This is a genomic window from Nocardiopsis prasina DSM 43845, assembly GCF_000341265.1.
GTDB lineage: Bacteria > Actinomycetota > Actinomycetes > Streptosporangiales > Streptosporangiaceae > Nocardiopsis > Nocardiopsis prasina.
Genome location: NZ_ANAE01000109.1, coordinates 1 through 56,583, shown reverse-complemented (window position 1 = coordinate 56,583; position 56,583 = coordinate 1). Strand labels below are relative to the sequence as shown.

At 69.9% G+C, this 56,583-nt stretch carries 48 protein-coding genes and 1 pseudogene; 37 read left to right on the top strand and 12 right to left on the bottom strand.

Translation table 11 applies throughout. The features are described 5' to 3' along the window. The 3 genes from D452_RS0110665 to D452_RS30080 all read left to right on the top strand — a co-directional run. On the top strand, positions 1–901 hold a 901-nt coding region (locus D452_RS0110665; RefSeq protein WP_017544140.1), incomplete at its 5' end, for a DUF993 family protein. Further along, complete coding sequence (locus D452_RS0110660; protein WP_017544139.1) at positions 898–1,785, top strand: sugar phosphate isomerase/epimerase family protein; 888 nt, start codon at positions 898–900, stop codon at positions 1,783–1,785. The genes D452_RS0110665 and D452_RS0110660, both read left to right, overlap by 4 nt. 160 nt (positions 1,786–1,945) lie before the next feature. After that, the gene (locus D452_RS30080) at positions 1,946–4,801 is read left to right on the top strand and encodes a PQQ-dependent sugar dehydrogenase (protein WP_086002850.1); all 2,856 of its coding nucleotides are present in this window, start codon (positions 1,946–1,948) and stop codon (positions 4,799–4,801) included. 159 nt (positions 4,802–4,960) lie between these two features. Here the strand turns inward: D452_RS30080 and D452_RS0110645 are convergent, their stop codons facing one another. Continuing rightward, positions 4,961–5,155 carry a DUF1918 domain-containing protein gene (locus tag D452_RS0110645; protein ID WP_017544136.1) on the bottom strand — a complete coding sequence of 65 codons (195 nt, stop codon included), beginning with the start codon at positions 5,153–5,155 and terminating at the stop codon, positions 4,961–4,963. A gap of 184 nt (positions 5,156–5,339) precedes the next feature. On the opposite strand from D452_RS0110645, the gene D452_RS0110640 reads away from it, so the two are divergent. After that, positions 5,340–5,546 carry a hypothetical protein gene (locus D452_RS0110640; protein ID WP_017544135.1) on the top strand — a complete coding sequence of 69 codons (207 nt, stop codon included), beginning with the start codon at positions 5,340–5,342 and terminating at the stop codon, positions 5,544–5,546. 66 nt (positions 5,547–5,612) lie between these two features. On the opposite strand, the gene fdhA is transcribed toward D452_RS0110640, so the two are convergent. Continuing rightward, positions 5,613–6,833, bottom strand: a complete 1,221-nt coding sequence (gene fdhA / locus D452_RS0110635; protein WP_017544134.1) for a formaldehyde dehydrogenase, glutathione-independent — start codon at positions 6,831–6,833, stop codon at positions 5,613–5,615. A 101-nt stretch (positions 6,834–6,934) separates the two neighbouring features. Then, positions 6,935–7,381 carry a hypothetical protein gene (locus D452_RS0110630; RefSeq protein WP_017544133.1) on the bottom strand — a complete coding sequence of 149 codons (447 nt, stop codon included), beginning with the start codon at positions 7,379–7,381 and terminating at the stop codon, positions 6,935–6,937. A gap of 109 nt (positions 7,382–7,490) precedes the next feature. On the opposite strand from D452_RS0110630, the gene D452_RS0110625 reads away from it, so the two are divergent. From D452_RS0110625 to D452_RS0110580, 10 genes are all read left to right on the top strand, one after another. Beyond that, the gene (locus D452_RS0110625; RefSeq protein ID WP_017544132.1) at positions 7,491–8,288 is read left to right on the top strand and encodes a DsbA family protein; all 798 of its coding nucleotides are present in this window, start codon (positions 7,491–7,493) and stop codon (positions 8,286–8,288) included. Positions 8,289–8,293: 5 nt separating this feature from the next. Further along, positions 8,294–9,268, top strand: coding sequence for a cytochrome c biogenesis CcdA family protein (locus tag D452_RS0110620; protein ID WP_083927495.1), 975 nt, complete (start codon positions 8,294–8,296; stop codon positions 9,266–9,268). A 16-nt stretch (positions 9,269–9,284) separates the two neighbouring features. Next, entirely contained in the window at positions 9,285–10,532 is a 1,248-nt protein-coding gene (locus D452_RS28075; RefSeq protein WP_051061287.1) for a hypothetical protein, read from the top strand. A gap of 56 nt (positions 10,533–10,588) precedes the next feature. Continuing rightward, complete coding sequence (locus D452_RS0110610) at positions 10,589–10,966, top strand: BlaI/MecI/CopY family transcriptional regulator (protein ID WP_017544129.1); 378 nt, start codon at positions 10,589–10,591, stop codon at positions 10,964–10,966. Further along, positions 10,963–11,910 carry a M56 family metallopeptidase gene (locus D452_RS0110605; protein ID WP_017544128.1) on the top strand — a complete coding sequence of 316 codons (948 nt, stop codon included), beginning with the start codon at positions 10,963–10,965 and terminating at the stop codon, positions 11,908–11,910. Before D452_RS0110610 ends, D452_RS0110605 begins: the two co-directional genes overlap by 4 nt. A 517-nt stretch (positions 11,911–12,427) precedes the next feature. Beyond that, positions 12,428–13,495, top strand: a complete 1,068-nt coding sequence (locus D452_RS0110600; protein ID WP_026129174.1) for a glycoside hydrolase family protein — start codon at positions 12,428–12,430, stop codon at positions 13,493–13,495. A 52-nt stretch (positions 13,496–13,547) separates the two neighbouring features. Continuing rightward, positions 13,548–13,751, top strand: coding sequence for a hypothetical protein (locus tag D452_RS30075; protein ID WP_017544126.1), 204 nt, complete (start codon positions 13,548–13,550; stop codon positions 13,749–13,751). A gap of 74 nt (positions 13,752–13,825) precedes the next feature. After that, positions 13,826–14,626 carry a hypothetical protein gene (locus D452_RS0110590; protein WP_017544125.1) on the top strand — a complete coding sequence of 267 codons (801 nt, stop codon included), beginning with the start codon at positions 13,826–13,828 and terminating at the stop codon, positions 14,624–14,626. Positions 14,627–14,757: 131 nt separating this feature from the next. After that, on the top strand, positions 14,758–15,423 hold the full coding sequence (leuE, locus tag D452_RS0110585) for a leucine efflux protein LeuE (RefSeq protein ID WP_017544124.1): 666 nt from the start codon (positions 14,758–14,760) through the stop codon (positions 15,421–15,423). A gap of 397 nt (positions 15,424–15,820) precedes the next feature. Further along, a complete protein-coding gene (locus D452_RS0110580; RefSeq protein WP_017544123.1) occupies positions 15,821–16,489 on the top strand; it encodes a DUF899 domain-containing protein in 669 nt (222 codons plus the stop codon). Between the two features lie 47 nt (positions 16,490–16,536). Here D452_RS0110580 and D452_RS0110575 read toward each other — a convergent pair whose 3' ends face one another. Continuing rightward, on the bottom strand, positions 16,537–17,133 hold the full coding sequence (locus tag D452_RS0110575; protein ID WP_017544122.1) for a TetR/AcrR family transcriptional regulator: 597 nt from the start codon (positions 17,131–17,133) through the stop codon (positions 16,537–16,539). A gap of 79 nt (positions 17,134–17,212) precedes the next feature. Between D452_RS0110575 and D452_RS0110570 the strand changes: the two genes are divergently transcribed. After that, positions 17,213–18,085, top strand: a complete 873-nt coding sequence (locus D452_RS0110570) for an oxidoreductase (protein WP_026129173.1) — start codon at positions 17,213–17,215, stop codon at positions 18,083–18,085. A gap of 45 nt (positions 18,086–18,130) precedes the next feature. Here the strand turns inward: D452_RS0110570 and D452_RS0110565 are convergent, their stop codons facing one another. Beyond that, the gene (locus tag D452_RS0110565) at positions 18,131–20,653 is read right to left on the bottom strand and encodes a penicillin acylase family protein (RefSeq protein ID WP_083927492.1); all 2,523 of its coding nucleotides are present in this window, start codon (positions 20,651–20,653) and stop codon (positions 18,131–18,133) included. A gap of 295 nt (positions 20,654–20,948) precedes the next feature. On the opposite strand from D452_RS0110565, the gene D452_RS0110560 reads away from it, so the two are divergent. The 6 genes and pseudogenes from D452_RS0110560 (at position 20,949) to D452_RS0110540 (ending at position 33,937) form a co-directional block, all read left to right on the top strand. Next, the gene (locus D452_RS0110560) at positions 20,949–21,161 is read left to right on the top strand and encodes a hypothetical protein (RefSeq protein ID WP_017544119.1); all 213 of its coding nucleotides are present in this window, start codon (positions 20,949–20,951) and stop codon (positions 21,159–21,161) included. A 308-nt stretch (positions 21,162–21,469) separates the two neighbouring features. Next, positions 21,470–22,378 (top strand): annotated as a pseudogene (locus D452_RS31355) (condensation domain-containing protein); the annotation flags it as partial. A gap of 38 nt (positions 22,379–22,416) precedes the next feature. Then, positions 22,417–31,821: a non-ribosomal peptide synthetase gene (locus D452_RS28070; RefSeq protein ID WP_017544118.1), complete on the top strand. Its 9,405-nt coding sequence runs from the start codon at positions 22,417–22,419 to the stop codon at positions 31,819–31,821. A 68-nt stretch (positions 31,822–31,889) separates the two neighbouring features. Further along, positions 31,890–32,099, top strand: coding sequence for an MbtH family protein (locus D452_RS0110550; RefSeq protein WP_017544117.1), 210 nt, complete (start codon positions 31,890–31,892; stop codon positions 32,097–32,099). A gap of 51 nt (positions 32,100–32,150) precedes the next feature. Then, complete coding sequence (locus tag D452_RS0110545) at positions 32,151–33,140, top strand: daunorubicin resistance protein DrrA family ABC transporter ATP-binding protein (RefSeq protein ID WP_017544116.1); 990 nt, start codon at positions 32,151–32,153, stop codon at positions 33,138–33,140. Continuing rightward, the gene (locus tag D452_RS0110540) at positions 33,137–33,937 is read left to right on the top strand and encodes an ABC transporter permease (protein ID WP_017544115.1); all 801 of its coding nucleotides are present in this window, start codon (positions 33,137–33,139) and stop codon (positions 33,935–33,937) included. Before D452_RS0110545 ends, D452_RS0110540 begins: the two co-directional genes overlap by 4 nt. Positions 33,938–34,143: 206 nt before the next feature. Here the strand turns inward: D452_RS0110540 and D452_RS0110535 are convergent, their stop codons facing one another. After that, positions 34,144–35,169, bottom strand: coding sequence for a nitronate monooxygenase (locus D452_RS0110535; RefSeq protein ID WP_017544114.1), 1,026 nt, complete (start codon positions 35,167–35,169; stop codon positions 34,144–34,146). Positions 35,170–35,533: 364 nt separating this feature from the next. Here D452_RS0110535 and D452_RS0110530 point away from each other — a divergent pair, with 364 nt between their 5' ends. Continuing rightward, positions 35,534–36,817 (top strand): DNA sulfur modification protein DndB, encoded by a 1,284-nt coding sequence (locus D452_RS0110530; RefSeq protein WP_017544113.1) that lies wholly within the window; start codon positions 35,534–35,536, stop codon positions 36,815–36,817. Between the two features lie 614 nt (positions 36,818–37,431). Here D452_RS0110530 and D452_RS29575 read toward each other — a convergent pair. Next, the gene (locus D452_RS29575; protein ID WP_083927491.1) at positions 37,432–38,616 is read right to left on the bottom strand and encodes a restriction endonuclease; all 1,185 of its coding nucleotides are present in this window, start codon (positions 38,614–38,616) and stop codon (positions 37,432–37,434) included. 478 nt (positions 38,617–39,094) lie between these two features. On the opposite strand from D452_RS29575, the gene D452_RS30325 reads away from it, so the two are divergent. Continuing rightward, positions 39,095–39,658 carry a hypothetical protein gene (locus D452_RS30325; protein ID WP_152498563.1) on the top strand — a complete coding sequence of 188 codons (564 nt, stop codon included), beginning with the start codon at positions 39,095–39,097 and terminating at the stop codon, positions 39,656–39,658. A gap of 39 nt (positions 39,659–39,697) precedes the next feature. Then, on the top strand, positions 39,698–40,642 hold the full coding sequence (locus tag D452_RS29570; protein WP_083927490.1) for a NaeI family type II restriction endonuclease: 945 nt from the start codon (positions 39,698–39,700) through the stop codon (positions 40,640–40,642). Positions 40,643–40,913: 271 nt separating this feature from the next. On the opposite strand, the gene D452_RS0110520 is transcribed toward D452_RS29570, so the two are convergent. Further along, complete coding sequence (locus D452_RS0110520) at positions 40,914–42,032, bottom strand: DNA cytosine methyltransferase (RefSeq protein WP_017544111.1); 1,119 nt, start codon at positions 42,030–42,032, stop codon at positions 40,914–40,916. Between the two features lie 335 nt (positions 42,033–42,367). Between D452_RS0110520 and D452_RS28065 the strand changes: the two genes are divergently transcribed. Together D452_RS28065 and D452_RS30870 are read left to right on the top strand one after the other, a co-directional pair. Continuing rightward, on the top strand, positions 42,368–43,093 hold the full coding sequence (locus D452_RS28065) for an HNH endonuclease (protein ID WP_040693508.1): 726 nt from the start codon (positions 42,368–42,370) through the stop codon (positions 43,091–43,093). Between the two features lie 31 nt (positions 43,094–43,124). Next, positions 43,125–43,325 (top strand): hypothetical protein, encoded by a 201-nt coding sequence (locus D452_RS30870; RefSeq protein WP_169336563.1) that lies wholly within the window; start codon positions 43,125–43,127, stop codon positions 43,323–43,325. Here the strand turns inward: D452_RS30870 and D452_RS29565 are convergent. Then, positions 43,282–43,824, bottom strand: a complete 543-nt coding sequence (locus D452_RS29565; protein ID WP_239646364.1) for a TetR-like C-terminal domain-containing protein — start codon at positions 43,822–43,824, stop codon at positions 43,282–43,284. The two genes, D452_RS30870 and D452_RS29565, sit on opposite strands and share 44 nt — an antisense overlap. A gap of 70 nt (positions 43,825–43,894) precedes the next feature. Between D452_RS29565 and D452_RS0110510 the strand changes: the two genes are divergently transcribed. Both D452_RS0110510 and D452_RS0110505 read left to right on the top strand, forming a co-directional pair. Then, complete coding sequence (locus tag D452_RS0110510) at positions 43,895–44,650, top strand: SDR family oxidoreductase (RefSeq protein WP_017544109.1); 756 nt, start codon at positions 43,895–43,897, stop codon at positions 44,648–44,650. A gap of 148 nt (positions 44,651–44,798) precedes the next feature. Further along, complete coding sequence (locus tag D452_RS0110505; protein ID WP_017544108.1) at positions 44,799–46,433, top strand: AMP-binding protein; 1,635 nt, start codon at positions 44,799–44,801, stop codon at positions 46,431–46,433. A 54-nt stretch (positions 46,434–46,487) separates the two neighbouring features. Here the strand turns inward: D452_RS0110505 and D452_RS0110500 are convergent, their stop codons facing one another. Continuing rightward, entirely contained in the window at positions 46,488–46,757 is a 270-nt protein-coding gene (locus D452_RS0110500; protein WP_017544107.1) for an HPr family phosphocarrier protein, read from the bottom strand. Positions 46,758–46,835: 78 nt separating this feature from the next. Continuing rightward, positions 46,836–47,780 carry a 1-phosphofructokinase gene (gene pfkB, locus D452_RS0110495; protein ID WP_017544106.1) on the bottom strand — a complete coding sequence of 315 codons (945 nt, stop codon included), beginning with the start codon at positions 47,778–47,780 and terminating at the stop codon, positions 46,836–46,838. 362 nt (positions 47,781–48,142) lie between these two features. Between pfkB and D452_RS0110490 the strand changes: the two genes are divergently transcribed. The 6 genes from D452_RS0110490 (at position 48,143) to ptsP (ending at position 53,744) form a co-directional block, all read left to right on the top strand. Continuing rightward, positions 48,143–48,904 (top strand): DeoR/GlpR family DNA-binding transcription regulator, encoded by a 762-nt coding sequence (locus D452_RS0110490; protein ID WP_017544105.1) that lies wholly within the window; start codon positions 48,143–48,145, stop codon positions 48,902–48,904. Positions 48,905–48,972: 68 nt separating this feature from the next. Continuing rightward, a complete protein-coding gene (mtlA, locus tag D452_RS0110485; RefSeq protein WP_017544104.1) occupies positions 48,973–50,070 on the top strand; it encodes a PTS mannitol transporter subunit IICB in 1,098 nt (365 codons plus the stop codon). A gap of 42 nt (positions 50,071–50,112) precedes the next feature. Beyond that, complete coding sequence (locus D452_RS31095) at positions 50,113–50,421, top strand: PTS lactose transporter subunit IIB (protein WP_017544103.1); 309 nt, start codon at positions 50,113–50,115, stop codon at positions 50,419–50,421. Next, positions 50,411–50,851: a PTS sugar transporter subunit IIA gene (locus D452_RS0110475; protein ID WP_017544102.1), complete on the top strand. Its 441-nt coding sequence runs from the start codon at positions 50,411–50,413 to the stop codon at positions 50,849–50,851. The genes D452_RS31095 and D452_RS0110475 overlap by 11 nt, the downstream gene beginning before the upstream one ends. Before the next feature lie 79 nt (positions 50,852–50,930). Beyond that, the gene (locus D452_RS0110470) at positions 50,931–51,971 is read left to right on the top strand and encodes a zinc-dependent dehydrogenase (RefSeq protein WP_017544101.1); all 1,041 of its coding nucleotides are present in this window, start codon (positions 50,931–50,933) and stop codon (positions 51,969–51,971) included. 84 nt (positions 51,972–52,055) lie between these two features. Continuing rightward, positions 52,056–53,744 (top strand): phosphoenolpyruvate--protein phosphotransferase, encoded by a 1,689-nt coding sequence (ptsP, locus tag D452_RS0110465; protein WP_017544100.1) that lies wholly within the window; start codon positions 52,056–52,058, stop codon positions 53,742–53,744. 12 nt (positions 53,745–53,756) lie between these two features. On the opposite strand, the gene D452_RS29560 is transcribed toward ptsP, so the two are convergent. Next, entirely contained in the window at positions 53,757–54,032 is a 276-nt protein-coding gene (locus D452_RS29560) for a DUF397 domain-containing protein (protein ID WP_083927489.1), read from the bottom strand. 472 nt (positions 54,033–54,504) lie between these two features. Here D452_RS29560 and D452_RS0110460 point away from each other — a divergent pair, with 472 nt between their 5' ends. The 3 genes from D452_RS0110460 to D452_RS0110450 form a co-directional block, all read left to right on the top strand. Then, complete coding sequence (locus D452_RS0110460; RefSeq protein WP_239646363.1) at positions 54,505–55,707, top strand: helix-turn-helix domain-containing protein; 1,203 nt, start codon at positions 54,505–54,507, stop codon at positions 55,705–55,707. A gap of 159 nt (positions 55,708–55,866) precedes the next feature. Beyond that, a complete protein-coding gene (locus D452_RS0110455; RefSeq protein ID WP_051061286.1) occupies positions 55,867–56,088 on the top strand; it encodes a hypothetical protein in 222 nt (73 codons plus the stop codon). Next, positions 56,088–56,583: hypothetical protein (locus tag D452_RS0110450; protein ID WP_026129168.1), on the top strand; the 496-nt coding region annotated here is incomplete at its 3' end. The genes D452_RS0110455 and D452_RS0110450, both read left to right, overlap by 1 nt.

Sequence of the window (56,583 nt, the reverse complement as noted above, 5' to 3'; positions counted from 1 at the left end):
GCGGGCGGGAGCCGCCACGGAGTTCGGGCGGGAGCACGGGGTGCCCACGCGCGACCTCGTCGTGTCGGGGGTCAACACCGACCAGCTCCCGGACGCACCGGTGTCCCTCGCCCAGGTGGTAAGCGCTTACCGGGAACAGCTCGAGCACGTGGAGTCCACCGGCTCCGGGGTCGTGCTCATGGCCAGCAGGCACCTCGCCGCGGCCGCCCGCGACGCCGCCGACTACGCGAAGGTCTACGCCGAGGTGCTCGGGGCCGCCCGCACCCCGGTGGTCCTGCACTGGCTGGGCGAGGCCTTCGACGCCCGCCTGGCCGGGTACTTCGGGTCACGGGACACGGCCGAGGCCATGGACACCGTGGTGGACGTCATCGAGGAGCACGCGGACCGGGTCGCCGGGATCAAGCTCTCCCTGCTGGACGCGGCGGCCGAACGCCGACTCCGCTCCCGCCTGCCGGACGGGGTCCGGATGTACACCGGCGACGACTACAACTACGTGGACCTGATCCTCGGCGACGGGGAACACCACTCGGACGCCCTCCTGGGCGCGTTCGCGGCCGTCACCCCGCAGGCGTCGGCGGCGCTGACCGCGCTGGAGGCGGGGGACACCGAAGCCTACCGCCGCGTCCTCGGGCCCACCGAGGAACTGTCCCGGCAGGTCTTCGCGCCGCCCACCCAGTACTACAAGACCGGGGTGGCCTTCCTGGCCTGGCTCAACGGGCTCCAACCGGGCTGGTCGATGGTGGGCGGCCTGCACTCCGCCCGCAGCCTGCCGCACCTGGCGCGGGTGGTCGAACTCGCCGACGCGTGCGGGGCGCTGGCCGACCCGGCGCTCGCCGCGCGGCGTTGGCGGAACCTGCTGCTGACACACGGTGTGACCGAGGAGAGGGAGGCACGGACGTGAGTACGGCGAAGGCGGGTACCGAACGGTTCTCGCTCAACCAGGCCACCATCAAGAAGGCCGACCTGGCGACCACCGTCGACCACGCTGTCGCCGCCGGGGTCGGTGCGGTGGGGCTGTGGCGCGACCGGGTGGCGGAGGCGGGCCTGACCGAGGCCGCCGCCCGCCTGGCCGACTCCGGGTTGCGCTTCTCCAGCCTGTGCCGGGGCGGGTTCGTCACGGACCCGGGCACCGCCGACGAACAGTGGAAGGAGAACCTGCGGGCGCTGGACGAGACCGCCGCTCTGGCCGAGGCCGGGGCCCCGGGTTCGGCGCCGGTGCTGGTGCTGGTCGTCGGGGGGCTGCCGCCCGGAGACCGGGACCTCGTGGCGGCCCGGGACCGGGTCCGCGCGGCGCTGCTGGCCCTGGAACCGGAGGCGCGGGCGCGCGGGGTGCGTCTCGGACTCGAACCGATGCACCCGGTGTTCTGCGCCGACCGCGCGGTGGTCTCCACCCTCGGGCAGGCCCTCGACCTGGTCGCCGACCTCGACCCGGAGACGGCCGGGGTGGTCGTGGACACCTATCACGTGTGGTGGGACCCGCAGGTGCTGCCGATGATCGCGCGGGCCGGGGCGGAGGGCCGGATCACCTCCTACCAGGTGTGCGACTGGCTCACCCCGGTGCCCGAGGGCGCGCTCCTGGGCCGGGGCCTGCCGGGCCAGGGCCACATCGACTTCGCCTCCCTGACCCGCGCGGTCGAAGCGACGGGGTACCGGGGGGACGTCGAGATCGAGGTGTTCCACCAGCAGGTGTGGGACGCGCCGTTCGCGGACGTGGTCCGGGAGTGCGTGCGCGCCTTCGGCGAGGTCATCACGCCCCACCTCTCCCTCCCCGCCGGGGAACACTGAACGGTCCGGCGCCGACCCCCGCCCGCGGAGGTCGGCGCCGGACCCCGTCTCCCCGGGCTGACCGCACGCCTCCGGGCTCCGCCCGACGCCTCCGGGCTCCGACCGACGACCCACCCCCCGGCCGAGCACACTCCATCACCCCCCCGAAGGAGAACCGACGATGCGAGGCGCCCCTCCCGCGTCCCCCCGTCCGAGACCAGCCAGGCGGCCCGCACCGAGGATCGCGGCGGCGACCACCGCCTGCGCGCTCCTCGCCTCCCTCATGTCGGCCGCCCCCGTCACGGCGTCGGAGGCCCCCACCTCCGGACCGCCCGACGCGCTGGCCGACGGCTTCCGGCCCCTGGCGGTCTTCGACGACTACGCCAACGGAAGTCTGCGCAGCCAGGGGCCCTGGCACGTCAACACCCCCGGGGCCCCGGACGGGGCCGTCGTCTCCGAGGAAGCGCCCGCCTCCCTCTCCGGCAAGGCCCTGAGCGTCCTGCTGTCCGAACGCCCCGATCCGGTCCGGTACCGGGGCAACGCCTACGCCGAACTCGGTGACCTGGCCCTGGAACCGGACGCCACCGGCACCGTCTTCTGGGAGTTCGTCGCCGACGACCTCGCGGCCACCGGGCTCAACATCGGTCTGAGCGCCAACCCCACCCCGGGTCTGGGCGCCGACACCACGGGCAACCCGTACGACCTGGACGACTTCGGCCCGCACGTCACCCTGGACGAGCGCGGCCTGGTGGCGAGGGACGGTGACGCCGAGCAGCCGCTCGACACGGAGGTCGCCGACGGCGAGCGCTACGGGGTCTGGATGGTCGTGGACAACGCGGCCGACACCTACCGCGTGCACGTGGCGGTCGCGGGAGGAGACCCCGAGCCGGCCCGGGGCCCCGACGGCGACACCGAGTTCGCCTTCCGCACCGCCGGGGACGCCGCGCTCCCCACGTTCCTGCTGCTCAACGACGCCGACGAGCCGCCTTCGGGGGACACCCACCTCGACAACATCCACCTGGCCCCCGACACGGACTCCACGGCCAACCCCGCGCCGGAGTACGCGGAGGTGGTCGACTTCGAGGCCTACGAGGAGGCGGCGCTCGACGGTCAGGACGGCTGGCGCGCGGACGCGGACGTGCGGGTCGTGGCCGACCCCACGCGCCCCTCGGAGGACGGCCGGGTCGTGGAGATGACCGGTGACGGCCTGGCCGCCGACCGGGCCGTGCCGGAGATCGCCGACGGCGCGACCGGAACGCTGTTCTTCCGCATGCACCGCGACGCCGCCCTGGACACCTCCCTCGGCCTCACCGAGGTGGACGCCCCGAGCACGTTCGACGACATGCGGGCACAGGCCAACAGCCAGAACTCCAACGCACTCAACTTCCGGGACGGCGACTCCTTCGCCGAAGCCGGGACCTGGCCCTCCGACGCCTGGCAGTGCGTGTGGATGGTCGTCGACAACGACGCCGACACCGTGCGCGCCTACAGCAGGGGCGGCCCCCACCGCACCACGACCCGGCTGCCGGTGGGGGAGGAGACCGAGTTCGCCCTCCGCCGCTCGGTCGAGGAGGGGCTGGACCGGTTCTTCGCCCTCAACGGGGCGAACAGCGCCGGGCGTCTGCTCGTCGACGACCTGGCCGTGGACCAGCACAGTGCGAACCTGCGCGTGCCCAGCGGGAACGCGGGCGACTGCGAGGTCGTGGACGACGGCGAGGGGCCTGTCGAGACACCGATCCCCGAGACCCCCCTGCCCTCCGGGGTCACGCTCCAGGTGGAGGAGCTCACCCGGCTGCCGGAGACCGACGGCGAGGGCGGCGCGCGGATCAACTTCGTCTCCGAGGTCCCCGGACCGGACGGGGGATCGGGGCGCCTGGCCGTCCCCGACCTCAACGGGCCGCTGTACCTCGTGGACGAGGAGACCGGTGAGGCGACCGAGTACCTGAACGCGTGGGACGAGTTCCCCGACTTCGTCATCCGGCCCTCGCTCGGCACGGGGCTGGGCTTCGTCGCCTTCCATCCCGGGTTCGCGGACAACGGCCGCTTCTACACCGTGCACACCGAGGCCGGGCAGGCCCTGGAGACCCGTACCCCCACGCACGAGCCTCCCGGTGACACCCGGGTGCACGGCGTGGTCACGGAGTGGACCGCTGACGATCCGGGCGCCGACGTCTTCTCCGGCGATCGCCGGGAGGTCCTGCGGATCGGGTACAGCCGGTTCCTGCACGGGATGCAGCAGATCGGCTTCGACCCGACCACCGCGCCGGGCGACCCCGACCACGGGCTGCTCTACGTGGCCTCCGGTGACGGGGACGAGGTGCCCAACTTCAGTCCGAACCCGCTGGACCCCGACCAGCCCCAGGGGAAGGTCCTGCGAATCGACCCCGAGGGGGACGACGGCCCCGGCGGCGCCTACGGCATCCCGGCGGGCAACCCGTTCGTGGACGATCCCGAAGCGCTCGGCGAGGTCTACGGCCTGGGCATGCGCAACCCTCACAGGTTCACCTGGGACCCGGAGGACGGGCGCATGTTCGTCGGGATGATCGGCGAGCAGTCCATCGACTCCGTCTACGAACTCCGTCCGGGGGACGACTTCGGGTGGAACGAGCGTGAGGGCGGATTCCGCTTCGACCGGTCCGACCCGTCCAACGTCTACCCGTTGCCGGAGGACGACGCGGAGTACGGCTACACCTATCCCGTGGTGTCCCTGGGACGGAACTCCGGGGTGTCGCTGGTGGGCGGGTTCGTCCCGAGGGGCGGCCCGTACCCGGCCCTGGAGGGCCGGTACCTGTTCGGTGACATCGTCAGCGGAGAGATCCGGTTCGCCGACACCGCGGAGATGGTCCAGGGGGGTGAGCGGGCGCCGTTCTACGAGGTGGCGCTCGTGGACGAGGCCGGTCAGCCCACGGACATGCGGGAACTGGCGGGCCGGTCGCGCGTGGACCTGCGGTTCGGGCAGGACGCCGAGGGCGGCCTGTATGTGCTGTCCAAGGCCAACGGCAGGGTCTGGCGCATCACCGCCGCCACCGAGGAGTAGGCGGACCCCGCCGCTCCCGACCCGGTACCGACCCCTCCGGCCCGACCTGCACTCGGACCGGAGGGGTCCCCTTCGTCCTGGGGCGTGTGTTCGCCGAACACGCCCTGGCACCCGGACCCGGCGCGCACCGCGTCCGCCGTGCCGCCTGGGGCGGAGGTGTCAGTCGCTCGGAGTACGGGGAAGCACGACGGTCCGGGGCCCCGGGTAGATGACCCGCTCCTCACCGTCGGCGAAGCGGACCATGTAGGGCGGGCCGTCGTCCGACCCGAGGACGTCGATGATCTCCGCCTCGTGCTCGCCCTTGGAGCTGGTGACCCCGTGTGTGTGCAACTGGTCTCCGACGGTGGCGCGCATTCGTTATCCCCCACGGTTCGACGACCGGCCTCCCCCAGGCTGGTCACAGTCGGGTGGTACCCGCTCGCAACCCCGAACGAACCAGGTCGACCTGGGGAAACGATGGACTTTCGGGCGAACGGTGACGCATGGCGCGAGTGCCGACCCGGTGTGAGGACCGGTGCGCCCCTCGCATAATGAACGGGTGGACAAGCTCTCCCCGATCATCGCGTTCGTCGTCTTCATGGGTGTGTTCGTGCTCTCGCGGACCGCCACCCGGGACTTCCTGGAGTCCTGGGTCGCCCTGGAGGGGGTGATTCTCGGCCTGGCATCCCTTGTGGCCTCGATGGGCATCGCCGCCCTCGCCGCCGGGGCGGTGCTCTACGTGTCCCGGCTGATCTCCGGGGAGTAGCCCGCTCTCCGGGAAGCGCCGGAGAGCGGTGGTCGGAGCGAGCGGCCGAGACCGCCCGCCGTGCCGTCAGCCCGTGCTCAGGTAGCCGTTCGGGTCAAGCACGTACTTGCTCGCCGCTCCCTTGTCGAACGACTGGTAGCCCTCGGGCGCGTCCTCCAGCGGTATCGCGACGGCGTTGACCGCGTCGGCGATCCGGACGCGGTCGTTGAGGATCGCCGTCATCAGCTCGCGGTGGTACTTCATCACCGGGCACTGGCCGGTGAAGAAGGCGTGCGACTTCGACCAGCCGAGCCCGAAGCGGATCGACAGCGAACCCACCTTGGCCGCCTCGTCGGAGGCTCCCGGGTCGCCCGTCACGTACAGGCCGGGGATGCCGATGGCCCCGCCCGCCTTGGTGACGTCCATCGCCGTGTTCAGAACGCTCGCGGGCGCCTCCTCAGTGGCTCGCGCGCCGGTTCCGTGCGCCTCGAACCCGACGGCGTCCACGGCGCAGTCCACGGCCGGTGTGCCGAGCAGCTGCTCGATCTGGTCACCGGGGTCACCCGCGGCGACGTTGATCGTCTCGCAGCCGAACCCGCGCGCCTGGGCGAGCCGTTCGTCGTTGAGGTCGCCGACGATCACCACCGCCGCGCCCAGCAGCTGCGCCGAGGCGGCGGCCGCGAGTCCCACCGGTCCGGCGCCCGCCACGTAGACCGTCGACCCCACGCCCACCCCGGCGGTGACACACCCGTGGTAGCCGGTCGGGAAGATGTCCGAGAGCATCGTGAGGTCCAGGATGCGCTCCAGGGCCTGGTCGCGGTCGGGGAACTTCAGCAGGTTCCAGTCGGCGTAGGGCACGAGCGCGTACTGCGCCTGCCCGCCGACCCAGCCGCCCATGTCCACGTACCCGTAGGCCGAGCCCGGCCGGTCCGGGTTGACGTTGAGACAGATCTCCGTGTGCCTGGCCTTGCAGTTCACACAGCGGCCGCACGAGATGTTGAACGGGACCGAGACGAGGTCGCCCACCTGGACGAACTCGACGTCGGGCCCCTTCTCGACCACCTCTCCGGTGATCTCGTGGCCCAGGACCAGTCCCTGGGGCGCGGTGGTGCGGCCCCGGACCATGTGCTGGTCACTCCCGCAGATGTTGGTGGCGACGACCTTCAGGATCACGCCGTGCGGGACCTCGCGCCCCACGTTCGCCGGGTTGACTCCGGGTCCGTCCCGCAGAACGAAGTCCGGATACGCGATGTCCTCCACCTCGACCCTGCCTGGGCCCTGGTAGACGACTCCTCTGTTGCCGGTCATGATCCTTCCTACCTCTCCGCCTGGGCGGCCTCGCTCCGGTGCGTGGGGGTGTCCCCCCACTGTTTCCGCTGGGAGCCGGGGTTAACCGAACCTCGGAGCGACTATCCGGCGGAGGCCGGGACGGGGCAGGAGGCGTTCGCGCGGAGCCGCGCCCGCAGCGCCAGGCTCAGCAGCACGAGTCCGGCGGCGGCGAGCAGGGGTTGGAGCGGCGCGAACCAGGCCATCGCGCCACTGGTGCCCAGCGCCAGCAGGACGATCTTGTTGCAGACCGGGCAGCCGATCGCGAACCAGGCAAGGAGGCCTCCGCCGAGTCCGCGCACGCCTCCGGGCCCGGCGGAGTCCTCGGGAACGGGGCGGGTGTAGGTGGCCAGGAGCAGCCCGGACAGGACCGAGGTGGCCACCCAGACCGGGTGGGACCACCACGGGGGTTCGATCTCACGGGCGAAGAGGCCGTTGGGGATCAGCACCGCTGGCAGGCCCAGGACGATGAGGGTCAGCGCCGTCCCGGCCGCCGCCGTCACCCACTGGCGGGTTCCCCAGTCGCGCATCGGTCCGTCCTTCCGGGAGAGTGGGCACGGGGCTCGTACCGGCAGGCCCCCGCGCTCTTCTATGGAGCATAGAGTACGCTCTACTTTCCATAGAAAACGGGGGAGCGGCATGCCGAAGGACGCCAGGAAACCGCGGGACTCGGGCAGGAAGGGCGCCGGGGCCAAGGGAGCGGCCACACGGAAGGGTACGGGGAAGGGCGGGCTGTCACCGCTGTTGATCGGCGGAGCGGTGGTGGCGGCACTGGTGGTCGCGGTGGTCGTGGGCCTGCGCCTGGAGGGTGGCGGAGGCGAACAGGAGACCTCCGACGAGGCCTCGGCGGTCGACCACATCGACGCCGAACAGCGCGAGTGGGGTCAGGCCCTGGCCCGCCGCACGGCCGACGACCCGATGTCCCTGGGCAGCGCGGACGCTCCCGTGGTCCTGGTCGCCTACTCGGACTTCGCCTGCCCCTACTGCGCCTCCTGGGCCCAGGAGACCCAGCCCGAACTGGTCGAGCGGTACGTGGACTCCGGTGACCTGCGGATCGAGTGGCGGGAGTTTCCCTACCTGGGCGACCTGTCCAACACGCTCTCCCTCGGCGCGACCGCGGCCGGGGAGCAGGAGGCGTTCTGGGAGTACCAGGAGGCGGTGTTCGCACAGCAGGACGAACTCAAGTCCGCCGACGACCCGGACGAGGTCCTCGACGGGATCATCGCGGACCTCGGCCTCGACGCCGACCGCTTCCACGAGGACCTGGACTCCGAGCGGAGCAGGATCGAGGTCAGCCACGACTTCATGGAGGGCCAGCAGATCGGGGTCAGCGCCACCCCCGCCTTCATCGTCAACGGTGACCCGATCATGGGCGCGCAGCCCCTGGACGTCTTCGTCCGGAGCGTGGACACCGCCCTCGCCGCGGCCGGGGAGTGACGGCCGTGGACATCGGGTTCGTCGCCGCGATCCTCGGCGGGCTGCTGGCCCTGCTCAGTCCGTGCAGTGCCCTGCTCCTGCCGTCGTTCTTCGCGTACGCCTTCCGTGACACCGGTCAGCTCCTGCTGCGCACCGGGGTCTTCTACGTCGGGCTCTGCCTGACCCTGGTCCCGCTCGGCGCCGGTTCGGCCATGGTGAGCGTGCTCTTCTACGGGCACCGTGAGCTGCTCATCTCGGTGGCGGGCGGCGTGATCATCGCCTTCGGTGTCGCGCAGATCCTCGGGCTCGGCTTCACCTGGGGCGTCCTGGCCCGGGCGCAGAGCCGGTTCGTGGGGGGACGGGGCAGCCTGTCCGTCCTGGGCCTGGGCGCCGTCTACGGTCTGGCCGGGTTCTGCTCCGGGCCGATCCTGGGCGCGGTGCTCACCGTGGCGGCGACCGGGACGCCCGTCCGGGGCATGCTCCTGATGGCCGCCTACGCGCTGGGCATGGTCCTGCCGATGTTCTTCCTGGCGCTGCTCTGGGACCACTTCGACCTGGGCGGACGGCGTTGGCTGCGCGGACGCACCGTCGAGCTGGGCCCGCTGCGCACGCACACCACGGCGCTGCTGTCCGGCGGCCTGTTCGTGGGGATCGGCGTGCTGTTCGTGGCCTTCGACGGCACCGCCTCGATGACCTCGCTCCCCGGCGCGGGCTGGATGGCGGAGACCGCCGACCGCGCCCAGGGTGTGTTCGCGCGGCTGGGCACCAGCACCGACCTGGTCGCCCTCGGGGCGCTGGCCGTGCTGGTGGTCCTGGTGGCGGTCGGCACCGTCCTCTCCCGGCGCCGGACCGCCGGGGACGAGGACTCCGAGGTCGCGGGGCCGGATGAGGCAGGGATCGCGGAGACCGGGATCGCGGAGACCGGGGCCGAGGAGACGGGACCGGGGGCGGACGCGCGGGACGACTCGAACCCCGGCCGGACGGCGGGGCGTGCGGAGTAGCGCGCGGGTCCCCACGGTGCGGACAGCCTCCCTGGCAGCACCGTTGGCCGCCCTCCTCCTGCTCACGGCCTGCGTTCCGCGACCGACCCCCGACGTCGAACCGCGCGACACCCCGGCCACGCCCCCGCCCTCCGTCACCGGTGCGCTGCCGCACCCCCTGGAGGGGCCGGCCCTGTGGACGGCCCCCTTCTCCTCCGAGCCCAGGGCGGCGGGTTCCTCCTTCGTCGGTGTGGCACAGGAGAAGGCGGGAGGGCCGCTCCACTTCCTGGGCGTGGACCGGGACGGGATCACCCGCTGGGCCACCGAGCGGGACCCCAGCTGCACCGGGTTCACCGTGGCGCGCGCGGAGGAGGGCGGCGCGGAGTTCGTGGTGCTGCTGGACCGCGAGCCCGACCCCGACGGGGGCGTCCTCGCCTTCGTGACCACCGCCTCCGCCCACGACCCCGACACCGGGGAACGCCTGTGGGGGCCGACCGGGGTACCCGGGACGCTGGTCGGCCCCGGGCTGGTGTTCGCCGCCCAGGCGGGCAGCGTGATGACCGAGGCGAGCGGCCCGAAGGCGGCGCTGGCGGCGGGCAGCGGGGAGGTGTTCGCCCATGAACGGGACGGGGACACCGTCCTGCACGAACACCACGGCACGCTGCTGCTGCACCGGGACGGCGAGCTGCGGGCCCTCGGCGCGGACCAGGGGGAACTGTGGACCCGCGCCGACCTCACGGTTCCGGAGGAGCTGGGCGACCAACCGGTCTCGGTCGGGTACGGCCCCCGCCCCTCCAGCGACTCCGGCGCCGCCGTGGTCCTGGAGTGGACGGCGGCCGACGCGGCCGGGGGTGCGGACCAGGACCGGGAGGTGCTCCTGTACACGGTGCACCACCTGCGGACCGGTGAACGCCTGCTGACGCTCGCCCCCGACGTCCGCCCCCGCCTGCTCGGCGACGGCCTGGACCGCACGGTGGTCCTGGCCGCCCCGGCCGGGGAAGGGGAGGCCAGGCTGTACGGGCTGGCCGCGACGGACCCCGAACCGGTCTGGGAACTGCCCGCCCTTCCGGGCGAACGGCTCGCCGGTCTGGTCGGGGACACCCTGTACACCTCCGCCGAGGGCGGGGCGGGTCGCGCGGTCGAGGCCGCCACCGGTGGGGTCGCCGCCGAACTCCCCCCGGAGGCCCCGGACCTGACACCGGTGGCCGCGCTCCCCGGCGGCCCCGCCGTCCTGCGGGTCCCCGGGAACGGGGGCGGCGTGCTCGCGGCGCTGCCCGTCAGCTGAACGGAGGGCCGGGTTGCCTATTCTTGGACGGAGAAGCGCATGACGAACGGTGGGCCATGAGTAACACGGTTCCGGGACTCGGGTCACTGGAGTCCGCGGTGATGGCGGTCCTGTGGGCCGCCGGACGGCCACTCAGCGTGCGCGAGGTGGTCGACGGCCTGGCCGACCGGGAACCGGCCTACACCACCATCTCCACGGTCCTGGAGAACCTGCGCCGCAAGGACTGGGTCGACCGGGAACGCACCGGACGCCTGTGGTTCTACCGCGCGCTGCGCGACCGGGCCTCCCACGCGGCCGACCGCATGCACGGGGCCCTGGACGACAGCGGCGACTCCCAGGTGGCCCTGCTGCGCTTCGTGGACCGGATGGACCCCCGCGACCTCGCCCTCCTCCGCGACCTGCTCGCCGACATCCCCCGGCAAGAGGAACCGTGACCTGGTCCCTGGCGTCCCTGGCGGTGGTCCTGCTGTGGAGCACGGCGGGCCCCCAAGCCCTGCGCGCCTTCCAGGAGGGCCGGGGCGCCAGCGCACGGGCGATGCTCGCGCTCTGGACGCTCACCACCGTCGTGTGGCTGCTGGCCTGCGCGGTCCTGCTCGCCACCCTGGCCACGAAGGTGATGGGCCCGGGCGTGAAGGCGTTCGTCGCCGCGTGCGTGGACCTCGTCCAGGCGGTCCAGCAGAACGGCGCGGAGAGCGGGGTCGCGGTCGCCGGACTGCTCGGCGCCCTGGGCCTGGTCCGCCTCTCGTGGACGGCCGTGCGCCGGGCCCGGAGGCGACGCGCCTGGACCCGCGAACACGGCCGAACCCTCGCGGCCACCGGCAACCGCCGCGTTCTGCACCTGGACCGGGTCTGGTTGCTGGAGCGCCCCGAACCGGCCGCCTACTGCGTGCCCGGCCGCCGCTTCGGGATCGTCGTCACCAGGGGAGCGCTCGACCAGCTGACCGGGCCGGAACTGCGGGCCGTCCTCGCCCACGAGCGGGCCCACCTGGACGGCCGCCACCACCTCCTGGTCACCTGGACCAGTCTGCTCGACACCGCCTTCCCCGGGGTCCCGCTGCTGCGCGCGGCCGCCCGGGAGGTCCCCGAACTCGTGGAGTGGGTGGCCGACGACCGCGCGGCCCGGGAGGCGGGCCCGCACGCCCTCGCCCACGCCCTGGGGATCATGGCGGCGGCGGGAACAGGGGGACCCGAACCGGCGCTGTCGGTGACCGGCGCCTGCCCGGTGCGCCGGGTGCACCGTCAGGTGCGGCCGGACCGGTCCACCGCCGGAGCGGGCTCCTACGCCGTCGCCGCCTTGCTGGTGCTGCTGCCGCTGGTGTTCACGGTGCTGGCGACCGTCCTGAACGTGGCCGTTCCGCACTGCGACTGCGTGGGTTGAACGCTGTGGGAACGTCCCCGGGACGGGACCGGCGCGGCCTTGACTGTCTCCGCCACCTCGGCGACACCATCCGGCTCGACACCGAATCCGGCTCAACACCGAACGCGAGGGCGTCGTCCAGCAATACGCCGTGCTCCCCGCCGAGAGCGTCACCTGTTGAACGCAGCGCAGATGACAGTGCGGTGCGCAGTGGGGATGTCAGTGGGCCCGCGCACGTGGCGGCGCACCATGTGCGGATCGATGCGAGGGGCCGGGTAGCCGGGTCGAGACTGGCAGAAGTCATTGATCGTGTGATCGGTGTTCTTCAAGGCTTCCACCGCTTCTGTCACTGTGTGTGGTCGCTGGGGCGTAGCGGATTCAGACCCCTCCCGCTGGATCACCGGTGGGCGGCGAGTCCTTCCAGGGTCGGGAGCACCTCTGGGCTCGTCGCGTGGGCGCTGTTACCGTCAGGGCAACGACGTCCCCGATCCCCAGGGGAGTCCGCGCCGTGCGGCGGGCTCGATTCCCGGAGGCAGACATGTTCTCGATCAATGCTCCAGGTCAGTCCACGGCACTATGGGACATGGTCGACGGCCCGATGCCGCGCGGGCTGCTGGGCGCCGGTGACCCCGATGTACACGTGATCGACGGCGTCCCGACGATGTACCTGGGTGGCTTCTCCACGACGTTTCGCAACCGTCTCTACCGTGCGCGTCTGGCCCCCGGTCAGGCCCTGCACAGCGGACGGTGGGTGTTCGACACCGACGCGCGCGGCCGGGTGAGGTCACTGGTCGCGGATCCTCCCCGTGACGGATGGGATCGCGCGGGGATGCACACGCCCTCGTTCGTGCCCGGTGTCGACGGCCACCCGCCGCGCCTCTACTACACCGGGCGCGCCTCGCTCCAGCAATACGGGAACCGAAGCAGCTACGCGATCGGGGTCCTGGAGCACCGCGGGGGACGGTGGGAGCGCCGTGCGGAGCCCGTCCTGTGCGGCAGCGCGCCCCGCAGGAGCGTTCTGGAACCTCTCGTGGTCCATGACCGGGGCCGCTACCTGATGTGGTTTCAGGCGAACCCGAACGAGATCGGACCGGGCGAGCTGCCCGACTACGAACTCCGGGTCGCCGAGAGCACCGACGGAATTTCATGGTCGCCGCCGAAGGTCTTCGCGGGGGCCGAGGAGGGGTTCTTCGACAACGCCGTCCAACGCGTGGGCGACCGGTGGGTCATGGTGCTGGCCCGGGGGTCGAACTTGCACAACACACCGCACTTTCCCGACCAAGGCCTGTGGGGGATCACGGCCCCCGAACTCGTCCCGGACCGGTCGGGGTGGACGGCCCCGGTGCGGGTGCTGGACACCGATCGCGCGGATACGCCGCAGTGGATGGCGCGCGGTGTGTACGGGCCCGCACTGCACGCGCTGGAGGGTGCCGGAGAGGCGGTGCTGATGTACACCGCCGTCAGGGACGCCCCGAAGTGGTTCGCGTTCAACGTGCACCGCCTGCTACGGGGTAAGCGCCCGGTCGCACCCTCCCCCTTCTATCTCGCGGTAGGGCAGTCGCGGCTGACGGTCCTGCCCGGCAGCACGGGCGGGAACGAGGGCTGAGACTGTCAGGGGCAGAGTAGCGAGCGGTGCCGGAACCGGTGTCCGGGGCCGAGTGGCGAACCCCTCCACCGCGTCGCACGCGGAGAGGGGCAGGGCGAGGATCGCGGCCGGGGCGGTCTCGACCATCGCGGTGACGGACGGTCTCCAGGTCCAGTGGCTGCTCGACCCGGAGGGGCTGGACATGGCGGCCCATACGCGGCTGACCACAGAGCGCCTCGCCGGGGCGGACCCGTCCGGGGCCCCGCCCGCGAGGTGAACCCGACCGTTCCGATCCGACACGGCCCCCGACACCCGTAGCGGCGCCGGGGGCCGTTGGGCCATCCTGGGGTCGTGCAGAGCGAGATCGAGGACGTGTACCGGGTGTTCGCGCGCTACCCCCGACCCGCGAGGGTGGAGGGGTGTCAGCACTGCGTCACCGAGAACGACCACCATGACCTGCTCGGGGCTCCGCTGCGGGAGCTCGACGCCGAGCGGCTGCGCCGGTTCTCCCACAAGGCCCTGAACACGTGGGGCGACGTGGACGACCTGCGCCACTTCCTGCCCAGGCTCCTGGAACTCTCCCTCCGCGGCGACGCTGACCTCCACGGGCTCTTCGCCAAACTCCGCCAGGCCGGGTGGACCGACTGGCCCGAGGACGAACGCGCGTCGCTCCGGGCCTGCCTGTCCGTCTGGTGGGAGCTCGGCCTCACCGCGGAGGACGGGGACCAAGCGCCGTGGGGGACGCTCGCGGAGGCCGGGGACGAACTCGGCCCGTACCTGGAGTCGTGGTGGGGCCGCGACACCCCGCAGGCGCTGTGGACGCTGGTCGAGCTGGTCGGCGAGGTCGCGCACACCGAACCCGGAGCCCGCGACGAGCGGGTGGTCGCCTGGCTGGCGACCACCCGGGGATGGATGGAGGAGGCGTTCTTCGAGATCTCGGAGACCGGGCAGACCGAACTGGCTGAGGCCCTCTCGGAGGCCCGCCAGCTCCTGGACCTGGTCACCCTCGACGAACCGGTCGCCGACGGGCTCGCCGACCCCGACACCGGGCCGTCCGGTTCCCCCGACCCCGTCACCGGCTCCGGGCCGTCCGGAGCCGCGGACCCGGAGTCGGCCCGCCCCGGAACAGACGGACCGTCGGACCGACCCTGAGGAGGCAGGGCCGGGGCCGCGGGGGAGGCGGCCCCGGTCCCGGGGTTCACGAAGGCCGGACGGGTGGGCGCCGGGTCGGCAAGGGGCGGCCGGGGTGTGGGCCGTCGTGGGCGGGATGACACACTTCGTCCATGCTCGGTATCACCGACCTGCCGACCTACCTGGCGGGACTCGTCCTCATCGTGCTCCTGCCGGGGCCCAACTCCCTCTACGTGCTCTCCGTCGCCGCGCGCAGCGGTACCCGCACGGGGTACAGGGCTGCCGCCGGTGTGTTCACCGGCGACACCCTCCTCATGTTGCTCGCGGCCGCTGGTGCCGCCTCGCTGCTCCAGGCCAGCCCGCTGCTCTTCTCGGTGGTGAAGTACGCGGGAGCCGCCTACCTGGTCTGGATGGCGATCGGGATGCTGCGCTCGGCCCACGCCATCTGGACCTCACGGCACCAGAGAGCCGAGGGCCAGCGTGCGGCCGACGCGGACGCGACGGAGGCGCCCACAGGTGAACGTCCCTTCCACCGCGCGCTCGTGGTCTCCCTGTTCAACCCGAAGATGATCCTCTTCCTGATCTCCTTCTTCGTGCAGTTCGTCGACCCCGCCTACGCGTACCCGGCGCTGTCCTTCCTGGTGCTGGGCCTGCTGCTCCAGGCCTTCAGCCTGCTCTACCTGTCCGTGCTGATCTTCAGCGGTACCCGGCTGGCGGCGGCCTTCGGCCGGCGGCGGCGACTCACGGCGGGCGCCACCTCGGCGGCGGGTGCGCTGTTCCTCGGCTTCGCGGTGAAGCTGTCCGTCAGCAGCGCCTGACCGACGAGCCTCGGCGCCCTCTGTCGGCGGGCCCGGAAAACTTCTCCGGGCCCGCGGAATAGCACCAGGGGTGGGGTCGTTACACGGAGCGGGTCGGTGCGGTTCAAGTGTCCCCCGGGCTCTAATCAAAGCCTTCAGGGAATACCGCACCCCAGTGGTGGACAGGAGCCTTGTTGTGCCACCCGCCGTGAGGCGACCGCCGCACCGGCCCTTCAACGTTCGAAGGCCCACCGGGACTCCCCGGTGGGCCTTCGTGTGTGCGCTCCCCCTTCGGCCCGACACGACGACCCTTCGGTCGAGCGTGCGGCCGAACGTCGTACGGCGATGGCACCGTGGAGGGCACGGTGGTGGCCTTCCACACCTCAGCGGCCCCGCCGAAGCGCCCGAGGAGGAAGCCATGTACACGCCCGACGCGGTCACGGAGACCGAGTGGCAGAGGGCCCATGAGGACCTGATCGCCAAGGAGAAGGAGCTGACCCGCGCCCAGGACCGGCTCGCGGCCGAGCGCAGGAGGCAGCCCGGGTACCGGATCGGCGGGGACCACGTGTTCGAGGGTCCGGGCGGGGAGTACTCCCTGACCGATCTCTTCGAGGGGCGCCGACAGCTGATCGTCTACCACTTCATGCTCGCGCCCGGTTCCGACCACCAGTGCGAGGGCTGCTCCATGTTCGTGGACAACCTGGGTCACCCGGAGCACCTCAACGCCCGGGACACCACGCTCGCCGTGGTGTCCCGGGCCCCCTACCCGGAGATCGCGGCCGTGCGCGAGCGGATGGGATGGACGGTGCCCTGGTACTCGTCCTTCGGCGGCCGCTTCAACGAGGACATGGGTGTCACCGTGGACGGCGGCGAGAACTTCGGGCTGAGCGTGTTCATCCGGGACGGCTCCAGCGTGTACCGGACCTACTTCACCCAGGGTCGGGGCGTGGAGAGGCTGGGCACCAACTGGAGCCTGCTCGACCTCACCCCGCTGGGCCGTCAGGAGCTGTGGGAGGACAGCCCGGAGGGGGTCCCCCGGAGCGAGCCGTACGCGTGGTGGCGTCTGCACGGCGAGTACGGCGACTGACCCTGACGGAGGCCTCCCGAACGGAGGCCTCCGCCGGACGGACCGGTTCAGCGGGGGCTGAGGCCGGTCATCAGGAGCCGGACCACGTTCCGCAGGGCCTCGTCGACGTTCTCGGTGTTCTCGTCGCCGCTGAACGAGGCGAACCCGTGCAGGGTGGAGGCCACGGTGAAGGCGATGGCCGTGGGGTCGCCCTCGACGATCTCCCCCGCGCGCTGCCCCTCGGAGATGGCGTCCAGGACGACGGCGATCATGTCCCCGACGGCGGCGGCGAGTTGGTCGGAGACGTCGCTGTCGTGCTTGCGCGCGTACATCAGTTCCAGCAGGGCCGCGTTGGCCATCGCGAAGCCCACGTAGGCGCGGGCCAGCCCCAGGAGGTAGTCGCCGGTGTCCGACCCGGCGCGGTCCTGCTCCGCCTTGGCGCGTTCGAGTGAGGCCTGGAGTCGCCGGAAACCGTTGAGGGCGAGCGCGTCGAGCAGGGCCTGCTTGTCCTTGAAGTGTCGGCCGGGGGCCGCGTGGCTGACACCGGCCTCGCGGGCGAGTTCGCGCAGGGAGAGGGCCCCGGGGCCGCGCTGGGCCAGGGTGCGTTCGGCGCTGCTCAACAGGGTGGAGCGGAGGTCGCCGTGGTGGTAGGGGCGGTCAGGCATGCTGCCAGCATAGTCCGATGTTTGCGATGACAGCATTGTTGTCATTGACAACTTCGAGAGTGCTCCCTACTTTGGGGACATGAGCAGAACCAGCGTGAGCCTGCCCGACCTGACCGGCAGGACCGCCGTCATCACCGGCGCCAACAGCGGACTCGGCCTGGAGACCGCCAGGATCCTGGCCGGACGCGGCGCCCGCGTGGTGTTGGCGGTCCGCGACACCGCCAAGGGGGAACGAGCCGCCGCCGGAATCCCGGGCACCACGGAGGTCCGCCGCCTCGACCTCGCCGACCTGGCCTCGGTCCGCGAGTTCGCCGACGGTTGGCGGGGCGACCTCGAACTCCTGATCAACAACGCGGGACTCATGGCGATCCCCGAGTCCCGCACCAGTGACGGCTTCGAGACCCAGTTCGGCGTCAACCACCTGGGCCACTTCGCCCTCACCAACCTCCTCCTCGAACACGTCACGGGACGCGTGGTCACCGTCTCCTCCGGCCTGCACCGTTCGGTCAACCGGATCGACTTCGACAACCCCAACCTGGAGGGCCGCTACACGCCCTACCGGGCCTACGGACAGTCCAAGCTGGCCAACCTCCTGTTCACCCTGGAACTCCAGCGCAGGCTCGACGACGCCGGTTCGCCGGTGCTGGCGACCGCCGCGCACCCCGGCTACGCCGCCACCAACCTCCAGGGCCGTAGCGAGAACGCACTCCAGGACGGGCTCCTGCGGATCGGCAACCGGATCTTCGCCCAGAGCGCGTACAGCGGGGCACTGCCCACGGTCCACGCCGCCACGCAGGACGTCCCCGGAGCGTTCTTCGCCGGACCCACCGGTCTGTTCGTGAACGGGGCGCCCGGCCCGTCCGGGAGAAGCGCCGCCGCGCGCGACACCGAGATGGCCCGGCGGCTGTGGGACCTGTCCGAGGAGATGACCGGCACGTCGTTCCCGCTCTAGCGGGAGGCCCCGGAGAACGGTTCCGGACGTCTCCGGGGCCGGGAGTCACGGGACGAGGGTGAGCTCGTCCTCGGTGGCCTCGCGGACCGCCTCCTCGGTCACCGCCCAGGGGAGCGTCGCGCCCTCCGCCCACAGTTCCAGCTGGTCGTCGTAGTTCGGGTGGAAGGCGTGGCCGGAGTTGCCGGTGAGGTGGATCCACGTGGAGGAGTCCCGGTCGGCCAGGTCCACGACCATGCGCATCGACGGGACCGTGGTGATGCCGTAGCCCTCCGACGTGTTCCAACCGGTGGCGTTGACCAGGTCGGAGCCGCCCGCGCTCTCCACGGGGCCGCGGTTGAACAGCCACTCCACCGGGCCGATCCCCGAGGTCCCGAAGGACTCGTGCGTCGCGGTGAGGGTGTGCAGGTCGCCCCAGCGCCAGTCGGCCGGGTCGTCGCCGAGCAGTTCGTTGAGCTCCTCCACGGCGGCGTCCATCGCCGCGGCCAGGACCTCCTCCCGTCCGCTGGCGTCCCGGCCCTCCCACCAGGCCGAGTCGGGGTCCTCCAGCAGCTGGGAGACCACGTGCATCCCGCGTGAGCGGCCGTCCATGCCGCGTTCCCCGAGTTCGTCGAAGAGCAGGGGGAGGAGCTGGCGCCAGGTCGCGTTGTAGAACGCGGCCGCGGCGGAGTCGGGTTCGTTGCGGTGGTCCCAGTCGACGAGGAGTTCGCGCGCCTCGGCGGTGGCTCCCTCGACCGGCGTGTCCAGCAGGTACGGAGTGACTTCGAGGGCGCTGGTGTGGAGGGAGTCCACGAGGATCCGCTCCATGTCCGCGACACCCACGGGGCCGTCCGCGATCGCTTCGTCCAGGAGGTCGTTGATCCGCTGGCCCCGGTAGCCGTAGTTCCAGTCCGAGGTCAGGAAGTGCTCGTAGTCCTCGTCCACGACCGACTCGTTCGCGGTGACGATCACCCCGGACTCCGGGTTGTACACGCTGGGCAGCTCGTCGAAGGGCAGGAACTCGTCCTCCCAGTCGTAGTCGGAGTCCCAGCCGGGGGCGGGCCAGCGGCCGTCGCCCTTGCCCCGGACCGGGACCAGCCCCGGAGCCTGGTAGCCGATGTTGCCCTCGTTGTCCGCGTAGACGAGGTTCTGCGAGGGGACGTCGAACCTGCTCGCGGCCTCGCGGAAGGTGTCCCAGTCACGGGCGCGGTTCATGGAGAAGATCGCGTCGGCGGTGGTGCCCGGCTGGAGCGCGGTCCAGCGCAGGGACACCTGGTAGGGGGCGTCGTCCCCCTCACGGGGGTTCTCGCCGATCCGCCGCAGGTTCGACCCCGCGGACGTGGTCGACAGGATCGGGCCCCTGTGGGTGGAGCGGACGGTGAGTTCGAGGTCCTGGCCGCCGGAGACCGCGATGGTCTCCTCGATGATCTCCAGGGGGCGCCTCTCCCCGTCCACCACGTAGTCGTCGCCCTCCACCCGCTCCAGGTAGAGGTCCATGACGTCCGGGTTGAGGTTGGTGAAGCCCCAGGCGATGGACTCGTTCTGGCCGATCACCACGCCGGGCAGGCCCGAGAAGCTGAACCCGCTGGTGTCGAAGGGGCACTCCTCGGTGAGCTCCGTGCAGTGCAGTCCCATCTGGTACCAGGTGGACGGCATCGAGGCGCCCAGGTGGGGGTCGTTGGTGAGCAGCGGAAGACCGGTCTCGGTGTGCTCACCGGACACGACCCAGGAGTTGGATCCGAGGTCGGGGTCGTCGGAGGGGCCGAGGAGGTCCGGGATGGCGTCGTGCACGCCGGAGAGCCCGCCGAGCGCCGAGAGGGCCTCCTCGGGCAGGTCGGGTGCGCGGCCCAGGTCGGCTTCGGTGCCGGACCCGTTGTGCTCCTCGGTGGCCGTGATGGTCGCGTGCTTCTCGGTCGGGTAGGCGGGGTAGAGCTCCTCGATCTGCTCCTCGTCGAGGCCGTCGGCGAGGAGCAGGGCCCGCTGCGTCTCGTCCTGGAGGTTGCCGCCGAGGTCCCAGGCCATGGCCTTCAGCCACGCGAGGCTGTCCGTGGGCGTCCAGGGCTCCACGGTGTAGTCGTCCGCGGTGATCCCGAGGAGGCCGTACTCCAGGCTGGCCGAGAGCCCCTGGTTGTCGTCGATCCAGGCGTTCACTCCGGCCGCGTAGGCGTCCAGGTAGCGCTGGGTGTCCTCCTCCAGGAGGTCGTACTCCTGCTCGGCGACCCGGCGCCAGCCCATGGTGCGCAGGTAGATGTCGGTCTCCACCTGGCCCGGGCCGAAGAGTTCGGCGGTGCGCCCCGCCGTGACGTGCCTGCGGAAGTCCATCTCCCAGAACCGGTCCTGGGCGTGGGTGAACCCCTGGGCGACGAAGAGGTCCTCGGCGTCGTCGGCGTAGAGGTGGGCGACGCCGCGTTCGTCCCGCAGCACGGAGACCGGCGCGCCGAGTTCGGCGAGGGTCAGCTCCCCGGAGGTGGTCGGGAAGGAGCGCCGTACCGCCCAGACCCCCAGGAGCGAGGCGATCAGTGCGAGAGACGCGACCGTGGCGACAAAGCCCAGAAAAACACGAAGAAGGACACGCTTCCGCAATACACCCATGTCGGAACCCTAGGGCGTTCCGCCTTCGGCGCTCCAGTCGTCGCCGTTAATTGTTACCAACTGGTAGAAAAAGCTGTTCCTCCTGGCGGGGGCGAGTGGGGCCGAGTGGGTGCTGTCGGGGAGCGTTCCGTGTGCCGGAGGTCGCCGACGCCAGGCGCGGCGCGGCCGAGGCGATCGGAATAACTCATGGCGAACCGGACCAATACCCCCGCCGCTCGGTGACGAATAGTCCCGTGAGGGGCGGTTCGTCCAACCGGCGAAAGGCCCCGTCCGACCATCGAAGGGAACCCCCGTCATGACGTCAGTTCGGCGACGCGTCTCCGCGCTCCTGCTCTCCGCCCTCGCCGCCACCGCTGTCCTTGGCCTCGCCGTCGCACCCGCTCAGGCCGCCGCGGCCCCCGTGGCCGAGGCCTCCTCGTCCTCGGGTGGCCTGCTCGGTGGTCTGGGCCTGTTCGGGGACGGCGGACTGCTCACCATCTTCATCGGCAACTACCAGATCAACAACTAGCGACCCCTTTCAAAGTGGCCGGAGTGGTGCACTCCGGTCGCTTTGCCCTGTCCGGAATATGGCTTTTAGTAAGTATCCGATTGCTTTGTGTGATGTGCATCACGCAATCCTTCCGAACTTTCGCCACGAATCACCAGTGATCACAGACAAGCTATTGAAAGCGGTCATCCCGGCCTCCCTGGGGCGACCGATCCGCTGGCGTGCTCCGTTCCCCGCCCGGGGCACCCCGGACACACGCATTCAATTCCCCGCAACCGCGGCCCGTCCGCTGCTTCGGCAGAGGCGCCGACGCGATTGGAAGGTCTTCGATGACGAACACCGGCCGAACCCGCCGACTGCCGCTCACGGCTGCCCAGACCGGGCTCTGGTACGCGCAGCAGATGGACCCGGGAAACCCCGTGTACGCCATCGCCGAGTACCTGGAGTTGGACGGTCCGCTGGACGTGCCGGTCCTCTGCGCCGCCCTGCGCCAGGCGGTGCTGGAGACCGAGTCGCTCCACCTGCGCTTCGGCGAGGAGGACGGGGAACCCTGGCAGGAGGTCCGCCGACCGGAGGACTGGTGGCCCACCGTCGTGGACCTCACCGACGAGCCCGACCCCGCCGAGTCCGCCCGTCGGTGGATGCGCGACGACCTCGCGCGGGCACAGGACGTCCGGGGCGAGACCCTGTTCGCCGAGGTGATCTTCCGGCTCGGTGAGGAGCACCACTTCGTCTACCAGCGCGTCCACCACCTGCTCCTGGACGGCTACGGGGCCATGCTGGTCCTGGGCCGGGTCGCCGAGGTCCACGACGCCCTGGCCGCCGGGACCGAGCCGGGGCCCAGCCCCTTCGGTTCACTGAGCCGACTCCTGGAGGAGGAAGCCGACTACCGGGCGGACGGCACCGAGGAGACCGACGGCCGCTTCTGGTCGGAGTACATGGCCGACGCCCCCGACGCGGTGGGGCTGGCCGGTACGCCCCCGCGGATGCCCACCAGCCTGCACAGGGTCACCGACCACCTGCCGCGCGAGACCGCCGCCGGACTCCAGGCCGCCGCCCGCCGGCAGCGCACCAGCCTGCCCACCGCGGTCCTCACGGCCACCGCCGTCCACCTCCACCGCTTCACCGGCGCCCGGGACGTCGTCCTGGGCCTGCCGGTCACCACTCGCCGCACGTCGCACGCGCGGACGGTTCCGGCCGCGGTCTCCAACATCGTTCCGCTGCGGGTCCGGGTCCGCCCCGACCAGCCGGTGTCNGGGCCCCCCCCGCCCAGCCGGTGTCCGAACTCCTGCGGCAGGTGGCGCTGGACACCCGGCGGGTGCTCCGGCACCAGCGCTACCGCAGCGAGGACCTGCGTCGCGGCGGGAACCCCGGTCGCCGCCTCACCGGGCCGTCGGTGAACATCATCCCGGCCCTGGGCGAGCTGGTCTTCGCCGGGCTTCCGGCCACCACGCACAACCTCTCGGTCGGGCCCGTCGAGGACCTGTCCGTCATCTTCCACGGGCTCGGGGCGACCCAGGACATCCGCGTCGACTTCGACGGCAGCCCGGACCTGTACACGCGCGACGAGCTCGGCGACCACCAGAGCCGCCTGTTCGCCGTCATGCGGGCCATCGCCGAGGACCCCTCCGCCCCGGTGGGAACCCTGGCCGTCCGCTCCGACGAGGAGGAGCGGTCGGGGGCCAGCATGAGCGCCGGCCCGGTGCGGGCGCTGCCCGACCTCACGGTCGCGGACGAGTTCGCGATCACCGCCTCCCGGTTCCCTTCGAGCACGGCGGTCGTCGCGCCGGACGGCCGACTCACCTTCGCCCGCCTCGACGCCCTGTCCGACCGCTGGGCCGACCACCTCGTCGCGCTCGGCGCCGCCCCCGGGCGCGTGGTGGGAGTCCGGCTGGGGCGCCACACCGACCTCGCCGTCGCCCAGCTGGCGGTGCTCAAGGCCGGCGCCGTGTGCCTGCCCCTCGACCCCGGCTACCCCACGGGCCGACTGGCCGCGATGGTCCGGGACGCGCGGCCGGACATCGTGCTCACCCACGGCGACACCGTGTCCGGGACCCCGGGCGAAGCGCCCGAGGACACCCCCAGGACCGTCCGGATGGACGACCCGGCCACCAGGACCGCCGTCGAGGAGGGCCCGCGTCCGCACACGTCGGACCGGCCCCGCCCCGCCACCGGAGCGGACCTCGCCTACGTCATCCACACCTCCGGTTCCACGGGCGCGCCCAAGGGCGTCGCCGTGGAGCACCGATCCCTGCTCAACCTCCTGCACTCGCACCGCGAACTCGTCTTCACCCCCGCCCGCGAACGCCACGGACGGGCGCTGCGGGTGGCGCACACCGCGGGGCTCTCGTTCGACGCCTCCTGGGACCCCTTCCTGTGGATGGTCGACGGACACGAGCTCCACCTGGTCGAGGACGAGGTTCGCCGCGACCCGCAGCGGCTCGTGGCCCACCTGCGCGAACAGGGCCTGGAAGCCATCGAGACCACGCCCTCCTTCGCCCGCGCGCTCCTGGCCGAGGGGCTCGCCGAGCCCGGCGGCCCCACGGTCGTCGCCCTGGGCGGTGAGGCCGTGGACGCCGACCTGTGGAACACGCTCGCGTCGCTGGAACACGTCGGCGCGCACAACCTGTACGGCCCCACCGAGACCACCGTCGACAGCCTGACCGCACCCGTCACCTCGGAGAGCCACCCCCACATCGGGGGCGCGGTCGCCAACTCCCGCGCCTACGTCCTGGACTCGGGGCTCCGGCCCGTCCCCCCGGGCGGCACCGGTGAGCTGTACGTCTCGGGCGCGTCCCTCGCGCGCGGTTACCTCGGCCGTTCCGTGCTCACCGCCGAACGGTTCGTGGCCGACCCCCATGCCGCCGACGGCAGCCGGATGTACCGCACCGGCGACCTCGTCTCGCCGGGACCCGACCACACCCTGCGCTTCCTCGGCCGCGCCGACGACCAGGTCAAGGTACGCGGGGTGCGCGTCGAACCGGCCGAGGTCGAGGCCGTCGTCCGGGAGTGCCCCGGAGTCCGCCAGACCGCGGTGATCGCCGTCGGCGAGGGCGCGGACACCCGCCTGGTGGCCTACGTGGTCGTCGACGACCCCTCCGACACGGACAGGGTCCGTGCGCACGCCTCGGACCGGCTGCCCGCGTTCATGGTGCCCGCCGCGACCGTCCGGGTCCCCGAGCTGCCGCTGACCCCCAGCGGAAAGCTCGACCGCGCCGCCCTGCCCCTGCCCTCCGGCGGCTCGGAGGCCCTCCGGGCGCCGCGCGACGAGCGGGAGCGCAGGCTCTGCGAGCTCTTCGCCGAGGCGGTCGGGGTCGAGCGGGTCGGCGTGGACGACGACTTCTTCGCCCTGGGCGGCCACTCCCTGCTGGCCACCCGCCTGATCGGCCGGATCCGCGCCGAGTTCGGCGCGGCCCCCGCCATCCGCGAACTCTTCGAGAACCCCACGGTCGCCGGGCTGGCCAGGGTGCTCCCGGACGAGGCGGTGACCGGACCGCGACTGGAGCCGCGCGAGCGCCCCGAGGTGCTGCCGCTGTCGCACACCCAGCGCAGACTCTGGTTCCTCAACAGGTACGCGCCCGACTCCGGCGCCTACAACATCCCGGCCGCGCTCCGGCTGCGCGGCGAGCTGGACACCGGGGCACTGCGCGCCGCTCTGGACGACCTGGTGGAACGCCACGAGACCCTGCGCACCGTGTTCCCGCTGCACGGGGAGGAGCCCCGCCAGCACGTCCTGGCACCCCACGAGAGCCCCCTCGACTTCGCGGCCGTCTCGTGCCCCGAACCCGACCTGGAGCGGGTGATCACGGCCGAGGCGAGCCGGGGCCTGGACACCTCCGTGGAGACCCCGCTGCGGGTCCGGCTCCTGCGGGTCGACGACCGTGACCACGTCCTGCTGCTGGTCCTGCACCACATCGCCGGTGACGGGTGGTCGCTGGGACCGCTCGCCCGGGACCTGGCCGACGCCTACTCCGCGCGCTCCCAGGGGCGGGCCCCGGACTGGGCGCCCCTCCCGGTCCAGTACGCCGACTACACGCTCTGGCAGAACGAGGTGCTCGGCGGGGACGACGACCCGGAGAGCGAGCTCTCCCGGCAGCTGGCCTACTGGCGCGAGGCCCTGCGAGGGGCCCCGGAGGAGACGGTCCTGCCCGTGGACCGCGCCCGCCCCGAACAGTCCAGCGGCCGCGGCGGCTCGGTCCCGCTGCGCCTGTCACCCGAACTCCACGAGCGCCTCAACGGGCTCGGCGACAAGCACGGCGCCAGCCTGTTCATGGTGCTCAACGCCGGGCTCACCGCGCTGCTCTCCCGCCTGGGCGCGGGCTCCGACCTGACGGTCGGCACACCCACGGCGGGCCGTACGGAGGCCGAACTCGACGATCTCGTCGGCTTCTTCGTGAACACGGTCGTCATCCGGACCCGGACATCCGGCAATCCGACCTTCGATGACCTGGTCATCCGGTCCCGGCAGGCCTGCCTCTCCGGTTTCGCCCACCAGGACGCCCCCTTCGACCGCGTGGTCGAGGAGCTGCGTCCGACCCGCGCGGGCTCGCGGCCACCGCTCTTCCAGGTGATGCTCGCCCTCCAGAACATCCGCGCCGAGCGGCCGTCCCTGGGCGGCCTGGACACCACCGTGCAGGAGGGCGTCGGCACCCGGCAGGCCAAGTTCGACCTCACCCTCAACCTGACGGAGCACCTGGGGTCCGGGGGCGTCGCCGAAGGGCTCCTCGGCGACCTGGAGTACGACGCCGACCTCTTCGACGAGCACACCGCCCGCTCCGTCGCCGACCGCTTCACGCACCTGCTCTCGGTCCTGGCCGAGGCCCCGGACACCCTCGTCGAGGAGGCGGAGCTCCTCCTCCCCGGAGAGCGGGCGGAGCTGGACGAGGGCTCGGCGGGACCGTACCGTTCCGGAGCCGCGGACTCGATCCTGGAAGCCTTCGAGGCCCAGGTCCTGTGCACTCCCGACCGGACCGCGGTGGTCGCGGGCGACGACTCGCTGACCTTCGCGGAGCTGGACGCCCGCGCCGAGAGCCTGGCCCGCCTCCTGGCCGACCGGGGCGCCGGGCCCGGAACGACCGTGGCGACGGTGCTGCCGCGTTCGGTCGACCTGGCGGTCGCGCTCCTGGGCGTGCTCCGCAGCGGAGCCGCCCACATGCCCGTCGACACCTCCTACCCGCGCGATCGGGTCGACCACATGTTCGCGGACGCCCGGCCCGAGCACGTCCTCACCACGGCCGGGAACCGGACGCGCGTTCCCGCCGACAGCACGGTGCTGTACGTCGACGCGCTGCCGCTGGACACACCGATGCTGCGGGTTCCGGCCAGGCCGGGCCCCCGCGACGCGGCCTACGTCGTCTACACCTCCGGATCCACCGGGCGCCCCAAGGGCGTGGTCGTCGAGCACCGCTCTCTGGCCAACCTGCTCCACTCGCACCGGGAGCGCGTGTTCGGACCGGCCGTCGCCGCCGCTGGCCGACCCCTGCGGGTCGCGCACACGGCCGGGGTCTCCTTCGACGCCTCGTGGGACCCGTTCCTGTGGATGGTGGACGGCCACGAACTCCACATCGTCCAGGACCCCGTCAGGGGGGACGCCGAACAGCTCGTCGCGCTCCTGCGTGAGCGGGAGGTCGACGCGGTCGAGACGACGCCCTCCTACGCCAGGCAGCTCGTGGCCCTGGGGCTCTTCGACGGCGGCACCGGGCCGCGCGTGCTCGCCCTGGGCGGAGAGGCGGTCGACGCCCGGCTCTGGGACGAACTGCGCGACGTCCCCGGCCTGACGGCGCACAACCTGTACGGGCCCACCGAGTGCACCGTCGACAGCGTCACGGCCCGTTCCGACGAGGAGATCGAACCGGTGATCGGCAGGCCGATCGCCAACACCGGCGCCCGGGTCCTGGACGGCAGGCTCCGCCCGGTCCCCGCAGGGGTCGTCGGCGAGCTCTACCTCAGCGGAGCCGGGGTCGCCCGCGGATACCTCGGCCGCCCGGGGATGACCGCCGAGCGCTTCCTCGCGGACCCGTTCGCCGCCGACGGGAGCCGGATGTACCGCACCGGTGACCTGGTCACCCGTCGGTCCGACGGCGCGCTGCGCTACGTCGGCCGCGCCGACGGACAGGTCAAGGTGCGCGGCCACCGGATCGAACTCGGCGAGGTCGAGGCCGTCGTGGCCGAACACCCCGACGTCGCCCAGTCGGCCGTGGTGCTCACCCGCACCAGGGACGGGGACGCGCGGCTGGCCGCCTTCGTCACCGCACGACCGGGCGGACGCCCCGACACCCGGGGGATCCGCGACCACGCGGCGCGCAGGCTCCCCGCCGCCATGCTGCCCGGGGTGGTCATGGTGCTGCCCGAACTCCCGCTGACGCCCAACGGCAAGCTGGACCGGGCCGCGCTGCCCGAACCCGAGGCCGTCACCGGCAGTGGACGCGGCCCGCGCACCCGCGACGAGACCGTCCTGTGCGAGCTGTTCGCCAAGGTCCTGGACGTGCCCGAAGTCGGCATCGACGACGACTTCTTCGCCCTCGGCGGCCACTCGCTCCTCGCGGTCCGCCTGGTGGCCCGCATCCGTCACACGGTCGGCGCCGAGGTCGCGGTCCGCACGCTCTTCGAGGCACCGACCGTCGCCGGTCTGGCCGCGGCCCTCGGCACAGGGCGCCAGTCCAGGCCCCCGCTGCGACCGGTGCCCCGGCCCGCGCGTGTCCCGCTGTCCTTCGCCCAGCGCAGGCTGTGGTTCCTCAACCGGTTGGACACCTCGGCGGCCCTCTACAACCTCCCGATGGCGGTCCGGATCACCGGTGAGCTGGACACCGAGGCGCTGCGCGGGGCGCTCTGCGACGTCTCCGCGCGCCACGAGAGCCTGCGAACGGTCTTCCCCGACATCGACGGCGAGCCCCTCCAGCACGTGCTGCCCCCCGAGGCGGTCACCCCGGGCAGCGAGTGCGTGGAGGTCGCCTCCGAGGAGGAGCTGCGGCAGGCCCTGGTCCGCGAGGCGGGCAGGGGCTTCGACCTGGCCGTCGAGACGCCCCTGCGGGGCCACCTGTTCAGGATCGGCCGGGAGCACGTCCTGCTGCTGGTCCTGCACCACATCGCCGGTGACGGATGGTCGACCGCGCCCCTGGCGCGCGACCTCTCCATGGCCTACACGGCCCGTGTGCACGGCACCGCGGCCCTCGCCCGCGACCTCCCGGTGCAGTACGCGGACTACACGCTCTGGCAGCGCGAGGTCCTGGGCGACGACGGCGACCCCGAGAGCGCGATCCGGCACAGCCTCGACGCCTGGGAACGCCGCCTGTCCGGCGCCCCGGACGAGGTGCGCCTGCCCTCCGACAGGCCCCGCCCCGCCAGCGCCTCCCAGCCCTCCGCCAGCACGGGGGTGGAGATCGGCGCGGACCTGCACGAACGCCTGGTGCGGTTGGCCCGGTCCTCGTCCACGAGCCTGTTCATGGTCCTCCAGGCCGGACTCGCCGCCCTGCACACCCGCCTGGGCGCGGGCGACGACATCGTGATCGGCAGCCCCGTCGCGGGGCGCACCGACCCCGCCCTGGACGAACTGGTCGGGTTCTTCGTCAACACGCTCCCGCTGCGCACCGACACCTCGGGCAACCCGACCTTCACCGAGCTGCTGGCGCGGGTGCGCGACGCCGACCTGGACGCCTTCGACGACCAGGAGGTGCCCTTCGAGCAGATCGTGGAGCGGCTCAACCCCTCCCGTGCCCTCGGACGCCATCCCCTGTTCCAGACGGCCCTGACCCTCCAGAACAACGAGACGCCCACCATGGAGCTGTCGGGTCTGGACGTGCGCCCCGAACCGGGCGCCCCGGCACTGGGTGCCAAGTTCGACCTCTCCTTCGACCTGGCCGAGCAGACCTGTCCGCTGGGCGGCGCCGCCGGTGTCACCGGCACGCTGGAGTACAACAGCGCCATGTTCGAACCCGGCACGGCCCGGCTGTTCGTGGAGCGCTACGTCCGACTGCTCGACGCCGCCACCCGGGCACCCGAGGCCCGTCTCGGTCGCCTGGAGATCCTCTCCGGGGAGGAGCGGGAGGGACTCCTGGCGGACGGGCACGGCCTGCTCAGGGAGCTTCCGGTCGAGACCGTCGTGGAGCTGTTCGAGGAGCAGGTCCGGCGCACCCCCGACGCGATCGCGCTGGTCTGCGCGCAGGAGCGGCTCAGCTTCGCCGACCTCGAACGGCGCGCCAACTGCCTGGCCCGTTCGCTGGTCAAGCTCGGCAACGGGCCCGGCGACGTGGTCGCCGTCCTGCTCCAGCGTTCGGTGGAGACGGTCGTGAGCCTCCTGGGCGTGCTCAAGAGCGGCGCCGCGTACCTGCCCCTCGACCCCGACCACCCGGACGAGCGGTTGGCCACCATGATCGGGGACGCCGTGCCCGGGCTGGTGCTCACCGACTCCTCGCTCGCCCACCGGGTCCCCGACGCCCCGCTGGTGCGCGACGTGGACGCCATCACCGACAAGCACGGCGACTGCCACTGCGCCACCGCGGGCGCGCTTACCGACCGCGAACGGGTCCGCCCGCTCACCGCCTCGGACATCGTGTACGTCATCTACACCTCGGGCTCCACCGGCAGGCCGAAGGGGGTCGAGGTCGAGCACGGGTCGTTGGTCAACCTGTTCCTGAGCCACCAGGAGGAGCTGTTCACCCCGGTCAGCGAGGAGCTGGGCCGCAAGCTCCGAGTCGCGCACACCGCCGGTGTGGCCTTCGACGCCTCCTGGGACCCGATCCTCTGGCTGGTCGACGGGCACGAGCTGCACGTGGTGGAGGACGCGGTGCGCCGCGACCCCTCCGGCCTCGCCGACTACCTGACCCGCAACCGCGTGGACTCCGTCGAGACCACGCCCAGCTACGCCCGCAGGCTGATCGCCGAGGGCGTGCTCGACCACTCGGACGCGCTCTCGGTGGTGGCCCTGGGCGGAGAGGCGGTCGACGCCGACCTCTGGGACGACCTGACCCGCCGCCCCGACGTGCGCGCCTACAACTTCTACGGCCCCACCGAGACCACGGTGGACGCCGTCATCGCGGGCATCGGCGGCGAGGCCGGACCGACCATCGGCCGACCGGTGGGCAACATCCGGGTGTACGTGCTCGACGGCGGACTCCAGCCCGCACCCGTGGGCGCGCTCGGTGAGCTCTACATCGCCGGAGCGGGGCTGGCTCGCGGGTACCGCAGCCGCCCCGGCATGACGGGGGAGCGGTTCGTCGCCGACCCCTTCGCCGCCGCGGGCGGGCGCATGTACCGGACCGGAGACCTCGTGCGGTGGCGCGCCGACGGCACGCTGGAGTTCGTCGGCCGCGCCGACGACCAGGTCAAGCTCCGGGGTTTTCGGATCGAACCCGGGGAGATCAGGGCGACGCTCGTGGACCACCCCGGCGTCGCCGAGGCCGCCGTCCTGGTGCGCCGCACGGCGGCGGGCGACGCCAGGCTCGTGGCCTACCCGGTGCCGCTCGTACGCCCCGGCCCCACCGACGCCGAGCTGCGCCGACACCTGGCCGCCAGGCTTCCCGAGTACATGGTCCCGGCGGTGTTCGTCCGCCTGGAGTCCCTGCCCCTGACCGTGAACGGCAAGGTCGACAACGCGGCCCTGCCGGACCCCGCCGAGCACGCACCGCAGGTGACCGGTGTTCCCGGGACACGGCGCGAGATCCGCATGTGCGCGCTGTTCGCGGAGATCCTGGACCTGCCGAGGGTCGGGGTGCACGACGGGTTCTTCGAGCTGGGCGGGCACTCCCTGCTCGCGGCGCGCCTCGTGCGGCGGATCAGCGCCGCCCTGGGCCAGGAGGTCACGGTGCCGATGCTCTTCCAGAACCCCACGGTCGCCGGGCTCATCCAGGCGGCGGACGGGGAGACCACCGAGACCGGGCTCGGCCGGATCCTGCCGATCCGGCCCACCGGCGAGGGCGCCCCGCTGTTCTGCGTGCACCCCGCCGGAGGGCTCGCCTGGCCCTACGCGGGGCTGGCGCGGCACATCGGCGCCGACCACCCCGTGTACGGGCTCCAGGCCCCGGGGCTCAGCCCCGGCGACCGGACCGAGCACGCCACCGACCTGCGATCCCTCACCGAGGACTACGCCGCGCGGATCCGCGAGATCCAGCCAGAAGGGCCCTACCACCTGCTGGGCTGGTCCTTCGGAGGCAACATCGCGCACGCGCTCGCCGGACACCTCCAGGAGACCGGCGACGAGGTGGCCACGCTGGCCCTGCTGGACTCGCACCCGTTCGGCCAGTCCGCGGAGGAGGGCTTCACCGACGACACCGAGGTCCTCGTCGCCCTGCTCCGGGCCGTCGGCTACGCCGAGGACGCCGAAGGCCTCGGCGAGGCACCGCGGACCGAGGACGCCATCGCGGTGTTCCGGCGCCACGGCGACCCCCTCGGCGAACTCTCCAAGGAGGCGGTCGAGGCCATGCTCCTCGGCTTCGACCGGCAGGTGACCCTGCTGCGCCACGGACGGCCGCCCGTCTTCGACGGAGACCTCCTCTTCTTCACCGCGACGCTGGACAGCGTTCCCGGAGTCGACCTCGCCCGGACCTGGCGGCCCTACGTCGAAGGCCGGATCGACAACCAGGACGTCACGTGCACGCACGCGCTCATGGCCACACCGGAGGCGCTCTCCGTGATCGGACCGGTCGTCGCCGACCGTCTGGCCCGCTCACTGGCGCACCGCCGCTGACCCCCACGAACCACCGACAATCCGCGGCCGTGATCACGAGCCGCACGAACACAGAAGGGCACACAGCCATGCAGAACCCGTTCGACGACACCGACGCCTCCTTCCTGGTCCTGGTCAACGCCGAGGACCAGCACTCCCTGTGGCCCGCCTTCGTCCCGGTCCCGGCCGGCTGGGTCGTGCGCCACGGTCCGGCCGAGCGCCAGGAGTGCCTCTCCTACATCGACACCAACTGGACCGACATGCGGCCCCACCGGGTGCGCCAGCTCGACGCCGCCTGAGAACCCCGGGCCCGGCCGCGCGGCCGGGCCCCCAACCACGAAGGGAGTGACGTGGACGGGGACGACCATGTCATCGAGGTCGAGGGACTGACCAAGTCCTTCGGGCGACACCGCGCGCTTCGGGGCATCGACCTGGCCGTGCCGCGCGGGCACGTCCTGGGGCTGCTCGGCCCCAACGGGGCGGGCAAGACCACCACCGTCCGCGTGCTGACCACCCTGCTCCGGCCGGACGGCGGGCGGGTCCGGGTCGCCGGTCACGACGTGGTGGCCGACCCGGGCGCGGTCCGCCGCAGCATCGGGCTCTCCGGCCAGTACGCGGCGGTGGACGAGAAGCTCACCGGTTTCGAGAACCTGCGCATGGTGGGCCGTCTGTACGGGATGAACCGCGCGCAGGCGGCCGAGCGCGCCCGGGAACTGCTGCGGCGCTTCCGGCTCTCCGACGTCGCGGACCAGCGGTCGGGCGCCTACTCGGGCGGTATGCGCCGCCGCCTGGACCTGGCCGGGGCCCTGGTGGCCCGGCCCGAGGTGGTCGTGCTCGACGAACCCACGACCGGCCTGGACCCGCGCGGGCGCATGGACACCTGGGAGATCGTCTCCACCCTCGTGGAGGACGGGACCACGGTCCTGCTGACCACGCAGTACCTGGAGGAGGCCGACCAGCTCTCGGACACGATCGTGGTCATCGACAAGGGAACGGTGATCGCCCGGGGCAGCGCGGACGCCCTCAAGGAGCACATGGGCGGGGCGCGGATGGACTTCGTCCTCGCCGACGCCGCCGACCTGGATTCGGCCGCGGGGATCGTCGCGGACCACGGCAACGGCCGACCCGAGACCGATCCGGGAGCCAGGCGGCTCTCGGTGGGCACCTCGGAGGGGCAGTCGGCGCTGACCGGGGCTCTGGCGGCGCTGCAACGGGGCGGTGTCCCCGTGGTCGAGGTGGCGCTGCGCCGCCCCACCCTGGACGAGGTGTTCCTGGAACTGACCGGACGTGACGAGGGCGAGGCCGCCGAGCCCGCCTCACTGGCGGGAGGGTCGCGGTGAACGCGCTGATGAGATCGGTGAGCGACAGCGGGGTCGTCGCCCACCGGAACCTGCTCCACGTCGTGCGCACCCCGGGATCCATGGTCGCGGGGGTCATCCAGCCGGTGATGTTCGTCCTGCTGCTCGCCTTCGTCTTCGGCGGCAGCCTGGGCGGCGCGCAGTACCGGGAGTTCCTGATCGGCGGCATCTTCGCGCAGACCCTGCTGTTCAACTCGTCCTTCACGGCGGTCGGGCTGGCCAACGACCTCCAGAAGGGCATCGTCGACCGCTACCGGTCGCTGCCCATGTCCCGGATCGCCGTCATCCTGGGCCGGACCCTCTCGGACCTGGCGACGAGTTCCCTGTCGCTGCTGGTCACGGCCGTGTGCGGGCTCCTGATCGGATGGCGGGTCACCACGGGGGCGAGTGAGGTGGTCCTGGGCGTGGCCCTCCTGCTCTTCTTCGCCTTCGCGACCTCCTGGATCGGGGTTTTCATCGCGCTGACCGCCCGCAGCGTCGAGGTGGCCCAGAGCCTGGGCCTGGTCTGGCTGTTCCCGGTCGCGTTCGTGTCGGGTGCCTTCGTCTCCATCGAGGGCATGCCCGCGCCGCTGCGGGTCGTCGCGGAGTGGAACCCGGTCACGGCGGTCGCCTCGGCCGCCAGGGAGCTGTTCGGCAACGCCCCGCCGCCGGGCCTGGCGCAGCCGACCGGCTGGCCCGCGGAGAACGCGGTGCTGTACGCGGCGCTGTCCTCGGCCGTGATCATCGCCGTCTTCGCCCCGCTGGCCCTGCGCCGCTACGTCCTCATCAGCGCCCGCTGATCCACGGGGCCTCAGGGGGCGCGGAGGCGGAGCGGGACCACCCGTCAGTGGTCCCGCGCCTCCGCGCCCTAGACGGCGAAGGGAGGCGCCGCGCCGCCCTCCGGCCGAGCACAACGACGGCCACGACCGGTCCCGATGGCGGGCCGTACCGCTCGAGGCACCGGTTGCGCGCACCGACGACCGGCCGCGCCGAACCCCGCACTGGTTCAGAAGGGCCCGGCCGCGTCGCGCAGCTCGGCGACGAGATCCGCCGCGGGCACCTCACGCGCCTGGCGGAACCCGGTCCCCGCCCACAGGGCCATGCCCCCGGTGTCACCCGCGCGGGCCGCCGCGGCGCGCAGCGTCCTGGTCATGTGGTGCACCTCGGGGTAGGCGGCGGGCGCGGCCGGGTGATCGGCCATGAACCTGTTGGTGAGACCGCGCGCGCGGCGACCGGTGAAGGCGCGGGTGAGCGAGGTCTCCGTGTAGGAGGGGTCGGCCAGGGCGGCCTTGTGCGCTGCCTGCGCGCCGCTCTCCGGGCACCGGAGGAAGGCGGTGCCCGCCTGGACGGCGTCGGCTCCGTCGGCGAGGGCGGCGTGGACGTCCTCGCCGGTCATGATGGATCCGGCGGCGATCACCGGCACGTCGACGGCACGCACGACCTCGGGCAGGAGGGTCGCCAGCGGTCGGTCGTCGGCCACGGCGGGGTCGAAGGCGGCGCGGTGCCCTCCCGCCTCCAGGCCCTGGACACACACCCCGTCGGCGCCCCGGTTCACGGCGGTCCGGGCCTCCTCGACGGTGGTCACGGCGACGACCGTGGCCGAACCGGCCTCGCGCAGCCGTTCCAGCACTGCCGCCGACGGGCAGCCGAACGTGAAGCTCACGACGGAAACGGGGGAGCTCACCAACAGATCGATCTTGGCGTCCCAGGCGTCGTCGTCGTACGTGGCCGGGCCGACCTCGGCCCCGAGCCGCCGGGCCTCGTCGGCGAGGTCCGTCCGGTAGCCGTCGAGCAGGAAAGCGGGGGCCGGGGAACCGGAGGGGACAAAGACGTTCACGCCGAACACGGCGGTTCCCAGGCCCCGGACTTCCTCGATCCGCTCGGTCAGCGCCTGCGCGGACAGGTACCCGGCGGCCAGGAAGCCCAGGCCTCCCGCGCCATCCACCGCGTGGACGATGGCCGGGGTGGACGTCCCCCCGGCCATCGGGGCCTGGAGGATCCGGCGCGCGCCGAGGAGTTCGGGCAGGTCCATGCTTCTCGCCTTCGCTGGGGTCCGGTGCGGGACGCTCCCGCGTGACCTGCGCGCAGGTTAACAAACGGGTCGGTTCAGGCCCGGGCCGCGTCCTCGTTCCGCCGCACCGCCCAGGTGAAGTCCGCAGACTCCGGCAGGAGTCTGGTGAGCACCAGGGAGAAAACCTTTCTCTAAACAGCATCCGGCGCCACGGGGTCCGCCGATTAGGACATTCTGCTCACATATCCGATTATCGGGCATGTCTTCTGCTTCGCTTGCTTGATCGATGGCTAACGCGCTAACTTTGAGAATAGCGAGAAGATCGTGCAGTCTTCCTGCCTCCCGGGTTGCATAGCAACTTGACTGCTCGAAAAGGATCTCATCTGTGAGCATCACCGTCGATTCATCGCGTCTTTCCCTCGTGCGTGAGGAGTCCACCTACCTGGCGATACGTACCAGCCAGGGCGGCCGGACCGTCTACACGACGCGCATCCCGCTTGCTGACCTCTCGGTCATCCTCACGATCCCGGACCCGGCCAAACCAGATCCGGACAACCGCAAGGTGGATATCAACCACGCCAAAGGCTTTGGGCAGTACCTGACAGATAACCCTCGTTGGGTGGCCCCAGCCCTGCTCATTCGTGACACCGGTGGCTGTCGCTTCGAGGCGATTAGCGAAGACGAGTCGGTTGGCTATCTCACCGTCCCATGGTCCATTGGTGGTATCGGGCGCCTGGTCACGATCGACGGCCAGCACCGCATCCTTGGGGTCCACCTGGAAAAAAAGCGCATCACGGACGAGGTTTCCCGCATCGACAGGGAAATGCACCGCGCCAAAGATGCTAAGAAGGCGAAGCTGGAGCGGGACCGTGAGGCCATGGTCGGTCGAATGCAGCGACTCAAGGACGAGTTCGTCGGCATTGACATCTATGTAGAGCCAGACGGCGTCAGTGGCCAGCAAATGTTTGTTGATGTCGCAGACAACGCCAAGGGTATTTCCGGTGCTGTCCGTGCCCGCTTCGACACTTCCCGGATTGCTAACCGCACGATTAGCGACATCGTCAGTCATCCCCTCTTCCTCGGTAAGATCGACATCGAGCGGGACCGGATGACTCTGAGCAACCGCAACCTGATGGGTGCCAAGCACGTGGCCGACATCACGCGAGCCGTCATCGCTGGTCCAGGTGGCAGAGTTAGCAAGAAGGCCGAGTCGCTGACCGACAACGAGGTCATCGAGAGTGTCCGCGGTTTCCTGGACGTCGTTTCTATCGCGTTTGCCGCGCTCGCCGAGATCACTGAGGAGGACGTGGATAACTACGACCCCGCACTCTCAGAGAAGAAGAAGGGCGAGCCGCAGGCGCCACCCACTAAGGCCATGAGGTTGCGCGAGTCCTCGCTTTTGGGATCGGTGGGCATGCTCCGCGTCCTCGGCGGTGTTTACCGCAACCTGAGGGAGGAGGGAGTGGAGGACGGTGACATCCAAGAGTTCTTCAAGCGGCTCGACAGGCACATGATTGTTCCGGTTACGGAGACCAGCATTTGGCGTACCACGGCTGCGAACGAGGATTTCGAGCCGAACGCCTCCGCCCCGATCATGCGTCAGCAAAACGTCGTGCACTTGACCAGGGTGATCACGGACTGGCACAAGAAGGCACCGGCTGAAGTCTGACCTCCATAATATTTAACGGAGCCCCCTGCGTATCCCAGTTGCAGGGGGCTCATCGCTATTCAATGCATCCGGCAGAGAGCTGAGTATATATTTCCGATGGAAATGAGGATTATTTACTCGATATCATCTTTACTCTGAATCGAAAACGAGCATTGATCTTGCCTCTTGCGGGGATGTGACGCCGGCGTGGTCGATCATCACAGTCGCTCGCTTCTGTTCCAATCGGACTCTAGGGCTGAGGCGGGTCGGTTTTCGGAATTGAACGTTGCCTAGGCTTGAAAAGACATCTCAAAGCCCTTCCTCGTGAGTCGATCGCAAGTAAGCTGAAACAGCTCAGAAAGAATGGATATCTAGATAACGACCTTGTCCTTTATGGCTGCCTCCTGGGTCAGGGTTGGCTGGACAAGTTCGCCGTCGCTCCGTCCGATAGAGCACGGATTCCGCGGCGTGGTCACGATCGGATCGGCCACCTCTCCCTGCCTCACCCGCGCTTTGGCGCACAGGTGTACGAGCAGGGCGACTCCGGCCACTCCGAGTACGGCCTTGTGCGGTAGGTTTGGCTGTCATTGTCTCCGGAGTAAAGATGGAACTACATTCTAATCCCGCGGACCGAATCAAGGGAATGACGTTCGCAGCCATTGTCTCACTGATTCCGGTGAACTGAAACCACGAGCCTGTAGAAGGTCAGCGATGTCCTTGCCGCATATGAGGACGACAGGGTGGCGGTCGTCTCGAATTTCCTTGTATGCCTGCGAATGGAAATGGGAGGTGGTTACAAACACCCCGAACTCGCGGTTTCGGAGTCGTGAAATCAGCCGTGCTACATCCCGAACACCGACGGATGTAGAAGGGCTGTAACACTTGGCCTCCAATGCGAACTCAACGGACACCGGGTCAGCGGCAGGACCAAGCATGTACTGCCCAATGGCGTCACGCCCGCCATCCCGGTGCGGTGGTGTGACTTCGCACTGGCCTGTGGCAGGCGCCTGCATCCGCCACAGAGCCACGGCACACTCCTCGAAGTCGTGCCAGCGGCCATGGAAGTGTCCAGTGATCTCCGCGAGGAAGGCCTGTCCTTCAGGTCCGGGGACCTGCTCATCTTTGGTGCGTGTATTCACGGTTGCAGGTGCTGTCAACGGCTGGTATTGACGTCCTTTGACCCAGGTCAGCCATTCGACCGGGGCGTGGGGACCCGTTGTGAGACCCGTGGATAGCTCTCGGATCCATTCCTTGGTGACTGAAGCAGTGTCGAGGACTGTGAAGACTGCACGGTAGTTCTGGAAGCGCTTCCCGCGTGTGCTTCTCCACAGCGCGACTAGTTCATCATCCGGGGACAGGCCCTCAGCACCGGGCGCCAAGAGTCCTCGAAACCGCACGTCCCGCCCTTGGCCCGCCTTCTGGAAGAGCAAGAAGGGAGGGATCTTGTCTCGGTCGTTGGCAGTTCCTGAGGCTGCCTCGAAGGTGTTCCGCAGGAGGAGGTTGCCTCCCCTGGGAGTGTTGTGAAGATCGTCCCCAGGGCGTCGGTTGTCCCCGTAGTAGGTGAAGCGTCCCGTCTGGACATCGAGCTCGTCCGGCCAGTCCGGCTCTCGTCCGGAGCTGTACAGCACAGCTACCTTGACTGACTGCTTCCAAGGAGAGCCCATGGTTCGGAAGCCGCCTTGGTTCCCTACTTTGATCAGGCGGGCGATGGGGTCGTCACCAGTGTTTCCGGCTGTCCCACCCTTATAGACGGCATCTAGAAGCAGGTCGCTCTCAGGGAGGACTGAGAAGGGGAAAGTACGCTCACCGTTGGCTGGCATGGAGCGTACCTTATCGGGTTATGTCGGATGGTTCGAGCGCTTTTGTCGCGATCTGCTTGCCTTTGGGAGTCCCGCAGCCAAGGTGAATCGATCTGAGAGCGCCGATCCGTCGTGCTTCTGGGGCTTCTTGGTGTGAACAGTGGAGGGCAGTGGGGCAGGTGTCTCTGCTCTACCTGCGCGTTTGCGGATTGGTCGGGTTTATTGATGTAGTATGGCAAGATTTGTCGCTCGGGCGAAGATGGGTTGGTTGCCGATGAAGCAAACACTTGTTACTGATGCTGATGATGTTCTTCGAAAATTCGCTTGCTCTCGGTCCGGGAAGAGGTTATTGGATGATTGGGTAATGAATAGGCCATATGTGGCGGAAAGAGTCTTGGGCCACCGCACGGAAGTAGTTTATGGGATCCGATCATCTGATATTTCTGCACTAAACTCAGAGCATGCCATCGGGAATATTCGACCAAGTCAGGGATATGGAGTGAAGTCGATTCGAGATTGGTTTCCGGATTTCGCTTTTTCGCACGTGTTCCACTTCTTCCTTGAGGAGAGGGGTGATGTTTTCTCATTCCAAGAGTTTCGTGATTGGTGTGCGCTTGATCGCTGTCGTCATATGCTTCATGATCCGGCCTGGGAAAAGATTAGAGATGCCGTTAGTGATGGCTGCACCGAGGAGCAAGCAAAGAACGCCATGCGATGGAGGGTCGGATTGTTCTATTACTCGTTCATCCGCGAGCTCTACGTGATTTCTCGCTTCCGCGAACTGGGACTGGATGTTCGCTTCCACCCGCTGGCCGATGCGCTGTACCGGACGGACACGTGGTTGGGGAACATCTCGGTGTCTCTGTACATCAAGAACGGAACGTTCAGGGACGGCGGCTCAGGGCGTAAGCCACAGGCAGAGAAGTTGATCGGTCGCGACCGCCCCGACCTTCGCTTCGTAGAGCTGAAGATCCCTACCCAGCGGCGGTGGGGGAGAGTGCATCTGCCAGGGGAAGGAGCTGTCGGAGCGTGTGCCGAGCAGTTGAGACAGTTGAGTACATAACTGGTGTTCCTTGGTTCGGGACACCGTTAGTTTGGTGACGTGCACCTCTTTGATACCCCCGACCAGCCGGGCGTTGCCAGTGCAGACTCTGAGCTCGAACAGGTCCTCCATCACTTGCTAGATCTCGATCGGCATGGTCTCCGGTTCGCCTCAGCTCTGCGCGGCACCTTCGACATGCTGCTTGACGGTCAGAACACAGGGCGTTACCGGTGGGACCAGCTTCACAAGACCGAAAAGACGCATTTCGGAACCTTGGTCGAGATCAACCTCCAGCGGGAGTTCAAGTTTTCTGGAGGTGAGGAGCTGGACTACCGTATCTGTGGTATAGAGGTCGACTGCAAGTACTCCCAGAACCGTGGCTCGTGGATGATCCCTCCGGAGGCGGTTGGAAAACTCTGCCTCGTCCTATGGGCTAGTGATGTTGATTCGCGCTGGTGGGCCGGGTTGGTCCGCGCGGACTTGGGCTCGCTGAACAGCGGAAGTAACCGTGATGCCAAACGCACTCTGAACAAGCAGGGGAAAGCATCTGTGCGGTGGCTCTTCTCAGACGCTCAGCTACCGGTAAACGCCCTGCTGCATCTGCCGCCAGGGGATGTGGAGGCGATCTTCGCGCTCAAATCTGGCTCGAAGAAGCTCGATGAATTGTTCCGACGCGCCCAGGGAATCCCTATCCGGAGGGCGGTGGTGGCCACGGTTGCCCAGCAGGACGATTACATGAAGCGGGTCCGTGGAAACGGCGGGTCCCGGTCTAACCTCCGTCCGGAAGGGATCATCATCCTCGGGCAGTACAAGGGGCATCGCACCATCGCCGCCCAGCTCGGTTTGCCCGTACCTGGTCCAGGCGAATTTGTTTCCGCTCGAGTGGTTCGTGCTGATGAGGGCTCCCACGAGGGGAGACCCCGAGCGTTTATCGATGGCCGCTGGTGGGTGCGGGCTTCTGAGGACGATCCAGTCGAACCAGCACCCCAACTGCCGAAAGTGTGAACGAGTCAACGGAGAAGCTGGATGGGAACGCTCAATGGTGCGCTCCAGAGGGTTCGTGGGCATCCTCGGCCGCGAACCGGTGCAGTATGCAGGGAAACCGTAGTCACGACGCAGAACCTGAGGTCGCGATGCGCTGCCTGGTACATGGGGTAGGACTACGCAGTAGGGTTTGGGATAAACAATTGCTCGGAAAAGACGAACCCGGACTCCTGGGAATTAGAGATCGATGGGAACACGCGCTGAGGTCGGGAAACTGATACTCGGTTGGCCCTCAGTCCGTAAGTGTGAGCTGGTGCGGGGTCAGGAATTCGAGTAGGCCTTCAACCTGTTCCTTCGGCCGCTCGACGCCGACGTCCGATGCCTTGAGAGCGCGGATGATGGCTTCGCCCACGGCCTGTGCTACCGGCGGAGGAAAAGCGTTGCCAACCTGCCGGTAAGCAGCCGTCTTACGACCCTGGAACTCCCAGTCGGTGGGGAAACCCTGGATGATCGCAGCCTGCTCGACAGTCAGCTTGGGACCGCGTTCACCGTACAAATCTCGCTGCTTGTCCTTGGTCTGGCCGTGCGGGTCGGCTACCCCGTGCCCGTCTACCCCGAGTTCAGCCCAGGCCCGCTTGGCGCGGGTCGGTCCCAGGTCCGCACCTCCGTGCTTCTTCGATCCGCCGACCAGTGTCGGAGCCACAGTGCCCTTCTTCAAGGCAGCCTGCCGCCACTTTCCGTAGTGCTTCAGACCCCTGGCAGATGTTCCGAATCGCATGCGCATGGTTTCGTCTAGGGCTTTGGCCACAGTAACAACCTCTCCGCTTGCACGGGGCGGAAGGAAATGTGAGGCCTCTGGCTCGCGCATCGCCACCAGGATGGCCCTCGGCCGAAGCTGTGGGACGCCGTAGTCGCGAGCTTCTAGGACATCCCATCCCAGAACCCGGTACCCCAGGCTCTCCAACGAGTCCCGAATCTTGAGCCGGTAATCACGGAACTTGTGCTCGGGTTCGAGCAGCCCGCGAACGTTCTCGATCATCACTGCGCGTGGCTCAAGCTGCTTAACCATGTCGAGCATGACAGGGAAGAGGTCGCGTTCGTCATCTTCGCCCAACTGTTTTCCAGCAAGGGAGAAGGGAGGGCAGGGGACACCGCCGGCCAGCAAGTCGAGGCGGTCGTCTCCCAGTTCCTTCTTGAGGTCTGCCATCTCGAAGTCTGTGAGGTCCCACTGGAGGATCGCGCAGTTTCGCCACCCCTGCCTACGGGTGTTGTGCTGCAGAGTCTGGACTGCATGGGGGTCGATTTCAATCAGTGCACGGTGCTCGAAGCCCGCACGGTGCAAGCCGAGGGCTTGTCCGCCTGCGCCTGCGCAGATCTCAACGGACGTGTACGTGCGTCCTTCACCGGACATGCAGTTTCCTCTCTGCCCACGCCCTCACACCTCACGTGCTGGGCGGAAAGCCGACGATTGGTCCCCCGCTGATCGTCCCAAGGTCTGAGCAGCGGTTCTACCGGCAACGCGGACTTGTGGATAACTGCCTTGGCGGATCCCCGGACCGGCCGATTCTACCGGCGGGGTCCGACCAGTCCCGCAGACCGGATCGATGTCTACTAGTATGCCGATGGGCGCCGATGGCTTGCCGGATCTTGCCGTGAAGGTGCCGACAGGTTACGATGCTCTCACCCTCAAGTAAGCCCGCATTAGCAGGCAAAGGCCATGCCGGACAGAAACGGACCCGAACGAGCGTGCCCACAGAAGAAGGACGTCCTGACTGGAGCGACCGGTCGCTTGGAGGGCGCATCCGTGTCGCCCTTTGGCTGTATGAGCAGGTGGGAGAAGGTCAGCGTTTCCGCAAACAGGACATGAGGGAAGCTATCCCTGGGGTCGAGCAGATCGACCGGCGTATGCGCGACCTTCGACCAGCCGGATGGATCATCAAGACATACCGTGACATGGCTTCGCTTAGTCCTGACGAGCTTTTCCTGGAGACCATCGGCGCTCATGTGTGGGAACCGGGGAAACGTTCGACCGGGTTGAGAACAGTCAGCGGGAGGCTTCGACGTGAGGTCATGGACCGTGACCACCACCGGTGCGTCCGGTGCGGTATCTCATCCGGTGAAGAGTATCCGGAAGAGCCTGGTAGCAGCGCCCGGCTGACTCTCGGTCACATCAACGCACACGCTTATGGCGCGAGCGCAGCCGCGGAGAATCTCGTGACCGAGTGTGCTCGGTGTAACGAGACAGCGAAGCAACTCACCCCTGTGCAGTTCACTGCGGACCATGTGCGTGACCAGGTTCGGGAGCTGTCGAAGCGCGAGAAGACGAACCTCCTCTCCTGGATGGCGCTGGACCGGCGTCCCATGTCCAAAGCTGAACAGGTTTGGGCGCACTACCGGCAGCTTCCCGGGGTCGAGCGGGAGGGCCTCCGGCGCGAGCTTGCTCGGATGCTCGGTTCAGAGGAAGAGGACTGATCCTTGAAATCCGGGCTTTGGAGGCATCAGCATGGTTGACCAGCGTGCAGCGACCATCTTCTTCGGCTGCTGCTGGGTCAGTGTTGTCGCTGGCGCGCTTACGCTCTTGGCCGCAGAGTCATGGCCGGTTGCAATTCTCACAGCAGGAGCGGCATTCGGTGGCGCGCTTCCGCTGCTCAACTCGGTCATCAAAGACGATCTGACTGAGAAGCAGCACAGCAAGGGCAGTTGATATTCGGTCCTTTGAGCCGTGCCCTCAACCTGAAGCCAGGGTGGTTGATCGGGCATTTTCGCAGGTGGAAAGCGCGAGCTCCCGGGCACAACCCCGAGGTTCGGGCTCGAGTGGAGCAGTAGGACAGGACTGTGTCCACGACCTCTACCACCAAGTTGTCCGGGATGGGTTCTAGCCAGAATCGAAAGTGGTTGCGTAGTAGTGCCTGGCACACCTCCAGCTGGGTGCTAACCGCAGCCTCGGGATCGATCACCCCGCGCGCCACGGTCCTGCCGATGATCTCCGCCATCATCCGCCGCCCCATTCCCGGGGAATGGGAGCGAATCTCCACGGCGTGCTTCGTGTAAGGTCGCGCACCCCCGAGCAGGTAGCGCAGGGGCTCCCCGGCCGGGCCGGGCCGGAGAGGGGACGGGGTCTGGTGCGGCAGCACCAGCAGGTCTCTGCGCAGCTCACTAATGTCGTTATGTTCAGCGGTTTGTAGGTGGTAGACCGCGTCCATCACCAGAGGGCGATGAGTACCCCCGTCCCCGGATACGCTCGGCGCGACACCTGACCTTGGGAGGAACCACATGACAGCGACCGCGGTCGTCACCGGAGCCAGCAGCGGGATCGGTGCCGCCACCGCGCGCGGGCTCGCCGCCGAGGGCTACGAGGTGGTCCTGGTGGCCCGCCGCGCCGACCGGATCGAGGCGCTCGCCGAGGAGATCACCGGCAGCGGTCACTCGGCCCGCGCCCGGGTCCTCGACGTCACCGACCGCGCGGACGTCGACGCCTTCGCCGAGGAGCTGGGCTCCTGTGACGTGCTGGTCAACAACGCGGGCGGGGCGATCGGCACCGAGACCGTCGCCAACGGCGACCCCGCCGACTGGCGGCGCATGTACGAGGTCAACGTCCTGGGCGTGCTCAACATGACCCAGGCCCTGCTGCCCAAGCTCATCGCCAGCGGGGACGGCACCGTCCTGGTCGTCTCCTCAGTGGCCGGACACGGCGTCTACGAGGGCGGCGGCGGTTACGTGGCCGCCAAGCACGGAGCCCACACCCTGGCCGCCACCCTGCGCCTGGAACTGTGCGGGGAACCGGTCCGCGTCCTGGAGGTGGCCCCCGGCATGGTCAAGACCGAGGAGTTCTCCCTCAACCGCCTGCGCGGGGACGCCGAGCGTGCCGAGGCCGTGTACGCCGGGGTTCCGGACCCGCTGAGCGCCGAGGACGTGGCCGACACCATCGTGTGGGCGATCACCCGGCCGCCGCACGTCAACGTCGACCTGCTCGTGGTCCGTCCGCGCGCCCAGGCGGCCGCGCACAAGGTGCACCGAGTCAAGGAGTAGGCGTCCTCCCGGGGCGGAGGGGAAGGCCTTCCCTCGGACCGGGGTGCGTGATAAGTGTGATCTGGCTTACATGTCCGGAGGGGTGCGGCCAGTGCTCCTCCGGGCGTGGGATCCACTGTCCCGCACGGCAAGGAGCCTGGACTTGAGTGTGAACGCCGCCCTTCCCAGCTACGCCTCCGGCACCTCCACCACCCCTCTGCTCGGCGACACCATCGGCGGCGACCTGGCCCGGACCGTGGCCGCGCACCCCGACCGGGACGCTCTGGTGGACCGGGCCTCCGGGCTCCGGCTCACCTACCGGGAGTTCGGCGCGGAGGTCGAGCGGGTGGCGCTGGGACTGCTCGACCTCGGCGTGGTGAAGGGGGACCGGGTCGGCGTCTGGGCGCCCAACCGGACCGAGTGGGTCCTCGTCCAGTACGCGACCGCCCGCGTCGGCGCCGTCATGGTGAACATCAACCCCGCCTACCGCACCCACGAGTTGGAGTACGTGCTCAACCAGGCGGGGATCTCGGTGCTGGTCGCCGCGCCCTCGTTCAAGTCCTCCGACTACGCCGCGATGATCGAGCAGGTGCGCGGAAAGTGCCCCGAGCTGCGCGAGGTGGTGCTCTTCGACGGCCCGGCCTGGGCGGCGCTGCTCGCCGCCGGTGACGGGGGCGATCCGGACGCACTCCACGAGGTCGAGGCCACGCTCTCCCCGGACGACCCGGTCAACATCCAGTACACCTCCGGCACGACCGGGTTCCCCAAGGGCGCGACCCTATCCCACCACAACATCCTCAACAACGGCTACTCCGTCGGTGAGCTGCTGGGATACACCGAGGCCGACCGGATCTGCATCCCCGTGCCCTTCTACCACTGCTTCGGCATGGTGATGGGAAACCTGGCCGCCACCAGCCACGGTGCGTGCATGGTCATCCCGGGCCCCGGGTTCGACCCCGCCGCCGCGCTCGACGCCGTCCAGGCGGAGCGCTGCACCTCGCTGTACGGCGTGCCCGCCATGTTCATCGCCGAGCTGGCCCTGCCCGACTTCGACTCCTACGACCTCTCCACGCTGCGCACCGGGATCATGGCCGGGTCGCCCTGCCCGGTCGAGGTGATGCGCCAGGTCATCGACCGGATGGGGATGGCCGGAGTGTCGATCTGCTACGGGATGACGGAGACCTCCCCGGTGAGCACCCAGACGCGGACCGACGACTCTCTGGAGCGCCGGGTGTCCACCGTGGGCAGGGTCGGGCCGCATCTGGAGGTGAAGGTCATCGACCCCGCCTCCGGGGTCACGGTCCCGCGCGGCGTCCCCGGCGAACTGTGCACCCGGGGCTACTCGGTGATGCTCGGCTACTGGAACCAGCCGGACAAGACGGCCGAGGCGGTCGACGCGGGCCGCTGGATGCACACCGGCGACCTCGCCGTCATGGACGACGACGGCTACGTGAGCATCACCGGCCGCATCAAGGACATGGTGATCCGGGGCGGCGAGAACATCTACCCGCGCGAGGTGGAGGAGCTGCTGTACACCCACCCCGACCTGCTGGACGCCCAGGTCATCGGGGTTCCGGACCAGAGGTACGGCGAGGAGCTGATGGTCTGGGTGCGCATGCGCGACGGCGCCGATCCCCTCACCGCCGAGGCCCTGCGCGCCTTCTGCGAGGGCCGGATCGCGCACTACAAGATCCCGCGCTACGTCCACGTGGTGGACGAGTTCCCCATGACGGTCACCGGCAAGGTCCGCAAGGTCCAGATGCGCGAGGAGGCCGTCCGTCTACTCGACGGCGGGCTGATCTGAGGGGCGGGTTGGCCTGGAGGGGCGGGCGGGGACGGCCGCCCGCCCCGGTCCCGGCTACTTCGGGTCCAGTTCCTTGCCGAGCATCTCCACCAGGCCGTCCAGGGCCGCGTCCGAGTTCTCGTCCTCGCAGGTCAGCGTGATGGTCTCGCCGTGTGAGGCCCCCATCGCCATGACCGCCAGCACGCTGCGGGCGTCCACCGGCTTGTGGTCCGCGCGGGAGACGGTCACGGGCAGACCGGTCTCGTTGACCGCCTGGACGAAGAGTGTCGCGGGCCGGGCGTGCAGGCCGAGGAGGGATCCGATGACAACGGTGCGCTCGGGCATGTCAGTCCTTGGAGGGTGTCGGGCGGGGCCGGGAGGTCCGGCCCCGGTCACGGTGGTGTGTGGCTGTGGAACGGGTGGTCACGACGACGGTTCGATGCGCCAGTCAGGGTCGGGCTCGGTCGCCGGGCTGACGCCGTCGGTGGCGACGTCGTCGGGGTGGGGGACGGTCGTTCCCGGAAGCGCGACGGCCGCGGTCCCCCAGGCCACGGCCTGACGGAGGCGCTCCTCCGGGGAGCCGTCTCCGGCGAGGAATCCCGCGAGCGCGCTGTCACCCGCGCCCACGGTACTCCGGGTGCGGACCCGGGGTCCGCGTGCCCAACGCACGTCCCGCTCCGTGACGAGGAGCGCTCCGTGGCCGCCCAGGGTGACCAGCGCGGACTCGTTTCCCCAGGCGAGGACCTCACGGGCCGCCTCGGTGACGTCGCCGAGGGTGGTCAGCTCGCGGTCGACCAGCGCCGCGAGCTCCTCCTGGTTGGGCTTGAGCAGGGTGATGGATCCGGCCTTGGCGGCGGCGGTCAGCGGCGCACCGGAGGTGTCCAGGGCCAGGGGCACGCCGTGGGCGGCGGCCAGACTCGCGACCCGCACGTACAGGTCCTCGGGGACCCCGGCGGGGAGGCTGCCGCTCGCCACCACCCAGGCGGGGGAGCGGGTCAGCTCGTCCTCCAGGGCGTCGAGCAGGGCCTCGACCTCCTCGGGGGACATCACGGGGCCGGCGGCGTTGAGCTTGGTGGTGGTGCCGTCGGACTCGGTGACGGTGACGTTCCCGCGGGTCTCACCAGCGATGGGCACGGTGACGCGGGGCAGGTCGCCGAGGAGGGTGACGAGTTCGGCCCCACCGCCGCCGCCGACAGGGAGGAGCGCGCGTGTGGTGACCCCGTTGCCGAACAGGGCCCGGGAGACGTTCACTCCCTTGCCGCCCGCCTGGGAGCGGGTGTCGCGCACGCGGAGCACCTCGCCTCGGACGAGGCGGTCGACCTCAAGGGTGTGGTCGACGCTCGGGTTCGGGGTGAGGGTCAGGATCATGGGTGCTCTCTTCGAGGGGTGTGACGCGCCCGGTCCGGGTGCCTCCGCAGTGGAAGGGTGCGCCCGAGGAGGTGGGGTTCCGCTGGCTGTGGGTGTCTCCATGGGGGATGTGGTTCTGTCTTTGATTATGTGTGTTTGTCTGTGTGTGTCAATGGTGTGACGCGGATCCGATGGATGCTTCTCGGTGGACCGAGGGTCGCGTGACCCGTGCTGTCTCCTGGTCACAACGCCCGAGGGTCGGATGATCCTTCTGCTGACAACCTGGTGGGGTTGCTGGGATATTGGGGTGAGATACCCCTTGTGTGTCCCATGCAACACCATTAAACTCACCGAAAACCACACCGAAACACAGGTGATCCAACATGTACGCGGAAGAGCGCCAGAAGGTGATCCTCGAACGCGCCCGCCACGATGGTCGGGTCGACGTGACGGGTCTCGCCTCGGAGTTCGACGTGACCTACGAGACCGTCCGCCGCGACCTCACCGCCCTTGAGCGGCACGGGGTCCTGCGCAGGGTCCACGGTGGCGCGATCCCCGTCGAGCGACTGGGCTTCGAGCCCGCCCTCACTGTGCGCGACTCCGTCATGACCCAGGAGAAGGAGCGGATCGCCAAGGCCGCGCTCGCCGAACTTCCGGACGAGGGCGCCATCCTCCTGGACGCGGGATCCACCACGGGGCGTCTGGCCGAACAGCTGCCCACGGACCGCGAGCTCACTGTCGTCACCAACTCCCTCTCAATAGCTCTCACCCTCACCCCACGAACCAACATCAACCTCATGCTTCTCGGCGGCCGTATCCGGACCCGGACCCAGGCCAGCGTCGAGTCCTGGGCCCTGCGCGCCCTCGCCGAGTGCTACGTCGACGTGGCCTTCATGGCCTCCAACGGAGTGTCCGTCGAACGAGGCCTGACCACCCCCGACCCGGCCGAGGCCGAGGTCAAGAGGGCCATGATCGCCTCCTCTCGGCGCTCCGTGCTCCTCGCCGACCACACCAAGGTCGGCAACGACCACTTCGCCCGTTTCGCCGCTGTCGAGGACCTCGACCTCGTCATCACCGACAACGGACTCGCCGACGGACTCGCGGACGAACTGGAGACGGCCGGTCCCAACGTCCGCGCCGTCTGACCCACCCCACAACCACTCTCTCCCCGGCCGAGGCAGACCGCCCGCCGGACCTCCCAGGAGGTTCCCCCATGTCAACCCAGCAGAGCAGACTCGTCAACGTGCGCTCGGGAGTCCAGCGCTTCGGCGGCTTCCTGGCGAGCATGGTGATGCCCAACATCGGCGCGTTCATCGCCTGGGGCCTCATCACGGCGCTGTTCATCCCCGACGGCTGGTGGCCCAACGAGCACATGGCCCAGCTCGTCGACCCGATGATCAGCTTCCTGCTGCCGCTGCTGATCGGGTACACCGGCGGTCACCTCATCTACGACAAGCGCGGCGGCGTGGTCGGTGCCATCGCCACCATCGGTGTGATCGTCTCCGCCGACATCCCGATGTTCCTCGGCGCGATGCTGGCCGGTCCGCTCGCCGCGTACCTGATCAAGCAGATCGACAAGGTCCTCCAGCCCAGGACCCCCAGCGGCTTCGAGATGCTGGTCAACAACTTCAGCGCCGGCATCCTCGGTGGCCTCATGGCCATCACGGGGCTCTACGCCATTGGCCCTGTGGTCACCACCATCGCCTCCTGGCTCGGCCGGGGCGTGCAGTTCCTCATCGACCTGTCGCTGCTGCCGCTGGTCTCGATCATCATCGAGCCCGCCAAGGTCCTGTTCCTCAACAACGCCATCAACCACGGTGTCCTCGGACCCCTGGGCGTGGTGCGGGTCGCCGACCAGGGCAAGGCCATCGAGTTCCTCATCGAGACCAGCCCCGGCCCGGGTCTGGGCATCCTTGTGGCCTGCATGCTCTTCGGCCCGAAGCTGAGCAGGGCGACCGCCCCCGGTGCGATCATCATCCACTTCTTCGGTGGCATCCACGAGATCTACTTCCCGTACATCCTCGCCCAGCCGAAGCTCATCCTCGCGGCGATCGCCGGTGGCATGTCCGGCATCACCACGTTCCTCCTCTTCGACGTCGGCCTGCTCGCCACCCCGGCGCCCGGCAGCATCTTCGCCCTCATGGCGGTCACCCCGCGCGGCGACCACATCGGTGTCCTGGCCGGAGTCCTGGTCGGAACGCTCGCGTCGTTCGCCGTCGCCTCGCTGCTCCTCGGCTTCGGCCGGGCCGAGCGCAAGGCTGAGCGGGAGGCCGCCGAGGCGGAGAAGGCCAAGGCAGACCAGGGCGAGTAGTCCACCGAAACCCCAACCACCACAGAACTGGGAGAACCGTTCATGGCCACCATCGAAGGCTCCGACATCAAGAAGGTCGTCGTCGCCTGCGACGCCGGGATGGGCAGCAGCGTCCTGCTCACCTCGCAGCTCAAGAAGAGCCTGTCGCCCCACGGCGTCACCGTCGAGCACTCGCCGGTCGACCGCATCCCCGAGGACGCCGACCTCGTCCTCTGCCACGCCGGTCTCGTCGACCGCGCCCGCCACCGGGCGGGCGACACCGTGGTCGTGCCCTTCCAGATGTTCCTCGGCGACCCCGCGTTCGCCCGCGTGGAGGCGGCCATCCGGGACGGTGGCACCCTTGGCGACTGACCTCACCCTCACCGCCGAGTCGGTGCGGCTCGGCGGGACCGCCAAGGACCGCGCCGACGCCATCGACCAGTGCGGGGCCCTCCTCGTGGAGCTCGGCGCCGTCGAACCCGGCTACGTGCCCGCCATGCACGAGCGCGAGGCCTCCATCCCCACCTTCGTGGGGGAGGGGGTGGCCATCCCGCACGGCACCGACGCCTCGCGGACGATGGTCAAGAAGACGGCCCTGGCCGTGATCCAGTTCCCGGAGGGGATCGACTGGGGCGGGCCCACCGTGCACGTCGCCATCGGCATCGCGGCCTCCGGCGACGAGCACCTCAAGGTGCTGTCCTCGCTGGCCGGGGTCCTTACTGACCCCGAGCGCGCTGCCAGCCTGCGCGGAGCGACCAGCGTCGAGGACGTCCTCGAGCTCCTCGCACCCGCCGCGGGCTGATCCCCAACCACCGAACAGACGCTCCACCGGTCGGGGCGGAGAACCCGCCCCGGCCAAGCCCCACCAGAAAGGCCCGAACATGCTCGTCGCCCGCTTCTACGCCCCAGGTGACATCCGTCTGGAGCAGGCACCCGAGCCCACCCCCGGACCGGGGCAGCTCAAGATCGCCGTCGCCAACTGCTCCACCTGCGGCACCGACGTGAAGATCTCCAAGCACGGCCACCACCACATCCGCCCGCCCCGGGTCATCGGCCACGAGATCGCGGGCCGGATCGTCGAGGTCGGCGAGGGCGTCGACGGCTGGGCCGAGGGCGACCGGGTCCAGGTCATCGCGGCCATCCCCTGTGGGAAGTGCGTGGAGTGCTCCGACGGCCGCTTCACCGTCTGCTCCAAGCAGGAGTCCATGGGGTACCACTACGACGGTGGTTTCGCCGAGTACATGATCATCCCCGAGGCCGTTCTCGCGGTGGACGGCGTCAACCGGGTGCCGGACAACATCGACCTCGCCGAGGCCTCCGTGGCCGAGCCGCTGGCCTGCGTGCTCAACGGCCAGGAGATCGCCGGTGTGGGCGAGGGCGACACGGTCGTGGTCATGGGCGCCGGTCCGATCGGCTGCCTGCACGTGCGGCTGGCCCGGGCCAAGGGCGCGGCCAAGGTGTACCTGGTCGACCTCAACCGCGGCCGCCTGGACATGTCCGCCGCCATCGTGGAGCCGGACGCCTCGATCTGCGGCGAGGAGACCGACGCCGTCGCCGAGGTCCTGCGCCTCACGGGTGAGCGCGGCGCGGACGTGGTGATCACCGCCGCCGCCTCCGGGAAGGCCCAGGAGGACGCGCTCCGCATGGTGTCGCGCAGCGGCCGGATCAGCTTCTTCGGCGGTCTGCCCAAGGACGCTCCCATCATCCAGCTGGACGCCAACGTGGTGCACTACAAGGAGATCTCGATCTTCGGTGCCAACGGTTCCAGCCCCGCGCACAACAAGCGGGCCCTCGAACTGATCTCCTCGGGTGCCGTCCCGGTCGCCGACCTCATCACCGAGCGGATGCCGCTGTCGGACGTCCACAAGGCGATCGAGACCGTGGCCTCGGGCACGGCCGTCAAGGTCACCATCCAGCCCTGACGCTGACCCTTCTCCGGTTCGGTCCGGCACACCAGACCGATTCCGGGTAGCTACTCGAAAACAGACCCCCTCAGGAGAGCGCACATGGAGCAGACGAACCCCACCCGGGCACTGGAAGGCATCGCGGCTGGTCCGGGTGGGGCCGTCGCTCCGGTGGCCAGGATGGCGGCCCCACCCTCACTCCCGGAGACCGAGCCCGAGGTGACCGACGTCGGGGCCGAGAAGGAGTCGGCGCGCGCCGCTCTGGAGAGTGTGGCGACCGACCTCGAAGGCCGGGCCGCCGGGCTCGACGGTGAGGCCGCGGCCGTGCTCAACGCGCAGGCGCTCATGGCCCGCGACCCGGAGCTGCGGCGCCAGGTCGAGGAGGGCATCACCGAGAACCGGGCCGCCGCCTGGGCGGTGCGGGACGCCTGTGGCCGTTACCAGGACCTGCTTCTGGCCGCGGGGGGCTACCTGGCCGAGCGCGCAGCTGACCTGGCCGACATCCGGGACCGTGCGGTCTCTGTCCTGCTCGGGCTGCCCATGCCCGGGCTGCCCGACCCCGGTCACCCGCACGTGCTGGTGGCCGAGGACCTCGCGCCCGCCGACACCGTGCGCCTGGACACCAGCCAGGTGAAGGCCATCGTCACCCGCCTCGGTGGTCCCACCAGCCACACCGTCATCCTCGCCCGTTCCCTGGGTCTGCCCGCCGTGGTGGGCTGTCCGGGAGCGGAGGAGCTGACCGACGGCACGCTCGTCGCCGTGGACGGGGACAAGGGAACCGTCGAGGTGGATCCGGACCCCGAGGTGGCCGAGCGGGTTCGCCTGCGGGCCGAGCGGCGTCGGGCCGTGCTGGCGGAGAGCTCCGGTCCCGGCCGCACGTCCGACGGTGTCCCGGTTTCGCTGCTCCTCAACGCGGGTGAGGGCGACCCGGACGAGGCCGGTGCGCACGACAGCGAGGGCATCGGTCTGTTGCGCACCGAGTTCCTGTTCCTCGACAGGGCTGAGCCGCCCACGGTCGCCGAGCAGACCGAGTCCTACACCAAGCTGTTCCGCGCCTTCGAGGGCCGTACCGTCACCGTGCGGACCCTGGACGCGGGTTCGGACAAGCCGCTGGCCTTCGCTGACACCGGCGAGGAGGACAACCCCGCGCTGGGGGTGCGTGGCTTCCGCACGACCCGCGTGCACCCGAATCTGCTCTCCGACCAGCTCACGGCCATCGCGGCCGCGACGAAGGCCTGCGAGAACACCCGGGTCCGGGTGATGGCGCCGATGGTGTCCACGCCCGCCGAGACCGAGGAGTTCGCCACCCTCGCCCGTGAAGCGGGGATCACCGAGGTCGGCGTGATGGTGGAGGTGCCCGCCGCGGCGCTGCTCGCTGACCGGCTGCTGTCCCGGGTGGACTTCGTGTCCATCGGCACGAACGACCTGGCCCAGTACACGATGGCGGCCGACCGCACCCTGGGTTCGCTGCCTGACCTGTTGGACCCCTGGCAGCCCGCGCTCCTGAGCCTGATCGGCCAGGTGGGGGCGGCAGGGAAGAGGGCGGAGCGTTCCGTGGGGGTGTGTGGTGAGGCCGCCGCAGACCCGCTGCTCGCGGTGGTTCTGGTGGGACTCGGCGTGACCAGCCTGTCCGCCGCGCCCCCGGCGCTGCCCGCCGTGCGCTACGCGCTGGCGCGGCACACCGAGGAGGAGTGCCGCGCGCTGGCCAACCTCGCCCTCAACGCGGAGACTCCGGCGCAGGGGCGGGAGGCCGTCAGGAAGGCCGCTCACGCGGAGGTCACCGACCTCTGATCGCGACAGGGTTCAGGAATGCGGCGTCCGGATTCCTGAACCGCTGTAGCCACCGAAGAGGCCCTGGGTTTTTCCCGGGGCCTTTTTGTGTTTCCAGCTCCCGGCGCGCACCCCGGTGAGGAGGGCTGACCATTCCTGACAGGGGAAGAGGAGGTGTCCGGCCTCGCGGTTCTGGGTGTCACGGACGGCAGCCCCGGTGGTCAGGTCAGCGACCTCGACACAGTCATTCGCAGTCGCACTGTAGGACGACTTCCGGAAGGTTAGCCCTTGGTCACGGCTCTGATGCATGGTTGGTTTCCTGCTCTTTTGTCTGAGGACATTCGGTGCTTAGGAGCGCGACCCACTCCGCCCCAGGGAAGGGCAGGTGAACGCGCTCCGGGTGCGTTGGAGTCGCGGACCATGGCGCCCCTTGGGGTGTCTGTGATGGCGACACAGTTGGTTCGGTCGCTGTAGCTGGAGATCCGGAAGCCGAGGACGTCAGAGTTGATCATGAGGTTCACGGGGGGCTCTTTCAGACTGTCTTGAGGACCTCGCGCAGGGGACCTGACGCTGGACCGCAGCGCTCTCAGAGAGCTACCCACAGGTGAGGCCGACCATTCCGAGGTCACCTGACTCTGATCCTCCTGGGAACGGGATTCCTCATTGGCGGGAGCGGAGTTCCGTGAATTCCTTTCATGGCAAAGGCCCCGCCCCGTAGCCTGACAGTGCGACCTGATCAGGAAGGGGAGGGGCCATGCCCACCGATTGTACCCCGACGGAAGTGCCCGATTTCGGAAAACGCCTACGGCACCACCGCACACGGAAAGGCCTGACCCGTGCGGTCCTGGGCGGGCTCGTCGGCCGCTCGGCCGAATGGGTCAAAGCGATCGAGACCGGCCGTCTACAGGTGCCCCGGCTACCGCTGCTGCTGCGGCTCGCCGAGGTGCTCCAAGTGAAGGACCTCGCGGACCTCACCGGAGAACAACGGTTGTCGGCCACCACTGTCACACGTGACGCTCACGAGAAGCTGCCCGCGATCCGCACCGCGTTGACCACCTATCACCTGACCTCCTCGGACACGGAACCTCTGACCTCTCGTCAGGTGGCCGACCGGGTGCGGCACGGATGGCAGCTGTGGCACGGCAACCGGAACCACCGCAGCGGGGTGGCCGAAGTGATCCCGGATCTGCTGGCCGACATCCAGCGGACCGTGCGCCAAGTCGAGGGAAACGAGCGGCGCCGGGCCCTCACCGCTCTGGCGCAGGTGTACCACCTGGCGCAGCTCTACGTGAGCTTCCAGCCCGCGCAGGAACTGGTGACCCTCACCGGGGACCGGGCGATGGCGGCGGCCCAGGACGCGGACGACCCCCACGCCATCGCAGTGGCCGCCTGGTACATGAACCACGTGTTCCGCGACGCCGGTGAACGGCATGAAGCCCGTGTCGACCTCGCCATGAGCGCGGCACGACTGGTCAAGCCCGCCCACGGCCCCGAGGATCTTGCTCGGTGGGGTCTGCTGCAACTCGGAGCTGCCCTGTCACACGCCAAAGTCGGCAAGTCCGGGGACGCCTGGCGCTACTGGGACCGGGCTGACGAAGCGGCCCGGCGGCTCGGGGATCAGTACGCGCACCCCTATCTGATCTTCGGTCGGGGGATGGTCGACGCCTACGCCGTCACCATGAACGCGGACCTTCTCCAGGGCGGGTCTGCCGTTCGGGCGGCGACCAGGATCGACCTCGCGTCGATGCCCTCGGCCACCCGGAGGAGCTTCCACCTGATCGAGTCGGCTCGTGCACACGATCTCCAGAACGAGGACATCGCGGTCGTCCACCTGCTCAACAAGGCCTACGAGGAGTCCCCCGAGACCGCGAGGTACAACCGGTTCGCGCGCTCAGCCGTGATCAGGCTCAGTGAGTCGAGGAACGGCATGATTCGCGACGACGTACGCTCGCTCGCTCGCAGGATCGGAGTACGGGTCGCCTGAGTGGCGCGGGTCCGGGGGTACGACTCGTACCCCTTGTCGAGGGGGTAGCGACGCTACCCCCTCCCTCGCGTTCGGAGACCTAGGGTCAGGGAGTCCAGACCCCGGCGAGCCGGTAGGAGGGCTCCCGGGGCACGGCCAACGCTGACTAGGAGCGCCGACATGCCCGACCTTATCCCCTGGCTCGCCCCGCGAATCATTGGCGCTGCCGGAGACCTCTCACACCGCCCCCGACGCCCGCGCAGGGCTGGGCGCGTGCGCGGCTACGCCGCGTCCCTCCGCCCGCCGCTCATCCCCTCGCCCCGGCGACCGCTGGAGACCGCACCCCTGGACGTCCTCCACGCCGTCCTGGCCGGACTGCGCCGACTGGGGGTGTCCCTCTGATGCTGGACACCTACACCGGGGACCTTCTCGCCGCAGTCGGGGACGCCCTCCTCCCTCCAGCCCGCCTCACCCCTCAGGAACTGGCCGAGTGGCACGCCCACACCCTGCGCAACCGGCTCCCACTGATCCACGAGGCCCTGCGCATGGCTCAGGAGGAAGACGACGCCGAGCTGGCCACCCAGATGATCGACCAGGCCATCACCGACCACCCCAACCTCCCGGCCGCTCCCCGGGCTGAGCGACGGGTCCCCCGGGAAGGCTCATCCGGCGGCGAACCGCCCGTTCCGGAGCACGTCCTCTGCGATCTGCTCTACCGGCACTGGGCGATGACCATCGAGGGAAAGCCACCCCACGAGAAGTACGTGGCGCGCCGCCCCCTTGGCTGGGCGGGCGAGGGCGACCCCTTCGAGCGGATTACCGCACCCACGCGAACGGAGCTGCTGAGGCTGCTCGCCCATCGCCACTTGGGCGTGGGAAAGCCGGACCCCGGGCCGT

What these genes read in the sequence shown, in the direction of transcription:
- D452_RS30080 (WP_086002850.1), top strand. Translation starts at nt 1,946, where the DNA reads ATGCGAGGCGCCCCTCCCGCGTCCCCCCGTCCGAGACCAGCCAGGCGG.
- D452_RS0110645 (WP_017544136.1), bottom strand. Translation starts at nt 5,155, where the DNA reads ATGCGCGCCACCGTCGGAGACCAGTTGCACACACACGGGGTCACCAGC.
- fdhA (WP_017544134.1), bottom strand. Translation starts at nt 6,833, where the DNA reads ATGACCGGCAACAGAGGAGTCGTCTACCAGGGCCCAGGCAGGGTCGAG.
- D452_RS0110630 (WP_017544133.1), bottom strand. Translation starts at nt 7,381, where the DNA reads ATGCGCGACTGGGGAACCCGCCAGTGGGTGACGGCGGCGGCCGGGACG.
- D452_RS0110625 (WP_017544132.1), top strand. Translation starts at nt 7,491, where the DNA reads ATGCCGAAGGACGCCAGGAAACCGCGGGACTCGGGCAGGAAGGGCGCC.
- D452_RS0110610 (WP_017544129.1), top strand. Translation starts at nt 10,589, where the DNA reads ATGAGTAACACGGTTCCGGGACTCGGGTCACTGGAGTCCGCGGTGATG.
- D452_RS0110600 (WP_026129174.1), top strand. Translation starts at nt 12,428, where the DNA reads ATGTTCTCGATCAATGCTCCAGGTCAGTCCACGGCACTATGGGACATG.
- leuE (WP_017544124.1), top strand. Translation starts at nt 14,758, where the DNA reads ATGCTCGGTATCACCGACCTGCCGACCTACCTGGCGGGACTCGTCCTC.
- D452_RS0110580 (WP_017544123.1), top strand. Translation starts at nt 15,821, where the DNA reads ATGTACACGCCCGACGCGGTCACGGAGACCGAGTGGCAGAGGGCCCAT.
- D452_RS0110575 (WP_017544122.1), bottom strand. Translation starts at nt 17,133, where the DNA reads ATGCCTGACCGCCCCTACCACCACGGCGACCTCCGCTCCACCCTGTTG.
- D452_RS0110570 (WP_026129173.1), top strand. Translation starts at nt 17,213, where the DNA reads ATGAGCAGAACCAGCGTGAGCCTGCCCGACCTGACCGGCAGGACCGCC.
- D452_RS0110565 (WP_083927492.1), bottom strand. Translation starts at nt 20,653, where the DNA reads ATGGGTGTATTGCGGAAGCGTGTCCTTCTTCGTGTTTTTCTGGGCTTT.
- D452_RS0110560 (WP_017544119.1), top strand. Translation starts at nt 20,949, where the DNA reads ATGACGTCAGTTCGGCGACGCGTCTCCGCGCTCCTGCTCTCCGCCCTC.
- D452_RS0110550 (WP_017544117.1), top strand. Translation starts at nt 31,890, where the DNA reads ATGCAGAACCCGTTCGACGACACCGACGCCTCCTTCCTGGTCCTGGTC.
- D452_RS0110535 (WP_017544114.1), bottom strand. Translation starts at nt 35,169, where the DNA reads ATGGACCTGCCCGAACTCCTCGGCGCGCGCCGGATCCTCCAGGCCCCG.
- D452_RS29575 (WP_083927491.1), bottom strand. Translation starts at nt 38,616, where the DNA reads ATGCCAGCCAACGGTGAGCGTACTTTCCCCTTCTCAGTCCTCCCTGAG.
- D452_RS0110520 (WP_017544111.1), bottom strand. Translation starts at nt 42,032, where the DNA reads ATGTCCGGTGAAGGACGCACGTACACGTCCGTTGAGATCTGCGCAGGC.
- D452_RS30870 (WP_169336563.1), top strand. Translation starts at nt 43,125, where the DNA reads ATGGTTGACCAGCGTGCAGCGACCATCTTCTTCGGCTGCTGCTGGGTC.
- D452_RS29565 (WP_239646364.1), bottom strand. Translation starts at nt 43,824, where the DNA reads ATGGACGCGGTCTACCACCTACAAACCGCTGAACATAACGACATTAGT.
- D452_RS0110510 (WP_017544109.1), top strand. Translation starts at nt 43,895, where the DNA reads ATGACAGCGACCGCGGTCGTCACCGGAGCCAGCAGCGGGATCGGTGCC.
- D452_RS0110500 (WP_017544107.1), bottom strand. Translation starts at nt 46,757, where the DNA reads ATGCCCGAGCGCACCGTTGTCATCGGATCCCTCCTCGGCCTGCACGCC.
- pfkB (WP_017544106.1), bottom strand. Translation starts at nt 47,780, where the DNA reads ATGATCCTGACCCTCACCCCGAACCCGAGCGTCGACCACACCCTTGAG.
- D452_RS0110490 (WP_017544105.1), top strand. Translation starts at nt 48,143, where the DNA reads ATGTACGCGGAAGAGCGCCAGAAGGTGATCCTCGAACGCGCCCGCCAC.
- mtlA (WP_017544104.1), top strand. Translation starts at nt 48,973, where the DNA reads ATGTCAACCCAGCAGAGCAGACTCGTCAACGTGCGCTCGGGAGTCCAG.
- D452_RS31095 (WP_017544103.1), top strand. Translation starts at nt 50,113, where the DNA reads ATGGCCACCATCGAAGGCTCCGACATCAAGAAGGTCGTCGTCGCCTGC.
- D452_RS0110470 (WP_017544101.1), top strand. Translation starts at nt 50,931, where the DNA reads ATGCTCGTCGCCCGCTTCTACGCCCCAGGTGACATCCGTCTGGAGCAG.
- ptsP (WP_017544100.1), top strand. Translation starts at nt 52,056, where the DNA reads ATGGAGCAGACGAACCCCACCCGGGCACTGGAAGGCATCGCGGCTGGT.
- D452_RS29560 (WP_083927489.1), bottom strand. Translation starts at nt 54,032, where the DNA reads ATGCATCAGAGCCGTGACCAAGGGCTAACCTTCCGGAAGTCGTCCTAC.
- D452_RS0110455 (WP_051061286.1), top strand. Translation starts at nt 55,867, where the DNA reads ATGCCCGACCTTATCCCCTGGCTCGCCCCGCGAATCATTGGCGCTGCC.